Below are 57671 nucleotides of genomic sequence, written 5' to 3' on the forward strand. Positions count from 1 at the left end.
CCCGCGGAGCGGGTACCACATCGCTGCGCGATGTGCAAGTGAACAACCGCGCTGCGCGCGGTTGTTGCGCTTCCGCTCCGCGGAAGCGCTGGCGGGACGCTGCGCGTCCCGCACAACCAGACTGCTGCGCAGTCTGGTTGACGCCCCGTCCGCTGCGCTCCCGGGGCTGCGGGGCTGTGTCCCGCTACCAGGCTTTCGCTGCGCTCCAGCCTGGCCGGCGGGTCCGCTGCGCTCCCCCCGCCTGACGGTCCTTCCGGCTGCGCCTCCGGAACCGCTTAGGCCCGCTGACGCGGGCCAGGCTGGCTACTGGGATGGGGGTCGCTCGTTCGTGTGGATTCCAGCGTAGTGAGTGCATCAGGTTGATGCAGCATGTACCGTTGGCCGAAACACGGGACACCCCCCAACTATCCGAGAACCTCCCCACTATTCCGAGAGAGACGACCGCAGATGGCCGGTCACCACGAATCTACCGGTCCCGATCCCGCGCTGAGCAGCGATTCTCTGCGCCGGGTGAGCCAGTATCAGACCGCAGGCGTCAACGCCGGGTTGAAGGTGTTCGCGCTCCTGAAGGCGCAGGGCGTGCCCGCGAGCGAGGCGGACGACCTGGTGGCCGGGGTGCAGTGCCAGGCGATGAAGCTGGGCGGCATGGTGCCGGCCTCTCGGGGCGCGTTGTTCGCAGACGGCTGGGATGAGGGCGTAAGGGGCGTGAGCGAGGCCCTGGTGGGCATCGCGGACCGGGAGTGGTCCCGGCGCGGCGGCCGGTCGGCGGGGGCCGCTGAGATCGCGGACGTGAGGCAGCGTGAGCGAGCGGACCTGGTGCGGCTGGAGAGGTTCGTCCGGGAGAGCGTGCTGCCGGGCACCCATCCGCACACCACGGCGCGGCGTCGGGTGCTGGAGGCGCTGGGTGAGGCCGGCGGTCTGTGCACGGCTCGGACGCGGAATGCGGACGGGGACGTCGTGGTCTGCACGCTGGATGCCGGGCACTACGACGTGGATGACAAGCCGCCCTTCAAGGACGGGAAGCCGGGCGGCTGGCACAAGGCGGACGCGTCGATCTGGAACGACTCGGGCGCGGCCTGCATTCCGCACACGACCCTCTGAAAGACCACAGGAATTGACCGCTCGGGGAGGGCAAGGAAATGTCAGCGATTCAGCTCAAGGAACACCAGGTCGATCAACGTTCTGCGTTTCGCAGGTGGGTGGGATTCCCTGCAAGGTCATCTGTGCCCCCGCAGGGTGCCCGTGCCACGATCGTGTCAGCGACCGGCTCGGGCAAGACGATCACGGCCGCCGCGTGCGCGCTGGAAGCGTTCGCGGGCGGCCGGATCCTCGTGACCGTGCCGACCCTGGACCTGCTCGCCCAGACCGCCCAGGCGTGGCGCCTGGTGGGCCACCGGGTCCCGATGGTGGCGGTGTGCTCGCTGGAGAACGACCCGGCCCTCAACGCACTCGGGGTGCGCACCACCACCAACCCGATCCAGCTCGCCCTGTGGGCCGGGCACGGGCCGGTCGTCGTGTTCGCCACGTACGCCTCCCTGGTGGATCGCGAGGACATCGACGCTCCCGAGGGTCAGCGGAAGGTTCGCGGGCCGCTGGAGGCCGCTCTAGCGGGCGGGGAGCGGCTCTACGGGCAGCGCATGGACGGCTTCGACCTCGCGATCGTTGATGAGGCCCATGGAACCGCCGGTGATCTTGGGCGGCCATGGGCGGCGATCCACGACAACCAGCGGATCCCAGCGGACTTCCGGCTCTACCTGACCGCGACCCCGCGCATCCTCGCCGCGCCCCGACCGCAGAAGGGCGCGGACGGCCAGGAGGTGGCGCTCGCGACCATGGCCGACGACCCGAACGGGACGTACGGCGCGTGGCTCGCGGAGCTCGGGCTCTCGGAGGCGATCGAGCGGGAGATCCTCGCCGGGTTCGAGATTGACGTGCTGGAGATCCGCGACCCCTCCCCCGTTCTGGGGGAGTCGGAGGAGGCGCGGCGCGGCCGGCGCCTGGCGCTGTTGCAGGCCGCGCTTTTGGAGCACGCGGCGGCGTACAACCTGCGTACGGTCATGACGTTCCACCAGAAGGTGGAGGAGGCCGCCGCGTTCGCGGAGAAGCTGCCGGAGACGGCAGCCGAGTTGTACCTCAACGACGCCACCGACGACGACCTGGCCGCCGCCGACAAGCTCCCGAAGTCCTCCATCGACGCGGCCTTCTACGAACTTGAGGCCGGCCGCCACGTACCGCCGGACCGGGTGTGGTCGGCGTGGCTGTGCGGCGACCACACCGTCGCCGAACGGCGCGAGAAGATCCGCCAGTTCGCAGGCGGCATCGACGCCGCCGGGCGCCGGGTGCACCGCGCCTTCCTCGCCAGCGTTCGCGTTCTCGGGGAAGGCGTGGACATTACCGGCGAGCGGGGAGTCGACTCGATCTGCTTCGCGGATACCCGCGGCTCACAGGTGGAGATCGTGCAGAACATCGGCCGGGCGCTCCGGCTCAACAAGGACGGCTCCACCAAGGTTGCGCGGATCATCGTGCCGGTGTTCCTGGAGCCCGGCGAGGACCCGACCGACATGGTCGCCAGCGCCTCCTTCCGCCCCCTTGTAGCGGTCCTCCAGGGCCTGCGCTCACATGATGAACGACTCGTCGAGCAGCTCGCCTCCCGCGCCCTCACCAGCGGCAAGCGCAAGGTCCACGTGCAGCGTGACGAGAACGGGCAGATCGTCGGGGCCTGCGGCGAGGGCGAAGACCAGGAGAACGACGATACGCAGGCTGCCGCCGAAGCCGCCCTGCTCCACTTCTCCACCCCGCGCGACGCCGCGACCATCGCCGCGTTCCTGCGCACCCGGGTCTACCGGCCCGAGTCCCTGGTCTGGCTGGAGGGCTACCAAGCCCTGCTCCGCTGGCGGAAGGAAAACCACATCACCGGCCTCTACGCCGTCCCCTACGACGTCGAGGTCGAAGTCGGGGCGACGAAGGCGTTTCCGCTTGGGCGGTGGGTCCACCAGCAACGCAAGGCACTACGGTCCGGGGAGCTGGAGGACCGGCGCAAGACGCTGCTCGACGCCCCCGAGGCCGGGATGATCTGGGAACCGGGCGAAGAGGCGTGGGAGAACAAGCTCGCCACGCTCCGCTCCTACCACCGGGCCACCGGACACCTCGCACCCCGCCAGGACACGGTGTGGGGCGAGGCCGAGGCGATGGTGCCGGTCGGGCAGCATCTCGCGAATCTGCGCCGGAAGGGCGGCCTCGGCAAGGACCCGAAACGGGCGGAGGAGCGCGCGCAACAGCTGGCTACGATCGACCCCGACTGGAACTGCCCCTGGCCGCTCAACTGGCAACGGCACTACCGCGTCCTCGCGGACCTGGTCGACGCCGACGGCCACCTGCCCCACATCGCACCCGGCGTCACCTACGACGGCGACGACATCGGACGATGGCTCCAACAGCAACGCAAGCCGGGCACCTGGACGCAGCTGTCGACCGAGCAGCAGGAGCGGCTGACCGCGCTGGGCATCAAACCCGACCAGGCGCCGGCCGCCGCCGCGGCGGAGCTCCGTCCGGAGCCGGCCGACGCGGCCAAGGGTTTGAAGAAGGCCGGGAGCAAGGCCGAGGCGGCGTTCCAGCGCGGCCTGGCAGCCCTCACGCAGTGGGTGGAGAAGGAGGGGCAGCGGCCCGTCCCGCGCAGCACGGTCATGGAGATCACGGTCGATGGCGAGACCGAGCCGGTGCCGGTGCCGGTGAAACTGGGGGTCTGGCTCTCGAACACCAAGTCGAGGCGGGACAAGCTCACCGTGGAGCAGCGCGCTGCCCTCGCCAAGCTGGGCATGAACTGGGCGGGCGTGGTGCCGGCCGTCGAGGCCGCGCCCCGGACAGCCCCTGACCGCCTTCCTGTGCCGTCAACGGCCCCCGGGACTCTTGGAGGTTCGGGGGCTGGTGCTGTGTGCGCCGGGCGATGTTCCGGCAGCTCAGGGTTGCAACACGGCTGAGGAGCGAGGAGCGGCGCCCCGCCGCCGGTCGCGTGGAAGCCCCGTTCAGGGCCGTGATCTCCCAGCTCAGTGCGGAACTGTCGCGAGGACCGGCGCTACTCGTGATGGGGCGCCGCCCTGGCCCAGGCTCCGCGGAGGCCCGTTCTTGAGCTGCACGATCTGGGCGCCGAGAGCCGCGCTGAAGCTGCCAATCATGTCTTGACAGCAGCGGGACGGGCAGTGAATCTGGCTTGGCGCATCATGTTCACCCGGCGAACGGGAGATTCGTTGAGCAAGGTGCTGGCTTGCCTCGCGATCGCGTGTGCTCTGGTCGGTACAGCGGCTTGTACATCGCAGAATGAGCCGCCTGAGACCGCCAGGGCGAGCGGTAGCGACAGCGACTCGTGTGCCCCCTCCCAAAGGGGCAATGAGGACTTGCTGGCCTGCTTTACCACCTGGTGCGAAGCAGACGATAACGACTGCCCTGAACAGAACGAGCCGCCCGTACCTGCCACCACGAGCGATGTCGCCGGCAGGAAGTTCCTCAAGAGCGTCGCCGGCCGATGGGGGCAAGACGACGACTACAGGGAGATGGGTGACTGGAGGAAGAAGGCGGTGGAGGAACCGGCGCTCGTCACGATCCACGAGGAAGGCCGCATCGAGATCACCAAGCCTCACCCCTGCCAGGGACAGTTCACAGCCACGAAGCACAGCCTCTACAGTCCCGCGCTTGACTGCGGCCGCCTGGGCACGCACGAGGTGACCATCCTCAAAGAACCTGGCTCCGCCCCTACCGCGGACAGGTTGGGCATCGCCGGTCTACCTGGTGTCCTTGGCATGGACCCCGCCTTCTTCGACCGTGAGGAAGAAGCGCCGGGCTGAGAGACGACACCGACGCTCTTGAACCTGCTCCTGTCGGCGGGTCGTTGAACCGCTCGGGCATCCAGAGCAAAGAGAGACTTCGGACCGCAGATGCCCGGGGTCTCGTACGTCGCCCCGCGTGCTACCAGCGGCGCAGGCTCTTGCTGAGTTCGCGGTGCCACTCGGTGCGGCGCGGCACGTACTCGTCGGGTGCCGGTCCGAGCGCGACGACCTGGTCGGTGACCTCGTAGGTGACCCGGTAGCCCAGGACCTGCGCAGGGCCTCGCGTCCGATCTCTGTGGGCCGTGCGACGTTGCGGTGCCGGGGACGGCCTCTCGCCCATCGAGGGTCCAGGCAGGCCAGCCCGATCTCGTTGAACTTGTGGATGACGTCGCGGACGGTGTCCTCGTCGGCTTGCACGAGCCGTGCGATCACCGGGGCGGTGTTCCCGCCCGCCGAGGCGAGCAGCATCATCGCCCGGCGATAGCGCACCGTGCTGGTGCTGGCGCGACGAACAGTCCGCTGCGGCTTCTGCCCCTCCTGCTCGGTCAGCCCTCGTACCCGAACTGGCAGCGCCACCCTGCCTCCCCGCGTCGATCGGACATGCCGGCACACTCAACCGGAACGACACTTCCAGTGGGCAGAGCCGGTGACCACCGTCAGCGGATCGCTTGGATGTCCGGCAGCGGGTGCTTCCATCCGCCGGTCAGCTCGATGAGGGCCTGGCGCGCCAGCTGCCGGGCCTCGTTCCACCCGGTGTCGTTGGCCAGCGCATCCCGTGTCCATCGGCCGGCCTGCTCGTGACCGCTCATACCGGCAAGCAATACGTCGATCTCCCGGAGCTCTGCAGCGGTGTTCTCGCTGATCTGGTGGTGCTCGACCAACCTGTTGGCCATGCGGAAGGCGTGATCGAAGTCCAGCGCGAGCTCATCCACCGCAACCTCGTGCTCTTCGAGCCAAGCCGTCTGGTTCGAAGCATCGGCCGCCAGCACCGACAGGGAGTCGATCAGAAGGCGCCGGAGAACCACGAAAGCAGGTGCGTCCACCTTCTGATCGTCGCACGCACCCAGTTCCCTGAAAGGGCGCAAGGCCAAAGAGGCCCTGTGATCACCAACCCGGCGAACGTTCCCGGTCAGAGCACCAGCTATGGGGAGAGGACATCTCGAGAGGGACGGACGACGTGACCACCACCGCAGACAGCGTCACCATCACTGCCCAGGACCGCTCCCAGAGCCGACTCGAGCCGGTGCATGCCATCTCGCTGACCTGGCCGTCGTCGGCCAGGTCAGCGACCGGGTCGCGGTCCTGCGCGCGGGCCGTGTCGTCGAGACAGGGCCTGCGGCGGACGTCCTGCACGCGCCTTCGCACCCGTACACCCAGGAACTGCTGGCCGCCGTGGCGGGCGGCCAGGGGTAGCTCCGCAGAAGCCGCAAGAGGGGGCGGGCCCCGTCCCCTGGACGAACCCCGCCCCCTCTTCCGCGCCCTACCAGCCCGTACCGAACCGCGCCATCGGTTCGATCAACTCCCGCTCCTCGTAGGCGAGGTGGGACAGCAGCGCGTCGGTGAGCAGATCGACCGCCGCGCGCAACCCCGTGCGGCCGGACCCGTCGCCGGTCTCGGTCACCGACGCGACCAGTTCCTGGTCGATGCGCTCGATGAGGCCGTGGATGGCATGGTGTTCCTCGGTCAGCCGGTCCAGCACCGGCCCGAGGGAGGGGTCGTTGCCGCGCAGGTGGGGGAAGAGGTCCTGATCCTCCCTCATGTGGTGGGCGGTGGTGATCCGGCAGTACGAGGCGCAGTACGCACCCAGCGCCCAGGCGTTCTGACGCAGGCTCAGTGCCTGCAGCTCGGAGCGGGCCTCGCCCGGGGCGAGTGTCTCGGCGAGCACCTGGTCGACGATGTCCCGCAGCTGTGTCAGGTCCTCGCGCAGCTGGTCGTGGGCGGCGATCAGATTGCGCGCGGGTTCCTCCTGGGCCGGGGTGAAACGCCGCTGCGGGTCCCGGTCCGGTCCGGCCGGCCGGGCCGCCTCGTCCCACAGGCGCTCGGCGCTGTGCCGCAGGCCCGTGTCGGGGGTCGGTTGCACGGAGAACGGGTGTCCGGCGGCCGCCGTCCCCGACGTGGCGCGTACGCCGGCCGCCGCCCGGGACATGCGCGGCTCGTCGCCCCGGGTGCGGGCCGCGGCGACGAGTTCCCGGGTGGCCGGGGCCACCTCCTCGGCGAACGTCCGGATCAGTTCCGGATGCCCCGAGGGCAGCAGATAGGCGCTGGTGCCCGCCTCGAAGGTGAGCTGTGCCAGCTGCTCGGGCCAGTCGCCCGGCGGGCCCTGTGGGAAGCCGCCCGGGCCCGGGGAGAGGTTGTAGAGGCGGCGGACCTGCTCCGGTTTCCGCCCGGCCTCCTCGGCGGCCTCGTCGATGATCAGCTGCCCCCGGGCGAGCCGCGGCGGCGGCACGTGCGGCACGCTGGGCAGCCAGCCGTCGGCGGCGGCTCCGGCCAGGCGCAGCATCCGGGGGCCCACCGCGCCGAGCCAGACGGAGATCGGGTGGGCCGGTGCGGGCCCGGGGGCCGCGCCGGCCAGCTTGTAGTGCTTGCCCTCGAAGTGGACGCGTGCGCCGCCGGCCCACAGGGCGCGGAGGATCTCGATGGCCTCCCGGGTCGCGGCGAGGGCCTCGCCGGGAGTGCGGTGGGGGCCGCCTTCGGCGGTGATGGAGTCCCAGTACGCCCCGGCGCCCAGGCCGAGTTCGACCCGCCCGCCGCTGAGCAGGTCGAGGCTTGCCGCGGTGCGGGCCAAGGCCGCGGGTGGACGCAGCGGCAGGTTCGCCACGTTGGGCAGCACCCGTATCCGCGATGTGGCGGCAGCGATCACCGCGAGGGTCGCCCAGGCGTCGAGGAACCCGGGCTGGTAGGGGTGGTCGGGTATGGATACCAGGTCCAGGCCGGCTGCGTCGGCGATTCGGGCCGCCGCAACGACCTCGCCGGGCCGGTCGGCCACGGGCGTCAGGACGGAGCCGAAGAGGAGTTCGTGACCGTAGTCGGGCATGCGGCGCTCCTCAGCGGGCGGCGGAGCCGCTGGGCTTGGGCGCCGCGGCACCGGAGGCAGGTGCGGTTCCCTTACGCAGGGCACCGGGTCCGGCGAGGGCGGCGAGGGTGGCCACGCCGAGGGCGACGGCCGACATGACGAACGCGGTCGTGTAGCCGGACTCGGCCGGCACGGGTGTGCCCGGTACGGTCTCGGAGGCCACGATCGACGCGGCGATCTGCGCGCCGAGGGAACCGCCGATGGTCCGCATGATGGTGTTGATGCCGGTCGCCTCCCCGACCTGCCGCGGGTCCACGGCGCCCACCACGAGGTTGGCGAGCGCGGCAAAGGCGAAGCCCACGCCGATGCCGAGCACACCGGAACCGGCGTACATGGCCCACTCGGTGTCGTGTGCGGCGGCGTAGACGACGAAGCCGACCACGCCGACCAGGCAGGCGAGTACCAGGGGCGGCTTGAAACCTACGGCCGCGCCCATGCGGGCGGCCAGCGGGCTCGCGAACAGCATGGTGGCCGCCATCGGCACCATGAACAGCCCGGCCTCGGTGACCGAGGCACCGAAGCCGTAGCCCACCTCGGACGGCGTCTGCGCGAGCAGCGGCACCAGGGTGAACGCGCCGTACATGCCGAAACCGATGATGAGCGCGGTCAGGTGGGAGGTGGCGACGGCGGGGCGGCGCAGCAGGTCGATGTCGATCAGCGGTTCCCTGATCCGCCGCTCCACGACCACGAACACCACGCTGAGGACCACGGCGGCCACGAAGAGGCCGACGACACGGACCGAGCCCCAGCCCCAGGACTTGCCCTCGCTGATGGCGAGCAGCAGGGCGACGACGGCGCCGCTCAGGAGGAAGACGCCGGCCCAGTCGATGCGGCCGGGCGAGCGGTTCGGGGACTCCTTGATGAACACGGCGACCGCGAGGATGCCGAGGACGATCACGATCAGCCCGAGCCAGAAGATCCACTCCCAGCTCAGGGCGTCCACGATCGGCCCGGGGATGACGAGTCCGACGCCGAAACCGATGCCGAACGTGGAGCTGATCAGGCTGATGGCGACAGGCACCCGCTCGCGCGGGAACTGGTCGCGCACGATCCCGAAGGCGAGCGGGAAGGCGGCGGAGCCGACGCCCTGCACGGCGCGCGCGAGGATCAGCATTCCGATGGACGTCGACAGGGCGGCGAGCAGGGTGCCGACGGCGAACACGGTGAGGCTGGCGATCAGCACCCGGCGCTTGCCGAACATGTCGCCGATGCGGCCCAGCAGGGCGGTTGCGACGGAGGCCGTGAGCAGGAACGAACTGAGCACCCAGGAGATGTTCGTCGTGCTCGTGTCGAACTCCTGCTGCAGGTCGGGCAGGGCGGGCACGACCATCGTCTGCATCAGGGAGAAGGAGAGCACCGCGAGCAGCAGCGCGGTGAAGGCGGCCGCCCCGCCGCCGGTGGCGGGGGCGGGTTCCGGCGCCGCCGGGGAGGCTTTCGAGGTGTTGGCATCGGTCATGGCGAGGTCCTTCGGAATGCGGGGAGAGCGGTCCTGTGGCCGGCACCGAGCGCACGGCAACGTAATGTCACCGAGAAATCATTACATGGCGACATGATTACGTCCAGTGATGCAGTCGTCTATGCTGGGACCCATGGACACGAGGGAAGCGAAGGACGCGGACGCCTGCGGCAACGACGGCCGGGGCCGCCCGCCGAGCCTGCTCGAACTGCCCTCATACCTGATCAGCCACGTCTCCCGGATCGGGCACGACGTACTGATCTCGGCCGTCGCCGAGGCGGATCTGCGGCTGCCGCACTTCGCGGCCCTCACCGCCCTCGCCGACTTCGGCTCCCTCCCGCAGCACGAGCTGGCCGACCGGCTGGGGCTCAACCGCAGTCACCTCGTGGGCTACCTCGACACCATCGAGGGCCGCGGCTACGTCCGGCGCACCCGCGACCCCGCCGACCGCCGCCGGCAACTCGTCGCCCTCACGTCCGAGGGCGAGCGGCTCCAGCGCCACCTGTTCGAGGTGGCGCAGCGCTCGCAGGACCAGTTCCTCGGCTGCCTGGCCCCCCATGAGCGCGCCACCCTGTCCGACCTGCTGCGGCGCGTCCTGGCCGCCGACGACCGGCACTCCGGCGACCTCGCGCCCTGACAGCACAACCCGTGCACCAGTCAGTGGACGAGGAAGACGTGCCGGCGCGGGCGTTGCCGTCCTGGAAAGAAGGGGACGCCGAGCTGCGCGCCGGGGCCGGCGAACCGGTGGGGCTGGGGCGGGTTCGGTGAGGCGGTCCAGCCGGGTGTAGAGGGCCTGTACGAGGCGGGCGCGGTTCTGGACGCAGCACGCGGTGCCCTTGAGCGGGGCGGACAGGCGTCCGTTGGCTTCTCGGAGGACGACCGCACTTCTCCGGTGGCACGGTCTACTTCAGCCGGGTGCGGTTCTCCGGCGGCGTGGTCGACCTCGGCCAGGTCGCGGGGTTCGCCGGCAGCAAGATCCACTTCGATGGCGCCGAGGGGCCTGCTGCCGGAGGCCGGGCAACCGCTGCCGGACGGACTAGTGGAGGTGCCGGCGGCGTGGCTGTCGTCGGCGACCTGATCACCTGACCTCCGCGCACCCGGCCGGATCCCCCGAAGCAGACTCCGGGACGGATTCCAAGGCTGGCGAGGAGGGCCCGGCCATGGTCATCGCCCCCGCCCCCAGGCGCCCCGGTCCGGCCCACCCGGACACGAACGCCGACAGCGCGGCACACTGTCGCGCCTCCTCAGCCACCACCACCGCGAGCGCCTGACGGTCGACGTGCCGCTCCACCGCCGCGAGGACCAGGCGCTGCAACTCGGCCGCATCCAGCACCTCGACCTCCCACCGCACCAGGCGCCGGCGGTCGTAGCCGTGGCGCCTCGCCCATGCCGCCCACCGCGGATCGGCGGCCTTACCCGCCGTGGGCAGCAGCCCGTATTCCTCGACCTGGTCCCGCGTCAGCAACACCCGCTCCACCCCCGACCAACACCCGGTGCGCGCCACCCAGTCCCGCTCGACGCCCTCGCCCGACCCATCCCAGTCCCCCCACGTACAGCAGCACCGCGGGGCGTCCATCGGCCGCGGTCCGCTCACGAACCAGCTGCGTATACGGCTCAGTTGATGTCCACGCGGCTGCTGCGACTACTGCGGCCGGAAAGGAGAAAAACCGACGCCTCCTGACCGGCGGTCAGCTTTCCGGGTCCGTACCCTGCCGCGAGCATCATTGAATGTCCATCATCAATGAGACGCGGCAGGCCGACGACGGCGCGGAAGGGCCCGTGGTCTCTGCGAACACCGATGTGGTCCCGGCGGCGGAGCGGTTCGGCTGGTGGTCCGACATGGTCGGCAACGAGGTCATGCCGGTGACGATCCGCAGCCCGCACGCGGCCCGCTTCAGAGGCAGCGTGGAGGCCGTGGGGATGCCGCACAGCCAGGTGGCGGCCTTCGCCTTCTCCCCGATGACCGCGCGCCGTTCACCCCTGCAGATCCGGCGCCACGACCCGGAGGAGTACTACCTGGTCCTCGTCCGGGGAAGCCCCGTCCGGCTGGAACAGGCCGGCAGCGTGGCTTGCCTCGAAGCCGGTGACATGGCCCTGTTCTCCACTTCGGCTCCGCTCGTCAGCGACTTCCTCGACCAGGGCCGGCAGACCCGGCTGACGCTGCTGCGGCTGGCGCGGTCGGCGCTGCCGCTGGCCGGTGGCCGGGCGGACCGGCTGCTGGCCGAGTCGCTGTCCACCCGGCCCGGGGCGGGGTCAGCGGCACTGCTCGGCGCGTACCTGGGCGGGTTCCCGGCAGCCGCCCGCGCCTGCGATCCGGCGGAGTTGGCCCGGCTCGGCGCGATCGGCGCCGATCTGGCCGCGACCGTCCTCGCGGGGCGGCTCGGCGCCCAGGACACGCTGTCCCCGGAGACGCGCAAGGCCGTCCTGCGCGCCCGGATCAAGCTGTTCATCGAGCACAACCTGGGCGACCCGGAACTGCTCCCCGCAGCGATCGCCGCCCAGCACCACATCTCCCTGCGCAGTCTCCACCTGCTGTTCCGGCACGAGCCGGAGACCGTGGGCGCCATGATCAGGCGCCTGCGCCTGGAACGCTGCCACGCGGACCTGACCGACCCGGCACTGGGCCACCGCACCCTCGCCGCGACGGCCGCGCACTGGGGCTTCCGCCACCCTGCGGACTTCGGCCGCGCCTTCCGCAAGGCGTACGGAGTCCCGCCGAGCGAGGTACGGGCGGCGGCCCGGGCACGGGCGCGTGCGCTGAATGCCCAGGAAGCGTGCGCTCGTTGCCGACGATCCACGGCCCGCCACGGTCCACAGTGAACGCACAGCGTTCCAGTGGCTTCAGGAGGGGACATGCGCAAGAGAATCGCGGCGACCGTCGCGGCGATGGCGGCGGCCTTCGCGCTCGCCGCACCGACGGCGGCGAGCGCCGAGGAGAGCAGCGTCACCAAGATGCCGGGCGTGGAGGGCCTGTACTGGGTCAGCGGCAAGGATTATGGCGCCCGGGCCTGGTCGGAGTGCGGCAGCGGCTCGTGCTTCTTCCAGAACTCCAATGGCGGCGGCTGGCTCTGGGTGGTGCCCAGCTGCGGCCATCACGAGGTGCCCTCCTGGTTCGAGGACCGGGCGAGCTCGGCCTGGAACCGGACGCCCACCCGTATCCACATCTACAAGCACAGTGGCTACGCCGGGTACCTGGGCACTGTCCCCGGTTGGTTCCAGGGCAACCTCGCGTCCGGGCACAACGACGTGATGAGCTCCGTCTTCGCGGACTGCTGACAGCCCGACGCGCGGGCGCGCGTGCCCTGCGCTGTCGAGGTGAGGGAGGGAGGGGAGAAGAGAGGAGGGACGCCACGGAGGGGAGGGAGAGGGCAGCGGGTGGACCGCCCGCCGTCCCCTCCCGGCCCTGGCTGGCCTGGCCAACCTCCCCTTGCGCTGCGTCCTGGCAGAATCCGTCGCGTCGTAACAGCGCGAACACAGGGGGCATTACGCCGTCTGCCCCGCAGTTCCCCGCATCGCATCGGTCTGCACCCCACCCCTTGTCGTTCTGGAGCGCGCCTCTGCTTTACACAGGGCTGGCCTGCGCCACCGTCTGCTTCGCCCTGTTGCTCATCAGCCGCTCTCAGCGCAAAAGGGCCCTCCATGACGATGAGCTTGACGCGTAGACGGGTTCTCGACTTCGGGGCTGGGCAGCGATAGGTGGCGACCGCCAGCCCAGTACCGGCCGCTCCTGCACGAGCGCGCCGGGACCAAGCGCGAACGGCGTCGCGCAGAGTTCGGAGACGATTGCGAACGACGTTGTCACCGTGGGCACCGCCATGGCCGACGGCATCACCGCGTGCATGGTCTTGCCGTGCGCCACCCTGTTGCGGAAGACGGCGCCGTCCGGCCTTGTGGAACCGCCGCCGCTGCTTACGCAGCGCCTTCGCCTTGTCTTGTCCGCCTTCGACTTCGGCTTCCGAGGCCGCTTTCCAGACCGGCTGCCATCCCGAGGGCTCATCAGGCTCAGGCACCGCTCGTTATGCCGGAGTACAGCTGGTCCCTGGCCCGATGCCTTAATTCCAAGGTCGCTGTCGAGGTAGGTCCATCGGCCGATGTCCGCCCCGAGCACCTCGGTGATCATGAGGTTGTCCGCTCGAGCCGAGGAGGAGCCATGCGGGTGGAGCAGGTGGACTGGGTGGAGGTTCCGGCCGGGTTGCTGCGTCGGGGTACGCCGGTCGACGAGGTGGCGGCTGTGGCCCGCCGCTATGCGGACACCGGGGTGCCGGTGGAGTGGTACATGAAAGAAGCTCCGCGCGCGGAGATCCACATCCCGGCGTTCCGGATCGCCCGCACCCCGGTCACAGTCGGCCAGTGGGCACTCTTCGCAGCGGCCACTGGCCGACCGGTCCCGCAGGTACCTGTGGACCACCCCGTCATCGGAGTCACTTGGGAGGCGGCAACGGCCTACTGCCGTTGGCTCGGGGAGCGGCTCGGCCTCGGTGTGCGGCTTCCCACGGAAGACGAGTGGGAGCGAGCCGCGCGGGGCGACGACGGCCGGGAGTTCCCGTGGGGCGAGGAGTACCGCACCGGCCTGGCCAATCTGGTGGACCTCGGCATCGGCACCACGGTGCCGGTCGGTTCGTTCCCCGAGGGCGCCAGCCCTTTCGGGGTGCTGGACATGGCGGGCAACGCCGACGAGTGGACCTCTACCCTCTACGCTCCCTACCCCGGCGCGCCCGCCGAGGTGCCGAGCAGCGAGGACTGGGCCTTCGACCGGCATGTCACCCGGGGCGGTGCGTTCCGCCACGACCGAGACCTGGCCCGGTGCGCTCGCCGCCACGGCGCCTATGAGCCGGACCTCGAAGCGATCGGCGTGGGTTTCCGCCTGGCGGCACCGGCCTGAGTAGAACCGGGCACCGTGCCAGACGGACAGTGGCACGACATCGGCAGCAGGCTTCGACAGGCACCCATCGGCCTGCGTGATCGACGCGCAGAGCGTCAAGACCTCTACCTCCGTGCCCGCCAGCACGCAGGGCATCGACGCGGGCAAGAAGATCGTGGGCCGCAAACACAGCATCATCACCGACACCCTCTGCCTCCTACTGGCCGTGCTGGTCACCACGGCCGGCGTCCAGGACTCCACCGCCGGCCGCACCCTCCTCGAGCAGGCAGCCGCCGACCACCCCAACCTGCGCAAGGTCTGGGTTGACGGCGGCTGCCGCAAGCACTTCATCGAGCACGCCGCCGCGCTGCGCATCGACCTCGAAATCGTGCAACGCGCCCCCGGAAGCAGGGGCTTTGCCCCGGTCCCGAAGCGGTGGGCGGTCGAGCGGACCGCGGAGTCGGCGGGTGTCATCGTCGTACAACGCAGCGTCCACGCCACTGGTGCCGTAGGCGCAGCTCAGGTACTGGTACAGAGCCGGAGCAGCGGATGCTGCCGCGTCATGCCAAAGGGGATCTCCCACCAAGTCGGCGATCACGTAGTCGAGCGCGTCCTGAGCTGTGACTTCGCTGTCTTGTGCAGGCGAAATCTTCAGCCAAGGCCCGCTGTGCTACGCGCCGCAATACCCCCACATACCACCAATCGCCGATCTGCTACCCGTCCGGCCATCGTTCGGGCAGGCCCACGAGGAGCGGGTCGACGTTCGAACTGGCCAAGCGGACTCGGTAGCGGTCACTGCCGGCCCGGTGGGCGCCGTGAATGTAGTAGTCCGTCCCGGGAAGCGGGGTGCCAATGAAGCGGCGAAGCGTCAGCAAGACGAGCGAAACATGAGGCTCGTCTCCGCGATGAGCCCGGCGACGCAAATGACGGCGATAACGAGTCCGGAAAGCCTCGCGACTTTTGGCGTCGCAGCACCTCGACCACCGAATACGGCCCTGGAAACGAAAACCATGAATTAGTGGGCCGCCCCCCTGAAGTCCGTTGCCAGGATCACGCCTACCGTTCCGAAGAGAAGGAAGAAGGCCATGGTGTGAACACTCGGATCGGAGGAGACTCGGCCTTCGGCAAGCAGTACAGTCACTGCAAATGCCGTCATGTCAGGTTCTCCATCGAATAGAATCGGTATGGGGCGGATCTGAGATTCACCACGTGAACAGCTTTCCGACCCTCGCGCCATTGCTGCTGCTGAGGAGTCCGGCTTCGACACCAGCCCCGACTCCCACACTCAGATCTGACGGGCATGGCCGCCCGCCATTTCGTAGGGGGTTTCAGCTCCACGTCCCATAAACGCCGGTGGCCGCGAGGAGCATCAGGACGGGCAGCGGGGCAAGCATGAGGTCGGCCCACCGCCAGTCTCGCCTGCGGACGACCTTCGGCACTTCCCCCGGCGCGCCGGGCTCGCACTCTTGACGCGCCGCATCTGCACAGTCGCAGCGGCGGCCTGGCCGGAGTCGAGCAAGGAGTGGGAGAACGCGAAGACCGGAATCTCGTCGCCGTGCACCGTCGAGATGGTCATGCCGTCTTCCGTGCCGATGCGGACCTCAGCCGTTCCAGGGATCCGGCAACAGTCCCAGAGCCGATGACGTACAGCCCGTTCGCTGCGGCCAGCGCGGTACGTCGCCGGGGCCGTTCCCGTTCCATGCCATGAGAATTCCCAAGGCTCCCGCCCCGCTGTGGCGGCGAGCACGGGAATGCCGAGGAGTCGCCCACTCCCGCGACGCACGGTCGTCAACAGCGAGCCCTTGCTCGGCGCCGACAGTTCCGGTTCATTGCTCATCCTCAGATTCCTTGGTCGCCACTGAATCCGCCGGCGCCGCAAGCGGCCCACCCCGACCCGCCGTTGCTGCTCATAGCGCGTTTCACCTGGCCCAAATCGATCGCCCCCGTGGGGCAGGCGGGCGTACGTTTCCTCGCCACAAGGGTGCAGGGGTCCCTAAAGGGTCCCGAAAAGGCATACAAAAGGCCGACGCTGGCTCTACCGAGGTAACCGTTCAGTTCCAGGTGCCGTAGACGCCGGTCATCGCCAGCAGCGTAAGGACGGGCATCGGCACGAACAGCAGGTCCGCCCACGCCCAGTCAGGGCTCCGAAGAACAGCAGGCACCTCATCCGGATGCCCCGGCCGGGCCGGCTTCGCACGGCGCATTTGCGCCGCACCAGCAGCAGCCTGGCCGCGATCCAAGAGAGACCGCGAAAACGCGAACACTCCGATGACGTCACCACCGGTCGTGGTCACCTGCATCCCGTCCTCGGGCTCGATACGACGGATGGCCGCGCCAGGAATCCAATAGCGAGCCCAGAATCCGATGACCTGCAATCCATCCGCGTACACATCAACTCGAGGTCGGACAACCGCGCGCCACATGACCCGCATGATCGCGAGAAGGGCAGCCCCCAGGAAGGGCATGTCTCCGGGGTCGTTCTTGTTCCACCCCTCAGCCACACCCCAAGCGCCGAACACCCCAGTGGCCAGAACCACAGCGATGCCCCCAATGGGTCCGCTCTTGCGCCGAGCGATCACCACCGGCTTCTCCGTACGCCGCGGGACCACCCTCCACGTACTGATCACCCGCAAGCCGCCTGACCACCACTGAACCCACCGGCACCACAACCGGCCCAGCTCATTCCAGCATTTGTACTCATATTGCGTCCAGTCTGCCCCCAGTCGATGCCACCCTTGGGCGCGGGGGGCCTGGTGCTGCCTCGCCACAGGGGAGCCCGAGGCCCGGAAGGGCCCCGTGTGAAAGCGCTGCCCCGCCAGCTGCCCGCAAGCATCCGACCGGCTCCGGCACCTGCGCCGAGCCACAATGTCTGCGTCACAAATTTGCGTTTACTGAACTCGCCGTTGACGCCGTCGGCGATGTTGTCCGCTGCCAACAGGGCCGCGCCTGCGACTGTGCAATAGCCCGCAGTTCCCACCACGCACACGACGAACGCGCCACCCTGTGCGTACCCCCGCCAGTGTTCCTTGACGTGGGTGACGGCCTTGCCGCCGGTCTTGTTCCATGCCTCGCCGAACTCGCCCTTCTTGATGTTGCCCCAGAGGCTGTCCTTTCGGCGCCGTTCGGCGTCTTGGCGCTTCTGTGTCTCCCGGGCCGCCGCGTCCGCCTTCGCCTTGGTTCTGGCCCTATCGATGCCGTCGTAGAACTTGTTGCTGATGCCGCGTGACGCGTTGGCGATGCGCACCTGCTGCTTCTGGTACGGCTTGAGGCGGCCGTACCACTTCGTGTAGCGCTTGACCGCCCTGATGGCCGTCTTGGCCATCTTGTTGATCGTCTTCTTGAGTTTCTTGACGAAGCTGCCGAAGAACTTGCCGTCGGGGTCGGCGTGGATGACCGGGTTGTTGTTGCCGTAGGTGTAGCCGTGCATCTGCTGCGGGTCGGCTGTGTCCATGACCGGGTCGACCGAGATGAACCGGCCGAGCGTGGGGTCGTATTCGCGGGCGCCTAGGTGGGTGAGGCCCGTGGTGTCCGTGGTGCCGCCCACGAAGCCCCTGTTGCCCGGCCAGTTGACGGACTGCGCGGTGCGCTGCCCGCCGAAGATGTGCGTCTTGCGGCGGGTGATGGCCTGGCCCGCACCGAGGACGACCGCTGTGGTGGCCGTGCCCAGGTGGTCGGAGAGCAGGATGCTCACCTGGCCGCCGGTCTTGACGGCGACCGTCTCATCCCCCGCGGTGTAGTAGCGGGCGCTCGACTTGGTCCCGTCCTTGTTGAGGGTGACTTCGTTGCCGCCCGGCAGGTACAGGGTGGTGGCGTTCGGTGTCTTGGACAGGATGCGGTCGCCGTCCGCGCTGTAGAGGTAGCCCGTGGTCCTGCCCGCCTCGACCGCCTTGGCCAGGTGGCCCTCCGCGTCCCAGGACATCTCCTGCTCACGGCCGCCCGCGGCACGGCTGGTGGTGTTGCCCGCCGCGTCGTAGCTGTACGTGTCCTCGTGCCTTTCGCCGTCCGTCTCGTTGCTCACGGACGTCAACTGACGCTTGCCCGCGCCCTTCTCGCCGTAGGAGTAGGTGCGCTTGACGTCGTGGGCGGCCAGCGGGTCGCCGTCGATCTTGTGCTGGGTCTCCGTCCTGCGGTTGCCGATGGCGTCGTAGGTGAAGGTGTGCCAGTACGCGTCAGGTCCGCCGACCTTGGGGGCCGTGCCGCCCTCGCCGCCGGCGGCGTCGGGCTTGGCCGCGCAACTGTCCGTCGCTGTCCAGGCGTTGGTGATGCGGCGCAGCGCGTCGGTGGTGAAGCACTGGGTGTCCACCGAGCGCTCTTCGTCCTGGCCCGAGGCGGTGACGAGCTTGTTGATGTTGCTGGCTGCGTCGAAGCCGTAGCGGACGTCGTCGATGCGGGAGGGCCCGGTCTCGCGGTCCGTGGTGGTGCGGATCAGGTTGCCCGTGTGCTCGTCGTACTCCTTGGTGTCCCACACGTGGCGTCCCTTGGGGCCGTACTCGGTGCGCAGCGGGCGGCCGAAGGGGTCGTAGGTGATGTTGTTGACGAGGACGGGTGCTGTGGGGCCGGTCATGACGAGCTGGTCGTAGGGGAGGCTGCTGCCGTAGCGGTTGGTGACGCGTTCGGCGGCCTGTCCCGGCAGGGCGGGCTGGCGGGTCCAGTCCACAAGGCCGGTGCGGGCGTTGTAGCCGTACGTCCACTGGTAGGTGGCGGCGAGGGCGCCCTCCCTGGCGGGGATGGTCACCTTGGTGGCGGTGGGCTGGTAGCGGTCGTCAAAGCCTGTCGTCTCGGCCACGTACTCCTGGCCGCCGGCGTGGCGGGTGGCTTTGGTGAGCAGGCCCTTGGCGACGGTGTCCCATGTCCAGGAGGACAGCAGTGTGTTGCCCTTGGTCAGCTTGGTCTTGCGGCCGAGTGCGTCGTAGCCGGTGGTCAGTTCGGTTCCGCGGGCGTCGGTCGTGGTGACGGGGCGGTCTGCGTCGTCGTAGGTGACGTGTGTGGTGCCCTTGTCGGGGTCGTCGGTCTTCACTGCCCGGTCGCGGTGGTCGTAGGTGTATGTCCACGTCGCGCCGCTCGGGTCGGTGACGGTCTTGTGTTTGCCGGTGGGCGTGTAGGTGTACGTCGTCGACTGGGACGTGGTCCGCTCGGCGTCGGTGTACTGGATCAGTTCGGTGGTGCGGTCGTGGACGTCGGTGACCGTGGTCGTCGCCGTGTCGCCCCGGGGCGGGATCACGGTGGTGCGGTCGCCGTCGTGCCGCGTGGTGACGCGGGTCTGTTCGTCGCCGTACTTCTCGCGGATCTGGGCTGTGGTGCGGCCTGCCCCGTCGTACACGGTGCGCGTCGCGTCGGGCGTCTTGGTGTCGTCGCCGGTCACCAGCGTGCCGGAGGCGTCGCCGGTGGCGTAGTAGGCGTCGTAGGTCTTCCACTCCAGGCCACGGGAGTCGTACTTCTTCTCCCCGATGATCCGGCCGACGCCGTTGGCGGAGGGCGCCTGACTTTCGCGCTCGCGCAGCAGGCCGTCGAAGAAGGCGTACTCGGTACGGTAGTCACCGTTGTGGCGCAGGGTCTTCGTGGTGACCACGGTCGGCTCGGTCTTCGTCACCGTGTACGTGAACTGCTTGCTGGGCGTATCGGGGTGGGCGGCTTTCGTCCAGCCCTGCTCCCACACCTTCGTGGCCCGGCCCATGCCGTCGTAGGTGGAGTCGGTGCGCTTGCCGTTGGCGTCGACCTTCGCGGTGGGCAGGCCCCGGCCCGGCTCGGACTCGGTGGTCTCGGTGTGGCCGAGGGCGTTGGTGACGACGGTCCTGGTCGGGGCGTAGTCAGTGGCCGGGGTGTACTGGGTGGTGGTTTTCGCGCCCGTGGCGTCGGTGGACTCGATGGTGCGGCCGTGCCGGTCGGTCTTGTTCCGCTCGACGGTGATAAAGCCGGTGCCCGCCGCGTTCTGCTCGTCGGCGCGCGTGACGTCGCCCTTGGTGGGGGCGGCGCCCAGGGTGGTGGCGTTGTCGAAGTAGGTGCGCTTCTCCGAGATCAGGTCGTTGGGCAGGTCGGGGGTGGTGCCGCAGGCCTTGGCGACGGTCTTCACCGAGGCCGCGAGCTCCACCAGGTTGGTCTTGGTGTTGCGGGCGTACGTCGTGGTGGTGCAGGTCTCGTCGCCAAACTTGGCGGTGTCACCGTGGTCGGACTCGGTGGCGGGCATGCCGTAGGAGTCGTAGGTCCGCTCGACCTTGGTGCGGCGCCAGGTGTCGCCCACGGCGGTGCGTGACGTCTGTGTCCGGCTGTCACCGGCGACGAAGGACTGCAGAGCCGGCAGCCCGTCGCCGCGCTTGCGCGTGGCGGTGGCCGCCGACTTCCACGGGGTGGACGCGGACGCCTCGATGAGCTTGCCGCCCTCGAAGGTGGCCTCCTCGCGGGTCATGCCCGCGAACACGGGGTGGTCGCCGGCCTCCACGCCCTCGGAGTCCTTGACCTGGGCGCCGGGGATACCCCGGAAGTAGCGGGTCTCGGTGCGCAGCTTTGTGCCGTCGCCGCCGGTGCCGGTTTCCGTCCTGACGTGCCCGTAGCCGCGGAAGTCGGCGTGGGTGCGGTACTTGGCCTCGGTGAACTCGTCCTGCGTCTTCGCCCAGGCCGCGCCGCCGAGGTAGGTGTAGTCGGTCTGCTTGGCGGGGGCGCCGCCGACGTGGTCCTCCTCGCGGACCTGGGTGACCACATAGGTGTGGAACCAGTCCTTGGTGGGCTTGTAGTCGGCGCCCGGCGAGTCCGGCGAGGTCCAGTAGACGGGGTAGCAGCGCTTGGTGTTGGTCTCCTCGGCAGGCAGCTTCGATGCCGTGCACTGTGGAGCAGAGTAGGTGATGCCGATGGTGCCGCCGGATTCGGTGTCGATGGCGTGCACGCGGTAGCGGATCAGCGGCGGGATTCCGTCTCCGGTCCTGTCGACGCGGTTGGCCAGCTGGGTGCCGCGGAAGGTGACAGCGGGCGTGGTCTCACTGGTGCCGCCGGTGTGGCCGGTGTGCTGCACGCTCTTGAGCCACAGGGCGGGTGAGGAGCCGTCACCGGTGGAGGGGAAGGAGTGGGTCAGCTTCCAGGAGTCGACCTTCTGGTAGCCGGTCCCCGCGCGGACTTCGGTGGTGATGTCGGTGATGCGCTTGCGAGACCAGAAGGAGGGGCTGTAGCGGTTCTTGCACTCGTCGCCGGACTTGCAGTGCTGGTCGTAGGGCACGTCGGGCCAGTGCTTGGCGTTGGCGGCGGTGAACTTGGTGGCCGCGCAGTCGAAGGAGGAGGTGGCCAGGCAGCGTTCGGCGGTGGTGAAGGTGACCTTCGCCGCGGGCGTGCCCGTGTACAGGTCGTCGTGGCGCAGCCCGTACTCGATCTTCTTCAGGTAGCCGCCGCGGGTGTAGGGCGTGGCCGTCGAACTGCCGCTGCTCAGGCTGACGTTGCGGCCGTAGCGGTTTTGTTCCTTGCCCCAGTAGTAGGCCATGGCGTCGCCGTGCGGGGTGAGGACGTAGTCGAGGTTCCAGCGCCAGGCCTGCTGGCACCAGGAGTCGGCGAAGGTGTCCTTGTGGCACGGTTCGCCCGCGTGGTTGCCGTGGACCGGGACGGTCCAGGTCGAGTTCGTGGTGGTCTTGCCCGAGGTCCAGCCGGGCAGCTTGTGGTAGCCGAAGAAGTACTGGATGCCCGCGGTGTCGGTGACCTTCCAGTACTCGCCGTCGTTGTCGCCGTTTCCGCGTCCCGCGTCCTTGACCAGTTCGACCTTGCTGCCGTCGTCCTGCTGCGGCTTCCAGGTACCCGTGGCGTCGTCGCGGACGAGCTCGGTGGTGGAGCCACCCAGCGACAGGACGGCGTTGTGGCCGCCCCAGCACAGGTCGCCGTTCTTGACCTTGTTGTTGCCGTCCTTCATGTCCGCGTTGCAGGACGTGTAGCGGCGCTCGATGAAGCCGGGCTCCAGGCTCCAGCCGTCACCGACGTTGTTGGCCTGGTTGTTGGTCGCCGCGGTGCGCCCGTCGACCGAGGAGGAGGAGTAGCCGAGGGACAGTTCGGGGCCCATCTCCCCCGGGACATTTGGGGTGTTCAGGTCATACGTCCAGGAGAAACCGCCGGACGAGTCGCCGGCCTCCCACGAGCCGGACGGCGACAGGGGGGTGGCCCGGAAGTCTCCGCCGCCTCCCCCGGCGCCGGAGGGGGCGGCCTGCACGGCGAACAGGGAGCGCGCACGGCGGGCCGGCTTGGCGGTCGACTCGTCTGTGGCGGGCTGGGTGGCGGCCGTCTTGGCGTCAGCGGTCTTGGCGTTGGCGGGCCGACTCTTGGTGGTGCCTGCCTTGGTGGGTTCGGCCTTGGCGCTGCCCGGCTCGGCGGAGCCGGCCTCGGCGGGCGTGCCGGGCTTGCCAGGTGTGCCGGGCTTGTCTTGTGCGGGCTTCCTCTTCGTCTGCGAGTTCGGCGCCACGTCGGCGGCCCCTTCCCCGAGGTCGACGCGCGCGCTGAGGGTCTGCTTGTCCGCGTCGTTGTGGGCCGTCTCGACCGGAGCGGGTGCGCAGTCGTCCGCGCCGGGGTCGGTCAGCGCGCACTGCGGGACCCGGGTCAGCGTCAGGCGCGATGCCCAGTCGGCTCCAAGGGCGTTGCGGAACGACGCGTAGTTGATGCCGAGTTCGGCGTCACCACCGTCGGACTCGACGGACAGCAGAACTCCGGAGACCCCGGCCCGTTCGGTGCTCTTGCGGTCCAGTACCTCTACGACGACTTCACCGGACACCGCATTGCCCGCGCCGCCCTGCTTCTTGACCGGGGTGATCGGGGTGATGTCGACGGGCAGGGAACCCGGCGTCAGTTTCTCCTTCCGGCCCGGGGCCGAAATCTCGGCCGAGGCCGTGACCGGCTTGGGCCAGGCCGCATCAGGAACGCTCCGCCACGCCTTCTTGTCCGCCTCGTCGCCCGCGGTCTTCCTGCTCCCCTCAACCGGTGTGACGGGGACGGGCTTTGTGGTCTGCAGCTCGCGCAGGGAAAGCCTGGTCATCGCCAAAGTCTCGGCGGTGAGCAATCCGCTGAGCAGGGCTGTCGCCGTCAGTGTGGTGACCACGCGTCGGATGCGGCGCCTTCTCCGGTCCGAACGCCCGGGCCGGCACCCGGAGTTTATTCGAGAAGACGCACGCATTCTTCAAAAGCTCCCACATCAAGGGCAGATGGACGCCGGAGAACTTAGCACGCCCTTTACTCGTTCGCGGCATGGGTATTGATGCATACCGGCGGCATGACCTTCGACATGCGGATTACCGACAGAAGCCCCTTGACCTGGCGTTCTATGTCAAGTAGTCGGCGTCGGAATTGTTGCGACTGACGCCGTAAGCACGGCTGTTCTTGGCACGTGCTTTACTTGGCCGGGTTTCCGAGGATTGAATGAAGAGGAAGACGCATGCCTTGTCGTCCGCATTCCAGATGGCGAATAGGGCTTGCAGCCCTGGTAGTTGGCGCCCTGTCGGCGGGGATCGGGGTCACCTCCGCTCCGGCGGCCGTGGCCGGCCCCCGGCCCTCAGGCAGCAGCGGGACAAGCGCCTCAGGACCGGACGAGGACGAGGAGACCACCGCCTCACGGCAGGCTGCCCGCGGCGGGGACCGCGTCGAAGTCCTCTCGTGGCGTACCGAGTACGCCACGGTGTACGCGAACCCCGATGGCACCTTCACCCAGGACACCGCGACGGTTCCCCTGCGGACGAGGCAGGACGGCAGGCTCGTCGACATCGACGAGACTCTGGTCGAGCGCCCTGACGGCACGTTCGCTCCCCGGGCGGCCTCGGTGGGCGTGCGCTTCTCCGGCGGCGGAACAAAGACCCCACTGGCCACCGTCACGCGTGAGGGCCGGTCCATGAGCGTGGGCTGGCCCGGCGAACTCCCCGCGCCGAAGGTCGAGGCGGACACGGCCACGTATCCCGACGTACTGCCCGGCGTCGACGTCAAGTTGCGGGCCTCGGCGGTCGGCTTCCAGCAGGTCCTCGTCGTCAAGAACGCCGACGCGGCCCGCAACCCCGCGCTCAAGGCCCTGCGCTTCGCCCTGGACAGCGAGGGCGTCGACGTACGCACTGACGACGCGGGGAACCTCACCGCCCGCAACCCGGCGGGGAAGGTCGTCTTCACCGCCCCGACCCCGACCATGTGGGACTCCTCCGCACCTCCCACGGCCGGCGCCGCCCACGCTCCCGCGGACGTACGCAAGGCCACGGTGCGCGCCAAGCCCGCGGACAGCGCGCCGGTGCACTCCGGTGAGGACGTCTTCGAACCGCGTGAAGGCGCCGAGGAGTCTCGCATGCCGATCCACGTGGACGGCGGGGAGATGCTCCTGACCCCCGACCAGAACCTGCTGACGCATCCGGAGACGGTCTACCCCGTCTACATCGACCCCTCCGTCTCCAGTCCGCGGCTGGGATGGACTTCGGTCTCCAAGAAGCACCCGGGCACCTCGTACTGGAACCACTCCTCGCACGTGGCGCGGGTCGGGCACGAGTCGGAGACCGGGGGCACCTGGCGGTCCTTCATCCAGTTCAATCCGCGCTCCTTGCACGGCAAGCAGATCACCTCCTCCACGATGCGGATCAAGAACACGCATTCGTGGTCGTGCACGAAGAAGCCGGTCCAGCTGTGGCTCACCGCGGCGATCTCCTCGGCGACGACGTGGAACAAGCAGCCCGCCTGGCACGAGAAGTACGCGACAGTCAACGGCGCCAAGGGGTGGTCCAGCAGCTGCCCCGCAGGCAACCTCGAGTTCGACACCACCAAGGTCACCACCAAGGCGGCCGCCGGGAAATGGAGCAAGCTGGCGCTCGGCCTACGCACCGATGAGTCGAACTCCGCATCGTGGAAGAAGTTCGACGCCCGGACCGCGGTGCTCTCCACCACCTACAACAGCACCCCGAACCTGCCCGCCGCCGTCGACACCGTGCCCTCGACCATGACCGGCGGCCGCTGCGGCGACAACGGCACCTACGTCACGCTCGGCAACACCGACGTCCAACTGACCGCGAGGGTCTCCGATCCGGACGGCGGCACCGTCACCGCCCGGTTCCACCTGTGGCCCACCGGCAAGCACGATGCGGACCCCGGCCTCATCGTCAACCGCGACGTGAAGGTCTCCAACAAGGGCATCGCGCGCACCACTGTCTCCAAGGCCCTGCTCGGCAAACACATCGGCGCGGCCAAGGGCAGCTTCTCCTGGAAGGTGCAGGCCCGAGACGGCAAGGCAGCCTCAGACTGGCGCCCCACTCTCGGCGCCCCTGGCTGCCGCTTCGCCTTCGACCCCACCCGGCCCTCCCGCCCGCCGTCGGCGACCTCTACTCAGTTCCCTGAAGGCGATGCTGGCAAGCCCGAGGAAACCGGGGCGGCTCGCACCGAGGGGACATTCACCTTCTCCGCCGACGGCGTCCATGACGTGGTGAAGTACGAGTACTGGAGCGACTGGGATTCCACCGTGCGCGCCGTCGCCGCCCCCAAGGCCGGCGCCAGCGCCACCGTGAAGCTCACTCCGCCCTCCGCGGGCCCGCACCGTCTCGTCGTCCGCTCCCTCGACAAGGCGAACAACCGCTCCGATACGTTCGTCTACTTCTTCTACGCCGCCTCCCCCGGGCAGCCGGACGAGCCCGGCGACCTCAACGGTGACGGTAATCCGGACCTGCTTGCCCTGCGCTCGAAGGGCGAACTCACTCTGCACCCGGGCATTGGCAACGGGCGTCTGGCCACTCCCGCCGCCGCCAGCAAGCACTCGTTCGACGGCTCCCTGATCACCCACCGCGGCGATTGGAACGGCGACGGCTACGAAGACCTCATCGCCACCACCGGCGCCAAGGGCTCCCGCCAATTGCATGTGTATCCCAACAACGGATTCGGATACATGTGCACCAGCCTCGGCGAATCCGGTGAGGGCTCCTCCTGCGAGGGCGAACGCCTGGACCTCACCGTCTCCGACGAAGCCGACGACCACTTCAAGAACGCCGACCAAGTCCTCGCCATCGGCGACGTCGACGGACCCACCGACCTCGACGGCGACGGTGAGATCGGCGAATGGGACCTGCCGTCCTTCCCTGACCTTCTGGTCAAGGAAGGCAACTATCTCTGGCTCTACTACGGCCACCCCTATGGCTACTTGGACGAGTACGCCGAGCCCCTCCTCCTTGGCGACAGCAACTGGGCAGACTACGACCTGGCCGCCCCTGGCGACGTCACAAATAACGGCCACCCCGACCTCTTGGCCCGCAAGAAGTCCACCGGCGAACTTTTCCTCGCCCAGGGAACGGGCCCCGACGGCGCGGGATTCGGTGACACGGCGGCACGGGTGCGCGTGGCCACGGGCTGGACTCCGGCCGCTATCCCGCTCCTCGCCTCCGCAGGCGACGCCGACAACGACGGCCGGCCTGACCTGTGGTCCACCGCCTCTACGGCCACCGGCCTGACATTCCACCCCCGGCTCACCACGACAGGGCTGGGGGACGCCGTCACAGTCGGGGCCGATGGTTGGAGCGGCCTCCAGTCACTGAGCTGACCCGGGACGGCCGGGCCCTGCTGCGCCATAAGAACGGTGGCGCCGGACGGGCTTCGTGGGCACTCACAGCGGAGCAGCTGCGCCTACACCGAGCAGGAGGCCACCGCCTTCCTCCGGCTCCATCAGGGCCTGCGCCGGGCGCTCCCGCAGCACCGCCAGGAGCTGGACGAGTTCGAAGTCGGTGACAGCCTCGGGTTCGGCGGTGGTGAGCCGGGTCGCGAACGCCGACTGGTCGACGCCGGTGTCCGGAGCAAGGTGGGCAAGCGCGGCCAGCAGCTCGGCGTGCGCGAGGACCCGGCGGGGTGAGAAGGCCAATGGCTTCCTCGCGGGCGGCGGGGTCGCGGTAGTGCCCGAGGTGCGCGGCCAGGGTGTGGGTGAGCCAGGCGTCGGCGTCAGCCTGGACGTATCCGCCGGCTCCGCGAAGCGGACCACCAGCCCTACTACGGCGCACTCAAGCCACTGCTCGAAGACCACGCCAAGCAACTCGCCAAGGCGATCGACCGCACCGGAATTTCTGCTCTGCCTGTCCCCGTGGCCCGCACGAGGCTAAGCGGACCCGGCGAAGTCCCCTGCTGATCCTTTGCCGCCCTTGTCGACCGCGAAGCCGTCCGGAGCAAAGGTCAGCAGGGGACTTCGTGTCATGCCTTAGCGGTGCGCGGTCACGATCTGGCGTCTCACCACAGTCCGCGGCAGGCATTCGGCATCATGTGCGAGTGCGCCTAAGGAGACTACGAAGACGACAGCCACCGGCTCCGGGAACGGGCCACGACGCTCTGCTCGCTTACGCCGAGGAGGAGTTGGCCTGGTACGCGGGAACGCGCGACCGGGCCCGGCGGCTCCATCAGCTGACCGAACTGACAGCTTTGCTCACCGGCGCTGCGACTGTGGTCGCCGCCGGGATCCAGGCGCCTGCGGCGGTCACGGCGTCCCTGGCTGGAGCAGCTGTGTTCATCGGCGGGTTCCGGCAGGTCTTTCAGCACGTCGACCGCTGGGTTCTGGCCGCAGAGAGTTGGACGAGCCTGCGCGTGGAAGTCCATCGCTACCGGCTCCTCACGGATGAGGACCGCGACCAATCGGCGCGGGAACGACTCCTGCAGAAGATCGAAGAGGTCGCCGCAACTGAGGTCACAGCGTGGGCTTCAGGCCGTCGCGCAGCCGGAGGAGGAGCCGCGCACCAAGGCCAGATCACTCCGTGAACGCTCAACAGGGTCAGGTCCGCCCGCCCGCATACCGACGCCAAGCCATCGGCACCGTCGTGACCCAGGCACGAACTCGCGTATCAGGTCTCGGCCTCGTGGGCTGGCACCGGGACCGGGCCGCGGCGGCACTGGACGCCCCCCGCTCGGCCGCCGCACTCGGCAGTTCTCGCCCTGGCAGGTCCGCTCGTCGCCTCGCATTTGATTTTTCTCAGCCATGTAGTGAGAAAAACACGGAAGTTCCGAAGGCCGTCTAGACGATGACCGTAGTGACCCATTCGACCTGGATTCGCGACAGGTCGAGTGTGGCAGGTGGGCAGGTCAGCGGGGCTCCCGTGCTATGGGTTGAGACGTGGAACGCCTCATACAACGGCACGGGAGCCTTGTGTGCTGCCGGAGGTCTCTGCCAGCCCCGTATTCAGGGCCGTCGACTTCCTTGGTTGGCCCATACGCCACCCATAAACATGTAACCGAAAAGAATAATGAGCATGGGTATACCTAGGGCCCACCTGGCACCCTGCCCCAGCCCTGACATCCACACCATGATCGGCCAGAAGATAAGCCCTAGAATTATCAAGCCGCCAAGGAAAACACTGAGACGCTTTGAATACTGACTCATCCCCTACCCTTTCGTTCGACTGCGGGGAGCGCTTGCGCGCCCCCCGCAGTCGCTCAACTACTCACCTATGATCGGGGAATTCGACTTTCGGACACAGTGGGCACGGGCGGTAACGCATCGTCATGCCCTCGAGCGCACGTAGACGCGAGGAGGCCCGTACACGCTGTGCGTGTACGGGCCTCTGGTCGAGCGCCGGGCAGGCCTTGCACCTGCATTTCCCCGCAGGAAGCGGGGCGTCTTTCCTTGGACCACCAACGCATCACCGGCTGCCGCGTGTTGTGGCGACCAGTTCAAGATCTACTGTATCGGACGGAGGGGCGGGGGTGCGACATGAGGCGGGCGTTGGGCGCGAAGGCGGAGGCGGGAGACCGTGCCAGGCGGCTCGTGCGCGGAAGCGTTTGAGGTAGTAGGCCGTGGCGGTACCGTTCGTGCTGCCGGCGAGAATCTCCTTTTCCCAGCAGACGGCGACCGCTTCCTTGAAGAACATCCGGGCTGAGGCCCGTTCGTGGTCGTCGGCGGTGACTTCCACCAACAAACGTTCGGGGCCCTGTCCGCGCCCAGGCGCCGGAAGGTGGCTGGTGGCGCAGCCGCTCCGGTTGGGCAGTTCCTCGGCCGGCGCGGTCTCAGTAGTGTCGGGGCGGTCGCTCAGGGACGCCGCGAGGATGACCAGTTGTTCGGCGAACTCGGGGCCCAGCACCGGGAACTCGAGGTCGGGGTGCTGGTCGTAGCTGGCGGTCACGGAAGCGGCGACGAATTAGATGACGGCCTGAGCCGCCTGCGTGCGCGGGCTCGTGCGGCTGAGTCGGCTCAGGACACGCAGGAGCGTGGCCAGGTTGGTGTCGGCGGTCATCACCTGGCAGGCCAGGGCCTGTTCGCCGGTGTCGGCGGTGTCCCCGTCTTGCGGGGGGGGTGAACGACGGTCTGGTCCTGCCACAGTGCAGCGGCGTAGGTGTCACCGCGGGCGAAGTCTGCCGGCAACTACCGGAGCGGGCCTGAGCGCGGTCACTGGGTTGCCGCGGACATTTTTTCTCCGGTGACCGCCCACGAGCCCGCCCCCCCTGGCCGGGCCGGAAGCGACAGCCAGACGTCACTCCACGAGCCGCAGCGGACGGACCCTGCGGCGATCACCGGAGGCGGGAGGGGGCATCGGGCTTCAGAGGATGTCGTCGTTGGAGTCGAACTCGTGCTGGTCGGGGGGAAACTCGTCGAAGTACACCGAGTCCGTCTCTCCTGTCAGGACGGACAGGAGAAAGGACGTGCACTGGGTCGGGTGGTATTCCCATTCCGGTCCCCGGCCCTCGTTGAACATGACGGTCCACTCATCAGGCTTCTGCTCCGGCCGACGCAACCAGTACAGCATGGCGCCGCTGCCCTCGATGTAGGCCCACGGCCACACCTGGGCCTGGGGATCGTCCTGCAGTTGCGCCGGCTTGGGTTCGGTCTCCCACAAGTTGGCCAGGACTTCTGCCCGCTCCGTGGCCTGGTCGAGGAGGTTGTAGTCCTCGTCCGGACATGCGGGGTCCAGGAGCCAGATGGTCTCGTCGAAGACCCCGCCTCCGTAGGCCTCAACGAGTTCCTTGTAGTCCTGCGGCAAGGCGGTGCCAAGCCGCTGCTCGGCGGCGGCCCAGTCTCGCGGGCGGCGGGGGCCGGGGGGAGGAACGAGAGCGGCAAGGCGTTCCACGGTGGGGTGCATCGGGGTCGGTTTCTTTTCCTTGACGGGGGCTTAGTTGGGCTTTGGGGCATTGAAGGTAGAGACGCTGTTGGTACTGCTTTCGCCTTCGTAGGGGGTGAAGGAGAAGCCGCGGTTGCCGTGCGCCTCCAGGGTCATTCCCAGGGGGATGACGTCGCCGGGGTCGTTGGTCCGGTAGATGGGCGTGACCTTGCCGTCGATGGTCTCACCTGCATCGACGGCGGTTCTGATTTGGCCCTCGACCCTTTTTGCGGATCGGCCTGGGTGTGCGGGTTGTCGACGTAGGCGGCCGGATTCGGCGTGTGCCTGGGTGAGGGATTTCGTCTCCGTTTGCGACAGGGGTGCCAGTCCGTCGTGGTCGCGGATGAGCGCGAGTTGGACGGTATGCCCTACATCGATGGGCTCGTCAGAGGGCCTGGCCAAGAGCACCACCATCATGGCCAGGGCAGCTGTTTGGGCACCTCATCACAGCGGAGCCGGCCGCGTCTGTCCCCGTGACCCGGCACCCGGCATCCCGTCCGGCTGACACCCGCCCAACGCCACCGACACCCCCACTCACAGGCCGGTCCCGCGTGGTCCGGGCGGCACCGCCCAGGTCACCAGGACGGGCGTACGAGGTCCGGGGTCAGGGCAGCCAGGTCGGGGGTGCCGAGGAGGGTGAGGGCCAGTTCGGTTTCGCGGTGCAGGGCGTTCAGGGCGGCGGTTACTCCTTCGGCGCCGCCCGCGGCCAGGCTCCAGACGTAGGGGCGCCCGATCGCCACGGCGTCCGCGCCGAGTGCCAGTGCCTTCACCACGTCGGTGCCCCGGCGGATGCCTCCGTCGATGAGGACCGGGACCCGGCCTGCCACGGCCTCGGCGACGGCGGGCAGGGTGACGAGCGGGGCGATCGCGGTGTCCAGGTTGCGGCCCCCGTGGTTGGACATCCAGACGCCGATTCCGGTCTCCGCGGCCCGGCGGGCGTCGTCGGGGCGCACGATGCCCTTGGCCAGGACCGGCAGCCCGGAGACCGAGCGCAGCCATTCGAGGTCGGACCAGGCGACGGCGGGGTCGATCCGCGGGTCGTGGATGCCGTGGTGCGTGGGGTCGGCCGCGGTGCGGCCCGGTTGCGCGGTGTGGCCGGTCAGGTTGGCGGGCGTGCCGTGGGAGGGGAGGGCGAATCCGTTGCGCAGGTCCCTTTCCCGGAGGCCGGTCACCGGGGTGTCGACGGTGACGACGCAGGCGGTGGCGCCGGCCGCGCGGGCCCGGAGCACCAGGTCCTTGGTGAGGGCCCGGTCTCTCTGTACGTAGAGCTGGAACCACCAGGGGGCGGTGGCGGCGGCGCCGATCTCCTCCAGCGTCAGTGTGGAGAAGGTGCTCACCGTGGTGAGGGTTCCCGCGGCGGCGGCGCCCCGCACGGTCGCCGCTTCCGCGTCGGGGTGGAACAGGCCGTGCGAGGCGGTCGGCGCGAGGAGGATGGGCGTGGGGAGTTGCGTGCCGTAGAGGGTGCAGCGCATGTCCACGCCCGCGGTGCCGGTGAGGACCCGGGGCAGCAGGGCCAGCCGCTCGTAGGCCTCGGCGTTCCAGCGCACGGTCCGTTCGTCCGCCGCGCCGCCTTGGAGGTAGTCGTAGGCGGGGGCGGGCAGGACGTCGCGGGCCGCGTCGTGGAAGTCGGCCAGGGTGATGCGCTGGGGGTGGGGATCGGGATGGGGCGGAGTGGCGGGGCGCGGCGGCGAGGTCGTCACAGTGCTCCCTGGTCGGCGGCGTGCACGTGCAGGTGGAAGGTGAGGCGGTTGATCGCCTCTCGGGCGGCGGCCAGTGCTTCGTCGGCGCTGGGTGCGATCGCGCGTGCGTGGGCGACCCGGGAGGTGGAGGACTGCAGGGCCTCGACGGCGGCGTCCGGCGGGACCAGCAGCTGCACTTCGGTCACCCCGGGTATCGCGCGGGCCTCGTCCAGTCCCGTGGTCTCGGCGAGCACTCCGGGGGCGGGCAGCGCGGCGAACCAGATCGCCGAACTGCGGGGAGTGCGCGGTGCGGCGAGGGCGGCGCGGATGCCGGGCAGGACCTTCTCGCCGAGGGTGTGGCGGATGAGGCAGTCGGCGATGTCGACGCCGGTCACGTCGTGGGCGAGGGCCGGGATCTCGTCGCCGCCCATGCGGACGTGTGTCTCGATCAGCTGCGGTCCGTGTTCGGTGAGGACGACTTCGGTGTGGGTGGCGCCGGATCTGATGCCGAGGGCGTCCAGGATTCGTTCCACGTAGTTGTGGATTTGTTTTTCCTGGGCGGGGGTGAGGGGTGCGGGGCTGACGTGGCCCAGTTCGACGAAGTTCAGCGGGTCGGAGTACTTGCGGGTGATCGCGACGATCTGGTGGTCGCCGTCCTCGGAGAACGCCTCGACGCTGAACTGCGGGCCCTCGTGGAACTGTTCCACCAGGACCGGCGTGCCGTCGGCGTCCCCGAGTGTGCCGCCGGCGCGTGCGAAGGCGTCGGCGGCGTCCTCGGCGTCACGGGCCAGGGTGATGCCCTTGCTGAAGGAGCCGCTGCCCGGTTTCACGATGCAGGGGGTGTCGTGCGCGGCGAGGAACGCCCGCAGTTCCGCCACATCCGACACCTGGGCGCAGGCCGTGGTGTCGATGCCGGCTTCGCGCAGCCGGGCCCGCATGGCGTGTTTGTCGTAGACCAGAGCGGTGGTGCGCGGGGAGTGCGCGGTGAGGCCCAGCGCCTGGCCGATGAGTGCGCACTTGTCCTGGTCCCGCTCGCCGAAGGCCACGATCCGGGTGAACGGGTGCCGGGCGTGCACGGCCTGGGCGAACGCGGTCCATTCGTCGTCCGGGGCCTCGGGGCTCACCCCGATGATCCGGGTGTGTTCCGTCGTCTCACGGAGTTTGGAGAGGTAGTCCAGTCGGCAGATGACGGTGGTGCGGGTGCCGGGGCGGGCGCGGCGCAGCCGGGTGGGCAGGTCTCGGCCGCTGCCGATGACCAGGACGTGCTCGGACCTCAGGACGTGCTCGGACATGAAGGTGGACCTCGCTGGGAGTGGGCGTACGGCGGTGGTCAGAGGTGGGTGAGCCAGCCGTGGGGGTCGGCTGTCCGGCCGTGGACCACGTCCTGGAACGCCTGGCGCAGTTGTCGCGTGAGCGGTCCGCTGCCCGCTTCGGTGACGGGGCGGTCGTCGACCGAGGCGATGGGGACGATCTCGGCGGCGGTTCCGGTGAGGAAGGCCTCGTCGGCGACGTAGAGCTCGCTGCGGGTCAGGCTCTGCTCGCGCACCTGGTGGCCGAGGTCGCGGGCGAGGGTGATGGTGGTGTCCCTGGTGATGCCGGGCAGGATGTTGTCGCTGATGGGCGGGGTGGTGATCACTCCGTCGCGTACGGCGAAGACGTTGGCGGCGGACGCCTCGGCGACGTGGCCGCCGGGGGTGAGCATGAGGGCGTCGTCGTAGCCCGCACGGATCGCGGCGACCTTGGCGAGCGCGGAGTTGACGTAGGCGCCGGTGGCCTTGGCCAGTGGCGGCACCGCGTGCACGCCGTTGCGCTGCCAGCTGCTGACCATCAGCCGGCAGCCCTCCTGCTCGGCCTTCTCCCCCAGGTACGAGCCCCAGGGCCAGGCCGCGATGGCGACTCTGGCGCTGTCCAGGCGCGGGGCGACGCCCATGGTGCCGTATTCGAGGTAGACGAGGGGGCGCAGGTAGCCGCTCTCCAGGCCGGTGCGGCGCAGCAGTTCGAGGCATGCCTCGGTGAGTTCGTCGACGCTGTGGCCGGGGTCCATCAGGTAGACGCGCGCCGAGTCGTGCAGCCGCTGGAGGTGTTCGCGCAGCCGGAAGACGGCCGGGCCCTGCTCCGTGGGGTAGGCGCGGATCCCTTCGTAGACGCCCCAGCCGTAGTGCAGGCTGGGGGTGAGGACGTGTACCTGTGCCTGGTCCCAGGGGACGAACTTGCCGTCCATCCAGATGTCGCTGGTGGGCGTGAGCTTCATCGTGCGGCTCCGTGAAGGGTGGAGGAGGGCGAAAGGGTGCGGGAGGGGACCGGGGTGGCCGGGCTGCCGACGCGCTCCAGGCGGCGTTCGATGCTGCGGGACTGGAGGGTGAGCACCTCGTGGAAGGCCTTGGCGTGCGGCCCGTGGAAGGCGAACCAGCCCCAGCGGGGTCGCAGTTCGCAGCCGCGCTGGAATTTGGCCTCGTAGGTGGCGAGTCCGTAGTGGATGCGGCGGATGCCGTTCTCCAGGGCCCAGCGGGCGCTCTCGTGGTAGGTGAGGGCGAGGTAGCAGCCGGAGGCCTCGGGGGCGAAGCCCACGGTGCGCAGGAAGAGGGTGTCGCCGGCCCTGAGGTACAGGGCGAAACCGAGCATGCGGTCCTCGTGGACGGCGCCCAGGACGACGCACGACTCGCCGATCTCCTCGCGCAGGGCGTCGAAGTCGCGGCGGACGCGCTCGTGTCCGCCGGGCAGTCCGTACTTCGCCCGGTGGGCCACCTGGAGGGCGGTCACCGTGTCGTCGAGGGCTTGCGGGCCGGTGGTGGCCACGGTGTGGAAGCCGCTGTTCTCGTAGGCGGTGACCTCTTTGCGCAGTCCTCTTCGGCGGCGGCTGCTGAGTCCGGCCACGTACTGCTCCCAGTCGTCGGCGCGCAAGTCGTGCACGGCGTCGGCGCCGAGGAGCGTGGCGTGGTAGCCGGCACGGGTGGCGGCGGCGTCCACCGCCTCTGCCTCGGGCTCACCCACGTAGAGCAACGCCGTGCTGTGGCAGCCGAGTTGGTCCGCGATCTGCATAAGGAGGGCGGGGAGCGCCGCCATGACCGACCGGCGCTGCTGCGGGGAGCGTCCGTGGGTGTGGGCCACGCCGTGATGGTTGCCGAAGGTGGCGAGGGCCAGGGAGGGGTAGTGGTCGGCGCGGTCCTGGGGCAGGGATGTGGTGAGGCGGTGCCACTGTGCGCGCTCGGCCTCGTCGAGGAGTTCGGGCTCGGCCATGGGTGAGGCGGTGCCTGCCAGCCTGGGGGCGTCGTAGAAGAGCAGCCCGCCGGGCTTGTGGGTGACGAGCAGAGTGGCCAGGGCCACCGGCCGGTCCTCTTCGAGCACTTGAAGGCAGTGCGTCTCGTGGAGGTCGGTGCGTGCGGTGAAGCGCAGCCAGCGGGCGTCGTCCCAGATCAGGCCGGTGCCGTCCTGCCCGGTGGCGTCGTGGTGTGCCCGGTGGTGGCCGGGCGCCAGCAGCCGGGCCGTGAACGAACCGTGGTGCGCGGTGGGCGCGGTCGTGGTCATCGCGCCCCGCCCTCGGTGCGGCCCGAGGTGGCGGGGACCGGCGCGGGCGGGTCGGTGTCGTCCCAGCCGAAGCCCGCGCCGACCAGTTGTGCGGTGGCGTCGATTCTGCTGTCCAGGACGGCGGGGTCGGGGTCGGTGATCACCCAGGTGGCGAGGAAGTCGCCGGACTTGCGCAGCCGGTAGCGCTCCCCGCTCCAGTCGTCGCCGATCCGGGTGTTGAGGACGAAGTCCGTGGTGCCGGGCGGCGGTTCGGGCAGGCGCAGGACCCGGCCGTGCTTGGGCGGGATGCCGCAGAAGGCGGCGCGGGGGGCGGTGCGCGCGTGGTCGCGTACGGTGTCGAGCGCGACGGGCAGCCCGCACTCGATGCGGGCCCACAGCTCTCGCGGGTCGGTGCCCAGGATGTGGCGGAGCATGGCGGGGATCGGGCCGCCGCCGATCCGGGCGGCCACTTCGCACAGCACGATCCGGCCGCTGTCGGTGACGAAGAACTCCGCATGCGCGCACAGGGTGTCCGGCGAGGGCAGCGCGTCGATCAGTCGCCACGTCTCTTGGACCAGCCGCTCGTGGAGCGGATCGGCGGGGTCGAGGTTGCGCGAGCCGAGCGGGGCGTCCTCCCAGTGGGTCAGGCACCCGGCGCCGGTGTAGCGGGAGGCGACGGCCGCGACGGGCTCGCCCTCGGCACGGAAGACGTCCACGTGGTGCAGGGTTCCCTCGATGAACTCCTCGACCTCGTACGAGCCGCCCGCCACCTGCTCGGCGAGTGCGTCCGCCTGGCCGGGCGCGTCGAGCACGTGCACGCCCGTCGATCCGGAGCCGCTCCTCGGCTTGACCACGACCCGGCCGGGGTGGGCGGCCATGAAGTCCGTGATGTCGTCCACGGTTGCGGCGGGCGCGAAGGCGGGGACGGGCAGGCCCGCGGCGCTCGCGTACTGCTTCATCAGGACCTTGTCGCGGTACGCGGCGGCCGCGGTGCTGTCGAGGCCGGGCAGGGCCAGCTCGCGGCGCAGCAGGGCGGCGCGCTCGACGTCGGCCTCGGCCAGTGCCAGGACGGCACGGGGACGGTGTCTGCGGGCGGCCGCACGGGCGGCGGTGAGCACGGCGTCGTCGTCGGTGTAGTCGGGGACGGTGACGACCTGCGTGAAGCCCTCGCCCACGGGGGCGCCGTCGGCGGTGACCGCGACGAGCCTGCCCGCCTCCTCCGGCAGCCACTGGGCGAAGGGGAGCCCTGCCTGGCGGGGGCTGATCAGGACGAGGATCACGCGGACGCCTCCTGGGTCCCGGGGAGGCCGAGCCGTGCGGCGAGCTCGTCCAGGGCGCGGGCGGTGCCCGCGTCCAGGGGGATGCCGTGGGTCTCCCGGTGCCGCTCGTGGGCGCGTTGCGGGTCACCGGGGGCCAGCACGGGCTGGTTGGTCGCGGCGGTCGCGGTGCGCACCGTGGTCAGCAGGTCCGTCAGTCCGGTGGCGAAGCTGTCCGCGCCGGTGAACGCGGCCGGGTCGAGGGCGAGTACGAGATGTCCGATGCCGCGGCTCGCTCCGGTGCCGCCCTCGCCGACCTGGGAGAGGTGCCAGTCGGGTGCGGTGCCGGTGAGGACGGCGCCGAGCAGGGTGACGGCCATGGCCAGGCCCTGCCCCTTGTATCCGCCAAGGGGCGAGAGCGCGTACGCCTCCTCGGGGTGCGTGGTGGGCCGCCCCGCGCTGTCGGTGGCCCAGCCGTCGTCCAGGCCGCGGCCTTCGGCCCTGCGCTGCTTCACCTCGCCGAAGCAGACCTGGCTGGTGGCCATGTCCAGGGCGAATTCCTCGTCGCCGCCGCCCGCGGCGACGCTGATGGGGTTGGTGCCGAACAGCGGCTCGACGCCCCCGTACGGTGCCACCCGGGAGGCGGCCGAGGTGACGGCGATGCCCACCAGGCCCGTCCGGGCCAGGGCACGTGTGTAGACCGACGCGGCCCCGAAGTGGTTGGAGTTGCGCACGCCGACGGCGGCCACCCCGTACCGGGCGGCCCGCTCCGCCGCGAGCCGTGCGGCCGCAAGTCCGGCAAGGACACCGAGCGAGCCGTCGGCGTCCAGGAGCAGTCCGGCGCCCCTGTCCCGCACGACGGTCGGCTCCGCCGCCGCGCGGGCCACTTTGGTGGACAGCTCGGTGAGGTACTGCGGGAGCAGGCGCAGGCCGTGCGTGTCGATGCCGCGCAGCGAGGTGGTGACCAGTGCGTCGGCCACCTGGTCGGCCTGCTCCGGGGGCAGGTCCGCCGCGCTGAGTGCCTCGCGGGCGAGCTTTCGTGCCGGTCGTGGGTGGATGGTGCGGCCCGTGGCGGGCGGCGCGGGCTCGGCCGGGGGTGTCCCGGCCGGGGCTTGGGTGGTCAACGGGTGCTCCTGTGCACGAAGTGGTGGGGGCCGAGCCCCGGCAGGTCCAGGGGCCGGCCGAGGACGTCGAAACGGTGCTTGCGGTAGAAGCCGAGGGCCGCGTCGGGGACGTGGCCCCAGACCGTTTCGGCGCCGTCCAGGGCCGCGACGGTCAGGGTGGTGCGCAGCAGCGCACTGCCGGCACCCGTGCCGCGGGCCTCCTCGAGGGTGGCCATGCCGTACAGGCGCCGGGCGTGGCCGGGGCGCGACTGCGGCAGGTCGTGGCCGGCCGGTGGGTCCTCGGCGTACAGGGAGGCGGCGCCCACCGCGCGGCCCTGGCGCAGCGCCGCGAGGTGCCGGGTGGCGGGGTGTTCGTCGTGCGGGGGGCCGGCGCCCGGCGTGGCCGGTGTACAGCCCGGTGTCTGACGGCGTACGAGGTGGACGCGCTCGGCCGGGACGTGGTGCACGGACCAGCCGTGGGCGGTGGCGTGGGGGAGGTAGCCGGAGCCCGGGCGGTCGGGCAGCGCGACGTGGCCGGTGGCGTCGAGGCTGAGCCCGTGGCCGGTGTCCACCGCGAGCAGGTCGACCACGTCGACGTCGAGGTGGTCGACCAGACCGCCGAGGTGGGCGGTGGCGGAGACGCCCGCGGCGGACTCGGGCATGCAGCCGAGCATGGTGATCAGGCCGCGTTCGCGTGCGGCCCGCAGCATGGCCAGGGCCGGGGTGAGGCCGCCCGCTTTCATCGGCTTGACGTTGATGCCGTGGAAGGCGTGCGCGCAGGCGTCCAGGTCGGCCGGGGAGGTGATGCTCTCGTCGGCGATGACGGGGATCGGGCTGATCTCCTTGAGGCTGCGGGCGTCGTCCCAGGCCGCGCGGGGGTAGGGCTGTTCGATCAGGCGCACCCCCAGGCCCTGCAAGTGGGACAGGGCGGGGACGAGCCGGCCCGGATCCCAGCCGCAGTTGCCGTCGATGAGGAAGGGTGCGTCGGTCCGGCGGCGCAGTTCGCGCAGGATGTTGAGGTCGCCGGGGTCGGCGAGCTTGACCTTGTAGGCGCACCAGCCCGGCCGCTCGCGCAGTTTTCCGGCCATCGCCTCGGGGGTGTCGAGGCCGATGCTGTAACTGGAGCGCAGGTTGTGCGGCCGGTCCAGGCCCAGGGACTTCCACAGCGGGACGCCGAGCAGGCGGGCCCGCAGGTCGTGGAGGGCCGAGTCGAGTGCCGCGAGCACGAACGGGGAGTCGGGCAGTTCGGCGGCCAGCCGCTGCCAGAGGGTGTCGGCGTCGCCGTCCGGCCCGCGGACGTCGAGCGTGGCCAGCAGGGGCGCCGTTCGCCGCAGGTCGGCGTGCATCCGCTCCAGGCCGGAGTTGTAGTGGTCCGTCATGAAGCAAGACGCTTCGCCGTAGCCGGACACGCCGTCCTGCTCCGCCTCGACGATGACCGTGCGCGTGATCGGGATGGCCTCCCGCGCGGAGCGCCAGAGGTGACGTTGGGTCAGGCTGGCCTCGTGCGCGGTGACCCTCACCGGCTACCCGCCCGTGGCGGCTGGGGCGCTTCGGGGTCGGGCTGCCCGGGGAACCAGGAGCCCAGCGCGGGGCGCAGGTCGTCGAACCACTCCGCCTTGGGGTCGTACTTCGCGAAGAACTGCCGCCCCACGAGCCGGGCGTCACGGGCCTGGAGCAGCCGCAGCGAGAAGACCCGCTCCCCCGCGACGGTGGTCACCGAGTCCAGCAGGACCTTCCCCGGGGAGGCCGACATCACCGGGCCCCGGGCGGAGCGGGCAAGGCCGGAGACGCCGCGGATGGCGTCGTTGTAGATGTCCAGCGCCTGGGCGAGCGGCACGCCGAAGTAGCTGCGGGCGCCGGTGTCCCGCTCGACGAACATGTAGTACGGCACCACGCCGAGTTCCACGAGCTGCTGCCACATCCGCGACCAGGCGTCCGCGCGGTCGTTGACGTGAGCGATCAGCGGTGCCTGGGCGCGGATCACCGCACCGGTGGACCGCACCCGGGCGATGGCCTCCCGTACCACCGGGGTCTCCAGCTCTTTGGGGTGGGAGAAGTGCGCCATCACCGCGACGTGCCGGCCGGCCGCCACACAGCGTTCGAGCAGCCGCAGCAGATCGTCCGCGTCGGCGTCGCCGGTGAAGCGGGCCGGCCAGTAGGAGAGCGCCTTGGTCCCGAAGCGCAGTGTGCGCACGCTCTCCATGGCCGGGTCGAGCAGCGGCTCGATCCAGCGCTTGAGCACCGAGGTCTTCATGATCATGGGGTCGCCGCCGGTGAAGAGGACGTCGGTGACCTCGCGGTGGTTGGCCAGGTAGCCGGTGAGGTCCTCGGGTGAGCGCAGCGCCTGCCGGAGTTCGGCCACCCCGACGAACTGGGCCCAGCGGAAGCAGTAACCGCAGTAGGCGTGGCAGGTCTGGCCCTGCGAGGGGAAGACCAGCAGGGTCTCGTCGTACTTGTGCTGGAGCCCGTCGAGCCTGCGTCCGTCCAGTGTCGGCACATTGGCTTCGAGCTGGTCGCCGGGGTGGGGGTTGAGCAGTTCCTGGGCGTCGGCGGCGGCCTTGCGCAGGACGTCGCGCGGCGCGTCGCTGTCGTGGAGGGCCGCGATGTTGTCGAAGACGTCCGGCGGGAGCATGTCGCGATGCGGGAAGGTGAGCCGGAAGATCGGGTCGTCGGGCGCCGCCGACCAGTCGATGAGCTGGTCGGCGACGTACTCGTTCACCTTGAAGGGCAGGACGGAGGAGACGACCCGCAGGTCGCGCAGGTACTCCTCGGACATCCCGCGGTCGCGGGCGAGCGCCGCCAGGCGTTCGTGGGAGTAGGTCTTCACACCAAATCCTCATGGGTCCTCGGTGGCGGGGGTGCCCGCCACCGGTCGCGGGCCGGGGCAGCGTCAGTGGGCGATGTGGGAGCGGGACCAGTCGAAGTCCACCTGGTCGGCCACGCCCATCTGCTCCACCAGCTTGTGCAGTCCGGTGTAGTCGCGGACCAGCCGCGCACGGCCCGCGTCGGCCTGGCAGTCCGCGAGCATCTCGTGCCCGCCGTCGATGCCGGCGAGGTCGACGATCCGGTGCCAGGTCGAGTAGTCGTTGGCCACGAAGGCGTCCAGACCCTCCATCAGCATGTCCAGGAAGTACCTGCGCTGGCGGGCGTCGAGGTGGTGGTAGACCATCTCGGCGAGCACGTGCGAGATGGACGCGTGACAGTACTCGTCGCGGTTGTGCAGCTTGGCGGTCGTGCTGTTGATCGGCTGGATCGTGGTGTCCTCGGCGAGCAGGTCGAGGTAGGCGTTGATGGAGATCTCCGAGACCGTCGCGAAGGCCAGCGTCGTCAGGGACTTCTCCCAGCGCTCGCCCGCCCGGTCCCGCAGTTCCTGGTGGACGCGCGCGGTGTGGGAGAGCGGCAGCGCGTTGTCCGGCATGGCCTGCCCCCGCTTCCTGCGGGTCACCGCGCTCGCGTTGAGGTGCATGAGCGTGTGGTACTGCTCATCGACCATCGCCTGGGCCAGCGACAGGTTGAGCGCCTCCCCGGTGAGGCCCGGGTACTCCCCCTCCATGACCAGTGCGAACGCGGGGTTGGCCACCTTCTGCTCGGCCATGACGGTGTGCCGGTTGTACGCGATCCACGCCCAGCTCAGCAGTTCGGCCCGCTTGTCCGGGTCCAGGCCGCGGAAGGTCGGGTGGTCACGGAAGGGCAGGATCTGCTCGGGATAGTCCGCGCGTGACAGGTCGAACAGTTCGTCGAGGTCGGGCTCGTCCCGCTTGACGGTGGCACGACGGTGCCAGTTGCCGACGAGCCGGCGGATCACCGCGTTCTCCACCGGGTCGTTCGGGTCGAAGGTCGGGATGCCCTCGGGGAGCGGGGGGCCCGGTATCTCCTGCCCGACCGCGTCGTCGGGGCCGCCTTCAAGGATCGGGGTGTCGCTGTTCATCACATTCCTCACGGGGAGCGGTACCGGCCGGCACCGCGGGTGGTGGGGCGCCGCCTTGCGGCAGGCGCCGGGGGCCCACGCGGGCTCAGGACTCCTGGAGCCAGTAGCGCGTCAGGTGGCGGCGCGCGTCGCTGTAGGAGGAGCGGGCGTGCAGCATCCGCTGGTTGTCCCAGACGAGGATCGAGTCCTGCGGGATGAGGACGGACACCTTGTTGTCCCGGAAGAACGTCTCGGCGCGCACGGCCAGTTCGCGTCCCAGGGAGCCCAACGGCAGTTCGTCGGCGGGCACATCGGCGTCGACCGGAGGGTCGTAGTGGCCGGCTGTCAGCAGGTTGTAGCTGAACCGGACGATGTCACGGCCCTCGGGAGTGCTCTCCACCACGGGGCGGCGCACTCCGGCGGTGCCGGTGCCGCCGGTGTTGTGGCCCACCCAGTCGATGGCTTCGCCCTGCACTGTGCGACGCTCCTCCTCGCTGAGGGAGGCGATGAAGGCGTACGCGTCGGCGAGTTCGGTGTGTCCGCTGCCGCACCGGGCCTGGACCCGGCAGTGCAGAGCGAGGTAACGGGGCGGCGGGTTCCAGCCGGGTGCCTCGGTGTGCACGAGGATGGTGTTGGTGCTCTTGGAGTAGCGCCGGTCCTCGAAGCCGGGGGCGGCCTTCACCTGATAGCGCAGCTGCCCGTCGTACTGCGGTATGAGGGCGCCGAGATCCTGCAGGGCCGCGGCGGCCTGTTCGTCGGTGGTGATGCCGTCGAGCAGGGTGTAGCCCTGGTCGAGGAGTTCCTGCTGGGTGCGCGGGGTGAGGGCAGTCGTCATGGTCTGCGTTGCTCCATGTCAGGTCCTGGGGATGGGGAGGCATGGGGTGGCATGGGCCGGGCGCGGCGGCGCGCGAAGCCGCCGCCGCGCCGGGGCGGGCTCCACCGAGGAAGGGATGTGCGGCGCACGGCCAAGGGGGCGTGCTCGGCGGACACGTCCCGAGGCGCTGCGGGTGCCGGGCAGCTCGGCGCCGGCCGGGGAAAGACCACTGCGGGCGGGGAGGCGGCGGCACGTCACCGTGATCGGCGTGGGCCGGCGTCCGTGCGCGCCTCTCGCTCCTGCGGGGTGTCGCGGTAGCGGGCCGGCGCGTGGTCGCGTACGGCGAGGGGTGCCGCGCTCACCCGGTCCGCGGGGCGGGGGTGGAGGGAGGGCCCGGGCTCAACTGCCCCAGGTCACATCGGTGCTGTGCATCACGTCCGGGGTGAGCTGGGACAGGTCGCCCGCCGGGACGGTGGCGGCGGACGTGCTTTCGGAACGTACCTGGGCGAAAGCCTGAGCACTGTCCGGGGAGACCGCCTGAGCCATGAGGAGGGCGCCGAGCGCGATGCAGCCGGCTGCGACAGTCCTGAAAGTCGGGGTGAGTCTCACGGAACGGCCTTTCGGTGAATTGCGTTCTGCTTTTCGGCAAACCTCCGGCATCCGCTCGGAGTGCTTTTGGCTCTCCCCGCCTCGCCGGTGCCCTTACTCTGGCAACTCACCGTCCCCTTCGGAAGGGGGATCCGGTGGACGGAACATGTTGTGTCCTATCCCGTCCACGGGTGACGGGGACGCCATGCGGTCCCAGAACTCCGGAATCAGCACCACTCCGCAGGACGCCATCCGAAAGGGTGCCAAGGGGAAATGCGCGGCGAGTGATCGCAAGCACAGGGCCGCGGCCCTCAGTTCCGCGACGGCCAGGCTCGGCGCGGTCAGGAAGAGGCCGACCACGGGCCCGCCGGGCCCGTCCGGGTCCACGCTGACGTGCTCCAGGCCGTCTCCCGGCTCGGCGCAGGAGGTCACGGCAGCCCTCGTCCCCGCCGGCAGCGGCACATCAGCGGGCCCGTCCAGACGGACATGCACGAGATACATGGCTCCCCCTTTCCCATCACCCTTGTTCCTGTGCTCGGCCGACGGCGGTCCCGGCCGCGAACGGCCGCGCGCACCCGCCGGCCGCCCGCACCCGCCGGTCGCCCGCATGCCCGGGCAGCACCCTTCGCGCTCACCCGACGGCAGGCGGCCCGGCCCGTACCGGCGCGGACCACGACGTCAGCGCAGGTGAGGCACGTGTTCCTCATAAAGCGGCCCAGTTCACCGGCAGTTGACACCACCCGCGGCCGCAGCGGGCGCCGCTCCCTGCAGACAGCCGCGGCCGAGCACACAGCCGGGCCATTCCCGCTTCCGCCACCAGGGCGGGCCGGCCACGACGACACCCAGGCCGTCCGTCATCCGACGCACTATTGATACACCACCCGCAAAGCCGCGGTGCCCTTTTCCCAGGCCGCCGTCGGGTTGGTACCGCCCGAGTCCCTCCGCCCTCGACCGGCGCTGTGCCACAGCCCGAGTGCGCATTCCTTCAAGTTTCACCCACCTGCCCGACCGTCCCACTCTGCCCCGTTCCATGGCTGGCCGATGAATGCAGTGGCCGATACCGTCCAGGCCGAAGGGGTTGATGAGGGACGTTCCCCGAACGCATCGTGTTCTGAGCGTGCGACGCCACGAATTCCACGGAGCACCGGGAATTCACGGCGGGTCGATGCCGTCACCTGTACCGATTCCTTTGACGCGACTCGTGACTTCGCAGCCCGAAGAGAGCTGAACGACCGGCGGAGACATAGCCTTTATGACGAATGCCTTGACCTCGGCGGCGCCCGTCCGCCCTTCGCCTTTGGCGTTCCGCGTCTTCCTCGGCGGGCAGAGCGTCTCGCTGATCGGCGACGGCCTCGCGATCCTCGCGATTCCCCTGCTCGTCCTCGAGGTCAGCGGATCCCCGTACGCGGCGGTGATGGCCGCCATCCCGCGGACCGTCGGCTATCTGCTGGTCGGCCTGCCCGCCGGTGCGCTGGTGGACCGGCTGAACCCCCGTAACGTCATGCTGACCATGGACGTCGTACGGTTCGGGGTCTTCCTCTCCCTCGCCGTACTCGCGGCCACCGGGCAGCTCGCCGTCCCGGTGATCCTCGCCCTCGCGTTCGTCGCGGCGGGGGCCGGCGTGTTCTTCGAGACCGCGCTGACCGTGGCGGTGCGGGACCTGGTCGAGGAGGAACGCCTGGTCCGTACGAACTCGCTCCTGGAGGCCGCGAATCAGAGCGCGCAGATCGTCGGCCCGGGGCTGGTCGGCGTGCTGTCGGCGCTCTGGGGCCTCCAGGTCGCCCTCCTGGTCAACGCCTGCACCTTCGCGGTGTCCTTCGTTTCCGTCCTGCACGTCCTGCGCGGCAAGGGCCGGGCGAGCCAGACTCCCTCCCCGCCGCTGCGTGAGGCCCTGCGCGGGGTGCGGGGCGACCTGGTCGAGGGCTTCCGCTGTCTGCGGTCCCTGCGTGTCGTGCTCGTGGTGACCTGCTTGCAGGCGAGCGCCAATCTCTTCCTCGCCGTCGGCTACCTCCTGGTCTTCTACCTGCGCGACACCCTTCACCTCGGCGCCTCCGAGGCGAGTGCCGTCGTCGCGGCAGGCGGCGTGGGCGGGGTGCTCGGCACCGCGGTGGCCCTCCGGCTCGGTCGCAGGATGCGGCACGAGACCCTCATCGCACTCAGCGCGGCCTGTCTGGGGACCACACTGGCGTCCCTGGGGGTGGCGACCTCCCTGGTCCCGCTGCTGGTGCTGAATCTGCTGCTCGGGGGTTCCACGGTGACAGCGGTGGTACTCATTCGTACGCTGCGCCAACGCCTGGTGCCACGAGCCCTGTTGGGCCGGGTCACCGCCACGGCCAAGGTGGCCGCGCTGGCGGCGAGCCCGGTCGGAGCTCTCGCGGGCGGTGCGCTCACCACGCTCAATCACGGCGATCCCCGCCCGGTGTTCCTGGCAGCCGGTCTCCTCAGCGTCCTGACGACCGCGGCCGCTTGGGTACTGGGTCTGCGGGCCGGGGCACGCGACGCGTCCGGCACGGAAGAGGGGCCCACCGCGCCCACCGCGTCCGGGGCGTCTGCCACACCCGTACCGGAGGCCGGCGGGGCCGCCCAGGCGCCCTGACCGACGGCGCCACCTCCCCCTTCCCCCGTTCCCCCCGTTCACCCGCCCGCCCTGCCGGCCGAGGGCCGACCCGAGGGCCCGGCGCCACACCACCCGTCCGCGCCACCCACCCGTCCGCGCGGCGCCTGCCGAAGGCCAAGCCGTCGTAAAGAATGCGTCTTCGCGGGCAGGCTGATTCCAGGCCCCGCGCCCGGCACGACATCACGGGCACGAGCGGGCCGCAGGCAGCGCGCCCGCGGCCCGCGAAGTCGTCGCGGGCCGCGGGCAGTTGGGCATCGTCATGGTCAGCCCGGCCCTCCATGGCGCCGGACAGAGTCAGTACGTCCCGGACGACCTGTCGGCCGAGCGGCGGGACCCGCCTTCACGGGGCCGGTCCTGCACAGTGGCCGCCGGGTTCGGCAGCCCTGTACGGAGGAGTTCGTGGGCCGAAAGGCGACCTTGACAAGATCACTCCCGCATCGGAAGTTCACTCCATGCGCTATGCACACACCAGAAGACGTCACACCGTGTCCGGAGGACCGCCCCGAGGCTGATCGCTCGCCCCGACTGTCGCGGAGACCACCGCGCCTCCCTCCCCCAGCCTTTCCGGACACGTTCACCGATCGGGAGACACACCTCATGCTGGCCGCACTCGGACTCGACACGGACACCGAACGCGTCTACCGCGCCATGCTGGACCATCGTGACGACGGGATATCCGCACTGTCCCAGCGACTCGCACTGCCGGAGGACCGGTTACGCGACTGCCTCGACCGGCTCCACTCCCTCGCACTCGTCCGACCGTCCGCCAAGGCCGACAGCGCCTTTCGGGTACTGGGCCCGGAACAGGCCATGAAGCTGCTGCTCGCCCGCCAGCAGGCCGAACTCGCCGCCCACCAGGAGCGCCTGGAGAGCGCGCGGGTCGCGGCCGCGCAACTCGTCGCGGAGTGCGCCGCCCTGCACAGACCCTCGGCCGGCTTCCACACCGAGGAGCTGACCGGCGCGGAGGAGATACGCGAGCGGCTCGCCCGACTCGCCTCCGACGTCCGCCACGAGATCATGACCCTCGCTCCGGGCGGCGCCCATTCGGAGAGCGACCTGGAAGCCAGCCGCAAGCCGAACGCGACCCTGCTGGAGCGCGGTGTCACCATACGGACCATCTACCTCGACAGCATCCGCAACCACCAGCCCACGCTCCGGCACGTCCAGTGGCTCCACGAGCGCGGCGGCCACGTCCGCACCGCTCCCAGCCTGCCGATCCGCATGATCATCGCGGATCGGACCGAGGCCGTCCTCCCCCTGGACCCCGCGGACGCGAGCTGCGGCGCCGTGGTCCTCACGGGGCAGGGCGTCATCACGGCCCTGTGCGAGCTGTTCGACAGCACCTGGCAGGCCGCGAACCCCTTGGTGCCCACGGTGGAACGGGACACCGACGGCCTCACCCCGCAGCACCGCGAGGCCCTCCGGCTGCTCGCCCAGGGGCTGAAGGACGACGCGATCGCCAAGCGCCTGGGCGTCTCCACTCGCACCGCCCGCCGCTTCGCGGCCGAACTCATGGACGCACTCCAGGCACGCAGCCGCTTCGAGGCGGGCGTCCACGCGGTCCAGAACGGCTGGCTCCCCGCGCACCGCACCTGACGGCCCGCGGCGATCGCGCCACCGTTTCGACTGCCGGACACCAACCGAGACCCGACCGTCGACTCGAGCCACCGCCCCCTCCGCCCCCCGGTACCCCTCTCCCCGTCAATGGCCTTCACCGCCCCAGCAGTTCGGCCAATCGGGCAAGGATGGCATCGATCTCATGCGGTGTGAGGGGTACGAGTTCGAACAGCAGCTCCTGCGCATCCCGCCGACCGGGCATGGCCCAGATCGACGGTGACCCCGCTCGCAGCGCTTCGTCCAGAGCGGCCGAGTCCATCGCCGACACAGCGGGATCCACCACCAGCCGGGCGCGGGCGAAGGGCAGGCCGGTCGAGTCGGGGACGGACGACGCGGTGACGCCCCGGACGGCACCCGCCCGCTCGACGAAGTCCGCCACCTTGTCCGCCTGTTGCTGCCGCCACACCGCCATGTCCAGCTCCTGACGCGCCTCGAGCGCGGCGAGGACGCCGATCACCGCCTCCTTGCTCGCCTTCATCGCACGGCCGATGCCCCGCTCCTGCGCCCGCACCGCCGCCACCGCGCCAGCCCGGCCCACCACCAGACCCGCGGTCGGGGAACCCAGGTACTTCTGGCCACTGATGGCCACCAAGTCCGCTCCGGTGGCGAGGAGTTCACCGATCCTGAAGTCCTGCGCGGCACCATCGACGACGACGGGAACCCCCCGACGATGAGCGACCGCCACGGCGTCGGCCAGCTCGGCACCGGACCCGCGCACGAGACGGGACGACACCAGCAGCAGGCACGCGACGTCCTCTCGGGCGAGACCCGTCTCCAGATCCTCCAGCGTGAACCCGCTCTCCGTCCCCACGGGAACCGGGACCGCACCCGCCAGCCGGACGGCCTGCACGATGGGATGCCCGTAGTTGACCGCGTGTCCCGCCGGCAGGACGACTGCGCCGGGCATACCGGTCGTGTCCGGCAGCGCCTCGACGCGCTCCGGGGACTCCCCCGTCATCGCGGCGGCGACAGCGAGAGTGATCGCCGAGGCCGTGCAGTGCACGACGGTCCCCGCCTCCGCCCCGGTGAACCGAGCCAGGGACCGGTCAGCCGCCTCCTGCAATTCGTCCATCACGAAGAACTCCGACAGCGCCCCGGCGACCGCGGCGCCGACGCCGTCCCCACTGCGTGAGACACCGAGGGGCGTGTAGGGCCCTCGTGCGTTGATGATCCGGCTGAGTCCGTATGCGGCGTGCAGTCCCATGGGAGCCATCCTGCCCTCTCCAACTGCACCGGCAGCGACATGCAGTGCGACGCCCTCGTCATCCGTGCGAAGCGCGGGCGCACCGAACGCCGCCCTCCGTTACGCGGCCGGCAACATGTGCCCTGGCAGTAGCCACGCTCCGCAGCGTCGCCGGGACGTCGGCAGTACCCAGGCAGCTCTGCGGGTCCGGGCAGCATCGAGGTGCTTCTGGTGAAGGTCCTGGTCATGCCGATGAGACCTGCGTTCGACCCGGGCAAGGGCCCGGAATACCCAGCGCCTAGGGTGAGCTTGTGCAGCATTTCGAGGTCGTGACAGCCGTCGCCGCACCCCCGGACCAGGTGTTCGCGGTATGCCTGGACGTGGAGTCGCATACCCGCTCGATGGCCGATTCTTCGGAGCGAGCGGTTGGCGGCAGGACCCGGGGCGAGCTGGCGCTCGGTGACACGGTGACTTTCCAGGCTCGCCATCTCGGTCTGACCTGGCGGCTCAAGGCCCGCATCACCTCCTACGACCGGCCCCGATGTTTCGTGGACGAGCAGGAGTCCGGACCCTTCAAGCGATGGCGTCACGCCCACCACTTCGAGCCGGACGGCACCGGCGGCACCATCATGCGAGACGTCATCGACTTCGCCTCACCGCTGGAGCCTGTCGGACGCATCGTCGACAGACTCCTCCTGCGCCGGTATATGTCCCGCCTCATCAGAATCCGCAACGCCTACCTGGCCAGCACTTTCGACTGAGTGGCCGGGCCAGGAACCCGTGCTCCACCGCAATCGCCCCGCGCCGCCGGCGGACCGGGGCGGACGCGACGCGTATCTGCCCGGCAGCAACCCGACGGGACAGAGCACCAGGGCCCGAATTGACCAACAGCGTCCCCTCACGGGCGGCGGGCCGTCCCATGCGCTGACGTTATTTCTCGTGAACATTCCCGAGCCCGTCGGCCTCCAGCTGCTGCCTGCCCAACATTGCGATGTCGGTTTGTTTTGACGTCAGTCGGGGGCTCGCGGTGGGACTGTGAGGTCGGCTAGGGCGATGACTGCGGCCAGGGGACCCAGCAGGGCCCACCGGGCCGAGCGGGCGAGGCGGCACACGCCGGGAGCAAAGTAGAGAGGGGCCAGCACGACAGCAGTCAGGCCGATCTGGACCGCCGCCACCTCCCACCAGGGGACCACCGACGTCAAAGGCTGTGCCCAGGCAACGCATAGAACGGCCAGGAGAAGGACCGGACCCACCACGATCAGTGCCGTGCAGCTCCAGAAGAGCAGGGAAAGGTATCGGCAGGCTGGCCAGTCGGCCAGATCGCGGGGTTTGACGTTCCGGGTGACGTTCACGATCCCAGCCTGCGGCGGGCGACCGGTTCACGACATGAGCGCGAATACTCAGCGGGCCCTCGCCGGCTACTCAGGCGGCCGCGGTCACCGCCCCTCGCCTCCGGGCGCCCTCGCCCTGGGCCACCCAGACACAAGGGCCGACAGCGCGGCACGCTGCCGCGCCTCCTCCGCCACCACCGCCGCGAGCGCCTGGCGGTCCACGTGTCGCTCCACCGCCGCCAGGACCAGGCACTGCAACTCGGCCGCATCCAGCGCCTCGACCTCCCACTGCACCGAGCGCCGGCGATCGTAGCCGTGGCGCCTCGCCCATGCCACCCACCGCGGGTCGGAGGCCTTGCCCGCCGTGGGCGGCAGCTCCCCCACGTACAGCAGCACCGCAGGGCGTCCATCGGTCGCGGTCCGCTCACGGACCAGCTGAGCGTACGGTTCGCTCGAAACCCCCCGCACAGCCAGGGCCAGGACCCCCAACTCAGCCAGCCACGCGCCGATTTGAGCCCGGAGAGAGTCCTTCTCGCAGTACACGTACAGCGCCACGTCCTGGCCCCGGGTCCGGGTCCGGGTCCGGTCCAGCCGGAACGCCGCTTCAGGTGGCTGATTTGTCGAGCGGCTGCGGAGGTGCCTGGTTCGGTGGAGCTATGTCCTGGTCGGGGGTACGGGTCTGTGCTGCGTGGACCTGTGAGGGCTTGCGTCCTCGGGTTCCCATGAGGGTCGTGAGGGTGGAGGCGCCGGCGACTGCGGCGATGCCGAGCCACTGGGCCGTGCCGAGACGCTGTTGGAGGATGAGCAGGCCGAACAGGGCGCCCGCGGCGGGCTCCAGGCTGGTGAGAACGCTGAAGACGCGGGGCGGGATACGGCGCAGGGCCTCCAGGTTGAGGGTGTAGGGCAGCACGCTGGAGGCGATGGCCACGATGGCCGCGATGCCCAGGACTTCCGGGTCGAGCAGGCCACTGCCGGCGTGGGCGATGCCGTAGGGGGCGCTGAGCAGGGCTGCCCAGCTGATGGCCACGGCCAGGCCCTGGCCGCCGCTGAGTCGGGTGGCCATGCGGGAGGAGGCGAGGATGTATCCGGCCCAGCAGCATGCTGCTGCGGCCGCCAGCGCGAGGCCGGCCGGGGGAAGGGGCCCGGTGCCCGTGCCGCTGAGCAGGATGACGCCGCCTGCCGCCAGGAACGCCGGCAGCAGATCGATCAGCCGGCGTGAGCCGACCAGGGCGATGGTGAAGGGGCCGAGGAACTCGATCGTGGCGACGATGCCGAGCGGGATGTGGTCGACGGCTTCGAAGAAGGCGATGTGGTGGCCGGCGAGGAGGGTCCCGGCGGCGAGCACCGTCTTCCAGGCTCCCTTCGTCTCCGTCAGAGTGTGACGGCCGGGGCGCCACAGCAGGCACAACAGCACGCCGGCGATCAGCAGACGCAGGAAGACCACCCCGGCGGCGCCTGCTTGGGGATACGCGAGCGGGGCGAGGGCCGCACCGAACTGAATGCCGCTGACACCGGCCAGGACGAGCAGAGGGGCGGGCGCCCTTTCGGCCAGGGCGGAAGCGCCCCGGGCCGGGCTGGAGTACTGCATGGGAAGGTCCGTGTCCTTGAGGCGGGGACGGCGCATGCGTCCCGGGCTGTTGCTTCTGGCGGCTGTCCGGCCTGCGACGGCGTGAGTTCAGGCGGCGACGCGCAGCAGGAGCTTGCCGGTGGAGGCGCGCCCGCCGACGAGGTGGTGTGCGCCTGCCGCGTCGGCCAGGTCGAATTCGGCGGTGACGGGCAGGGTGACCCTTCCGTCGGCGACGGCGCGCACAGCGCGTTCGGTCAGTGCGTGCAGGGCGTCGGGCGCCGACTGGGCGAGCGCGAGTACGGAGAAGCCCCCGATGGAGCGTCCTTGGGCATACAGCTCGCTCTGGCCGGCCTGCCAGGGTTCGGCCCCGCCGGCGTTGCCGAAGGACACCATGCGTCCGAAGACGGACAGTGCCTCAAGGCCGCGGCGCAGCGTGTCGCCACCCACCGGGTCGAGGACCAGGTCGACGCCCTTGCCGCCGGTTGCCCGGCGGACGTCCCTGTCGAAGGCGGCGGGAGAGAACACTTCGTCGTAGCCGTGCGCCAAGGCGTACGCGGCCTTGGCGTCGGTGGAGGCCACCCCGTACACGGCACCGGCGCCCGCCGCCCGGGCCAACTGTCCCGCCACCGTGCCGATGCCCCCGGCCGCGCCGTGCACCAGCACGCTCTCGCCGGCTCGCAGCCGTCCCACCTCGTGGATCAGTGCGTGCGCGGTCGGCAGCACGATGGGGAGCGTGGCCGCGGTATGCAAGTCCATCCCGCCGGGCAGCACGAACACCGTCGCGGCTTCGGCGAGGACCACTTCGGCATAGCCGCCGCCGTCGACGAGAGCGGCGACTTCCTGTCCCGTCCGCAACCCCTCGACGCCCTCACCGACCGCCCGGATGCGCCCGGACACCTCCAGGCCGGGACGGTAGGGCAGCGCAGGCACCCGGTAACCCGCCGCCCGCGCTTTGACGTCCGCGAAATTCACCCCGGCCCAGACCACGTCGACCGTCACCTGGCCAGGACCTGGCTCAGGCACCGGAGCCTCCACGATGCGCAGCACCTCAGGGCCGCCGTGTTCCTGAAACTCGACCGCACGCATACGCAGCCCCCTGCCGCGAGTGTTCAACGGAAAGCGAACACTAGCACTGTATGATGAGCGTCGAACACTGGGCGCGGGAGGCTGAGTCGTGACGGACCGCACAGAGGGCAGAAGCCACCGTCAGTCACCGGTGCACACCCACCCCGACGACGTGCCGCTGCTGACGGCCCTGTCCGCGCTCGCCGACCCCGTGCGCATCCAGTTGGTACGCGACCTCGCGAGCCACCCGGACTGGACACTCAGCTGCAGCAACTTCGACGTGCCGGTCGGCCGAGCCGCGAAGAGCCACCACTTCTCGGTCCTGCGCGACGCCGGACTCGTCGAGCAACGCGACCAGGGACCCAAGAGGCTCAACCGGCTGCGCCGCGAGGAGTTCGACGCCCGCTTCCCCGGCCTCCTCGACCTGACGCTCCGCGCCGATGATGCGGACTGACCGGCGACTGACCTGCCCGTGCGCGGTGATGTGGCTCTGATCGACGATGGAAGCATGCCGGTTCAGCGGAGCGGTGGCGTTTCGATGTCGTCGGCCGGTCGTGGACGGCACTGCAAGGCCCAACCCGGCTCTGTGCCCAGACTGCGACTGACAGTTCGTCACCCGCCTCCGGCAAGCCTGGTAGCGCGCTTCGCGGAAGTTGAGCGGAGAAGGACACGCTGCGCCGGCAACTGACCGGCCGGCTCGCCCCTGTGGGCATCCCGGTCCCGGTGGTCCGCGGCTTCAGCCCGCAGTCGTACGCCAACACCTTTCGGTGATGGGGCAGTCGGTTGGGGAGTGCGGTGCGGGTGGGCCGACGCCTGCCCATGCGGGCTTCTGCGGCTTCCTCGGTCACTTCTGGGATGCCGGGACGAGAGCGGGGGCGGCCTTGAAGGAGATGGCCTCCATGAGCGGCTTGCGCTTGGTGTTGTGGAAGGCGGCTATGCGCCACTGGCCGTCCTGCTCCCGGACCAGGGTGTAGGTCTGAACCTTGGTCAGCTTCTTCGGCTTGCTGCCCTTGTAGCTGTCGCCGCGGCCGGTGATCACGGCGGTGTCTGGACCGTAGAAGCGGATATCCAGGATCTCGTCGGCGAGTTGTGTGCCCTTGAGGAATTTGGCGAACAGCGTCCGGTGGCTGTCGATGATGTCGCGGCGGCCCTGGTAGTGCGTGCCGACGAAGGTGACGTAGGTGGCGTCCTGCGTGAACTGCGCACCGTACGCATCGGCGTCGTGGCGTCGCCAGGCGTCGACGAGTGAGGCGATCACCGCGGTAACGGCATTCCGGTCGTCCGTGGTGGGCATGAAATCCTCCCGGTAGCTACACTGATGCAGATGTTGCAGGTAGACATTATCTGCATGTGTGCAGCTATCTAGGCAAGGGGCATCCAGGGACATGGCCGACCTGACGCCGGCGGACGAGCACGTGGTCTTCCGTCAGTACCTCGACGCTGTGGGACTCCACGGCATGGCCGGGGCGGAAGCGGTGGGACTCAGCGCCTCCGAGTGGTATGCGCTCAGCCAGATCGCGTTGGAAGGCACGCTCACCTCGGGAGACCTGGCCGCACGCACCGGTCTCACCACCGGGGCGACCACTCGCCTGATCGACCGCCTGGAGCGAGCCGGATTCGTCCGCCGGGCTGCCGATCCAGATGATCGGCGCAAGGTCATCATCGAGCCGGTGGCCGACTCCCTCGACCATGTCGAAAGAGTGGTCGGTCCGGCCCGGCGCCAGATCACCGACGTTCTCAGTCGGTACACGCCGGACCAACGCGCCGTTCTCTTCGACTACTTCGCTCACGCCGCCCCTGCATTCCGGGCGGCCACCGAAGAGATCAGGGACGCAGCAGCACACCGCCGTCAGCACAAGGGAGGTGCGGCGGCACGCCGCCCGTGAGGGTCGTGATTGTGACCGATGCAAGGTACGACGTCACTCGCCTGGCCTGGGTCCACATCGGCACTGGCAGCCGCCGCCATCTGCTGATCCACCGCAACCGGACCACCGGCGAACTCGCCTTCTACCGCTGCTGGTCACCCACCGAAGTGACGCTGGCCGAACTGGCCCGCGTGCCCAACAGAACCGCAACACCCCACCCGAACAGAGGCCGCCGCGGGGTTCTTTGATGGAGAGCGCGCTGCGTCATCGTTGATCCGGCGGCCGCCGGATCAACGATGACGCAGCAAAACGAGATGTCACCCAGCCAGGTGGTCAGTCGATGAATGCGAAGCGGTTGTTGGCGGCTGAGCTGCACGACCACTGAATGAGGTCGGCACCGTTGCCCCTGCTGGCGCCTTCAACGTTCAGGCACTTCCCGCTCTTCTTGTTCTTGAGCCGGTACGTGCCGTCCGAGAACCCTTCCACGTACCACAGCCCGTTCGCCTGCTCGTTGCACGGCCACTGCACGACCTTGGCCCCGTTGGCGGTGCTGCCGCCCTTGACGTTCATGCACTTCTGGCTGTGGTAGTTCTTGACCTGGACTGTGCCGTCGCTGGCCCCGTAGAACCCCCACCAGAGGTTTCCCTGCGAAGCGCATGACCACTGATCGAGCTGTACGCCGTTCCCAGTGTTCCAGCCCGGCAGGTCGGCGCACTTCCCGGAGTGCGCAAACTTCATGTAGCCCCAGCCGTCACCGGCTTGAGCCGAGAACTGCTGCCCCACGCTCTGGCGCTCCACAGGAGTGTCTTGGGCCGCAGCAGTGCCAGCGGGCATGACAGCGGCGGCCAGTCCGGCAAGAACCGCTGATGCGGCGATGCCGGCCCTCTGAAGTCTCAGCATGTTTCTCCCCGTGTTCCGGTCCGTTCGCACCGGACCTCCCGGTGCGAATTTCACGGACGAGAACCTACGGAGCTTCGACTCGGTACAAATCAACCCAGGGGTGGGAATGTCCGTAAACCTTCGTTGTAGCTGTTCGTAAACTTGGGTGGTAGTGCTCACGCGTCCGGCCAGGCACGCACCGAACTGATGGTGCAGAGATCGATCCGCCTAGCCGCCCATGCCTGTCGGTGCTTCGACGGCCCCGGGCACCGCGCCCGCCTGACGGAGATGCTGCGCACGCACGGGCCGTGCAGCAGGCCCGCCTCGCACGGCCGGTACGCGCTGATCGGACAGCCCGAGACCCTGGTCATCCTGGAGCGAATGGGGACTGCCCCATTCCTCCTGCGCGGCCAGTGGGAGAAGGAGTTGGAGACCGTCTTCCTGGATGACCTCGAGTTCGTGCGGGGGCCGCGTGTCCGCCTCAGCCGGTGAGCAGCCGGGAGCGACGGCGGGGCCCGGGCAGGGTGTTGCTGTCCGGGTCCCGCTCTCGTCTCGTCAGCTGAAGCGAGCGTGTCCTGTGCGAAGTCGGTCGGGGCAGGGCTGGGCTGGGGCGGTGGCGGTGCACCGTCCTGACGCGTGGCCTTCCGGCGCTCGATCAGCTCGTCCTTCCAGCCCTTCTCCGGGGGCCACGGCACGCCCCGCTCAGCTAGTGCCGTATCAGGCAGCGTTCGCCCTGTTGTGATCGTGACTGGGTACCGCAGTTGACCAGTGGGCGCGCGAGTTGTCAGCCTGCGCATTCGCGGTCCCGCTGGGCTCGGGCAGCCCAGGTGGGCCCGACTCTGGCGCGCTCAGCTGTGAACAGGTAGCTGCCGGGCGAAGCGGCGGACAGCATCGGTGAAGGCATCTGGATCGTCGAAGTTCGCGAGATGCCTTGCCCGCGGGATCAATTCGACGCGGGCGTGCGGATGCGCGCTGGCGAAGTCCCTCTCGCCGGACCTGAAGACGGCGTCCTTCTCGCCGTTCAAGATGAGCACGGGAGCCGCCACATGACGCATCGCACCCGCGTCGAAGCGGCCCAGCACCTCGCCCCAGGCGGCCGGCAGGGTGTGGAAGGCGTAGCCAGAGCGGATGGTCGCCTCCACCACCTCAGGAGGATAGAGCCGGCGCAGCAACCGGTCGTTCCACCGGGCCAGCCGGTCCGCCGGCAGGCGAGGGACGAGTCCGGCGACCCACCGATACGGCGTTGCCCATGGGCCACGAGTTGAGGCGCTGGCCCCAGCAAGGACGAGCCCCCGCAGCTGCTCGGGGCAGCGCCGCGCGAACTCCAGCGAGGCGTATCCGCCGAGCGAGTGCCCGACGATCAGAGCCGGTCCGCTGTCGAGCGAGTCCACCGCGGAAGCGATGATCTCCGTCGCCGCGTTCAGGCTCCAGGGTTGAGCAGAGCGGGCGCCGTGTCCTGGTAGGTCAACAGCGGCTACCTGGAAGTCCTCTTGGAGTGCGGCGAGCTGTGGGCTCCACTGTCCCGCGTTGAACCGCGTCCCGTGTACGAAGACGATGGGCGGTGCACCCGTTGCCGTCATGAGTCCCCCAGATCAGCGCTCTCCTCGGGCCGACTCTACCGGCGGGTCATCCCGGTGCTGAGACGCGGAGTGCCGGCCAGCGAGGACGCTCAGCACCCATCCTTGAACCTGCACGTCGCGAGTAAGACCTCTGGCAGGAGCACGTGCTCGCCGTTAGCGTCGCTCGCATGCAGTGCTTCGCTTCCTGGCGTACTCGCCGCTGAGGGTCGGCCCGCCGCCACGACATGCCGCGAGCGGGCCACAGGTGTCCCTTCTCCCCTCCCTCAGTTTTGCGAGGCACGCTTCATGCTCATTCGAGAGTTTGCTCAGAGCGACCTGGCACGCCTGACCCAGCTGACCATCGAAACCTTCCAGGCGTTCTACGAAGGGTCGTTCCGCCCACTGGTAGGCGACGCCGTCTTCGACATCCAGCACGGCAACTGGCGCGACGACTTCCGTCAGCAGGTGCCTGGCCTGCACGACCCGGAGCAGAACAAGTACGTGGCCGTCGCAGAGACCGACAGCGTCATCGTCGGCTACGTCGGCTGGCAGGCAGACCCGCTCCGCGGACACGGCAGGATCGAGGTCCTCGTCGTCGCAGAGGACCACCGTCGCGACCACGTCGGCACCAGGCTGTGCCAGCACGCCTTCAGCGAGCTGCGCGGTCTCGGTGCGAAGATGGTCGAGATCGGCACAGGCGGTGACGCCTTCCATGCGCCGGCCCGCAGCCTGTACGAGAGCCTCGGCTGCGTCAAGCTGCCGACGGCGGTGTACTTCCGCCAACTCTGAGCGGCCCTGGGGTGGGCCGCAGGACCGCGGCCCGCCCCAGTCAGCAGATCGCGTTTTGTCGTCAGGCAGGCTGCAGGGCGGGGTGCGGCCGCGGCACGCGGCGCCCGGGA

At 69.9% G+C, this 57671-nt stretch carries 45 protein-coding genes and 2 pseudogenes; 18 read left to right on the top strand and 29 right to left on the bottom strand.

Features of this window, described 5'->3' with window-relative positions:
- Window positions 1-510 precede the first annotated feature (510 nt).
- From ACH4D5_RS33830 to ACH4D5_RS33840, 3 genes are all read left to right on the top strand, one after another.
- Entirely contained in the window at window positions 511-1101 is a 591-nt protein-coding gene (locus ACH4D5_RS33830) for a hypothetical protein (protein ID WP_398310294.1), read from the top strand.
- A 38-nt stretch (window positions 1102-1139) separates the two neighbouring features.
- Window positions 1140-3977, top strand: a complete 2838-nt coding sequence (locus tag ACH4D5_RS33835) for a Helicase associated domain protein (protein ID WP_398310297.1) — start codon at window positions 1140-1142, stop codon at window positions 3975-3977.
- Between the two features lie 267 nt (window positions 3978-4244).
- Window positions 4245-4838, top strand: a complete 594-nt coding sequence (locus tag ACH4D5_RS33840; protein WP_398310300.1) for a hypothetical protein — start codon at window positions 4245-4247, stop codon at window positions 4836-4838.
- 121 nt (window positions 4839-4959) lie between these two features.
- Here ACH4D5_RS33840 and ACH4D5_RS33845 read toward each other — a convergent pair whose 3' ends face one another.
- The 3 genes and pseudogenes from ACH4D5_RS33845 to ACH4D5_RS33855 all read right to left on the bottom strand — a co-directional run bounded on the left by ACH4D5_RS33845 (window position 4960) and on the right by ACH4D5_RS33855 (window position 5863).
- Window positions 4960-5160, bottom strand: a complete 201-nt coding sequence (locus ACH4D5_RS33845) for a hypothetical protein (protein ID WP_398310813.1) — start codon at window positions 5158-5160, stop codon at window positions 4960-4962.
- Window positions 5085-5396, bottom strand: a pseudogene (locus ACH4D5_RS33850) (helix-turn-helix domain-containing protein); the annotation flags it as partial. The gene ACH4D5_RS33845 and the pseudogene ACH4D5_RS33850, both read right to left, overlap by 76 nt.
- A gap of 80 nt (window positions 5397-5476) precedes the next feature.
- Window positions 5477-5863 carry a hypothetical protein gene (locus ACH4D5_RS33855; RefSeq protein ID WP_398310303.1) on the bottom strand — a complete coding sequence of 129 codons (387 nt, stop codon included), beginning with the start codon at window positions 5861-5863 and terminating at the stop codon, window positions 5477-5479.
- A 100-nt stretch (window positions 5864-5963) separates the two neighbouring features.
- Here ACH4D5_RS33855 and ACH4D5_RS33860 point away from each other — a divergent pair, with 100 nt between their 5' ends.
- Window positions 5964-6233, top strand: a complete 270-nt coding sequence (locus ACH4D5_RS33860; protein WP_398310306.1) for a hypothetical protein — start codon at window positions 5964-5966, stop codon at window positions 6231-6233.
- Between the two features lie 67 nt (window positions 6234-6300).
- Here ACH4D5_RS33860 and ACH4D5_RS33865 read toward each other — a convergent pair whose 3' ends face one another.
- Window positions 6301-7854: an LLM class flavin-dependent oxidoreductase gene (locus ACH4D5_RS33865; RefSeq protein WP_398310308.1), complete on the bottom strand. Its 1554-nt coding sequence runs from the start codon at window positions 7852-7854 to the stop codon at window positions 6301-6303.
- A gap of 10 nt (window positions 7855-7864) precedes the next feature.
- A complete protein-coding gene (locus ACH4D5_RS33870; RefSeq protein WP_398310311.1) occupies window positions 7865-9349 on the bottom strand; it encodes an MFS transporter in 1485 nt (494 codons plus the stop codon).
- Between the two features lie 133 nt (window positions 9350-9482).
- Here ACH4D5_RS33870 and ACH4D5_RS33875 point away from each other — a divergent pair, with 133 nt between their 5' ends.
- Window positions 9483-9986: a MarR family winged helix-turn-helix transcriptional regulator gene (locus ACH4D5_RS33875; RefSeq protein ID WP_398310314.1), complete on the top strand. Its 504-nt coding sequence runs from the start codon at window positions 9483-9485 to the stop codon at window positions 9984-9986.
- 441 nt (window positions 9987-10427) lie between these two features.
- On the opposite strand, the gene ACH4D5_RS33880 is transcribed toward ACH4D5_RS33875, so the two are convergent.
- Entirely contained in the window at window positions 10428-10943 is a 516-nt protein-coding gene (locus ACH4D5_RS33880; RefSeq protein WP_398310317.1) for a hypothetical protein, read from the bottom strand.
- 134 nt (window positions 10944-11077) lie between these two features.
- Between ACH4D5_RS33880 and ACH4D5_RS33885 the strand changes: the two genes are divergently transcribed.
- The 4 genes and pseudogenes from ACH4D5_RS33885 to ACH4D5_RS33900 form a co-directional block, all read left to right on the top strand.
- Complete coding sequence (locus ACH4D5_RS33885) at window positions 11078-12169, top strand: helix-turn-helix domain-containing protein (protein WP_398310320.1); 1092 nt, start codon at window positions 11078-11080, stop codon at window positions 12167-12169.
- A 33-nt stretch (window positions 12170-12202) separates the two neighbouring features.
- Window positions 12203-12625 carry a peptidase inhibitor family I36 protein gene (locus ACH4D5_RS33890; RefSeq protein WP_398310323.1) on the top strand — a complete coding sequence of 141 codons (423 nt, stop codon included), beginning with the start codon at window positions 12203-12205 and terminating at the stop codon, window positions 12623-12625.
- 874 nt (window positions 12626-13499) lie between these two features.
- On the top strand, window positions 13500-14231 hold the full coding sequence (locus tag ACH4D5_RS33895; RefSeq protein ID WP_398310326.1) for a formylglycine-generating enzyme family protein: 732 nt from the start codon (window positions 13500-13502) through the stop codon (window positions 14229-14231).
- Window positions 14232-14280: 49 nt separating this feature from the next.
- Window positions 14281-14664, top strand: a pseudogene (locus tag ACH4D5_RS33900) (transposase); the annotation flags it as partial.
- Window positions 14665-16261: 1597 nt separating this feature from the next.
- Here ACH4D5_RS33900 and ACH4D5_RS33905 read toward each other — a convergent pair.
- Both ACH4D5_RS33905 and ACH4D5_RS33910 read right to left on the bottom strand, forming a co-directional pair.
- Window positions 16262-16792 carry a hypothetical protein gene (locus ACH4D5_RS33905; RefSeq protein ID WP_398310329.1) on the bottom strand — a complete coding sequence of 177 codons (531 nt, stop codon included), beginning with the start codon at window positions 16790-16792 and terminating at the stop codon, window positions 16262-16264.
- A 41-nt stretch (window positions 16793-16833) separates the two neighbouring features.
- On the bottom strand, window positions 16834-23202 hold the full coding sequence (locus ACH4D5_RS33910) for an RHS repeat-associated core domain-containing protein (protein ID WP_398310332.1): 6369 nt from the start codon (window positions 23200-23202) through the stop codon (window positions 16834-16836).
- Window positions 23203-23697: 495 nt separating this feature from the next.
- Here ACH4D5_RS33910 and ACH4D5_RS33915 point away from each other — a divergent pair, with 495 nt between their 5' ends.
- Window positions 23698-26712 carry an FG-GAP-like repeat-containing protein gene (locus ACH4D5_RS33915; protein WP_398310335.1) on the top strand — a complete coding sequence of 1005 codons (3015 nt, stop codon included), beginning with the start codon at window positions 23698-23700 and terminating at the stop codon, window positions 26710-26712.
- A 63-nt stretch (window positions 26713-26775) separates the two neighbouring features.
- Here ACH4D5_RS33915 and ACH4D5_RS33920 read toward each other — a convergent pair whose 3' ends face one another.
- Entirely contained in the window at window positions 26776-27027 is a 252-nt protein-coding gene (locus ACH4D5_RS33920; protein ID WP_398310338.1) for a hypothetical protein, read from the bottom strand.
- Between the two features lie 398 nt (window positions 27028-27425).
- On the opposite strand from ACH4D5_RS33920, the gene ACH4D5_RS33925 reads away from it, so the two are divergent.
- Window positions 27426-27908: a DUF4231 domain-containing protein gene (locus ACH4D5_RS33925; RefSeq protein ID WP_398310340.1), complete on the top strand. Its 483-nt coding sequence runs from the start codon at window positions 27426-27428 to the stop codon at window positions 27906-27908.
- An 878-nt stretch (window positions 27909-28786) separates the two neighbouring features.
- On the opposite strand, the gene ACH4D5_RS33930 is transcribed toward ACH4D5_RS33925, so the two are convergent.
- From ACH4D5_RS33930 to ACH4D5_RS33990, 13 genes are all read right to left on the bottom strand, one after another.
- Complete coding sequence (locus ACH4D5_RS33930; protein WP_398310343.1) at window positions 28787-29266, bottom strand: hypothetical protein; 480 nt, start codon at window positions 29264-29266, stop codon at window positions 28787-28789.
- Between the two features lie 414 nt (window positions 29267-29680).
- Window positions 29681-30220 (bottom strand): SMI1/KNR4 family protein, encoded by a 540-nt coding sequence (locus tag ACH4D5_RS33935; protein ID WP_398310346.1) that lies wholly within the window; start codon window positions 30218-30220, stop codon window positions 29681-29683.
- A gap of 30 nt (window positions 30221-30250) precedes the next feature.
- Complete coding sequence (locus ACH4D5_RS33940) at window positions 30251-30655, bottom strand: hypothetical protein (protein WP_398310349.1); 405 nt, start codon at window positions 30653-30655, stop codon at window positions 30251-30253.
- Between the two features lie 158 nt (window positions 30656-30813).
- Window positions 30814-31938, bottom strand: a complete 1125-nt coding sequence (locus tag ACH4D5_RS33945; RefSeq protein ID WP_398310352.1) for an alpha-hydroxy acid oxidase — start codon at window positions 31936-31938, stop codon at window positions 30814-30816.
- Window positions 31935-33209 (bottom strand): ATP-grasp domain-containing protein, encoded by a 1275-nt coding sequence (locus ACH4D5_RS33950; protein WP_398310355.1) that lies wholly within the window; start codon window positions 33207-33209, stop codon window positions 31935-31937. Before ACH4D5_RS33950 ends, ACH4D5_RS33945 begins: the two co-directional genes overlap by 4 nt.
- Window positions 33210-33247: 38 nt before the next feature.
- Complete coding sequence (locus tag ACH4D5_RS33955; protein WP_398310357.1) at window positions 33248-34168, bottom strand: branched-chain amino acid transaminase; 921 nt, start codon at window positions 34166-34168, stop codon at window positions 33248-33250.
- Window positions 34165-35442: a GNAT family N-acetyltransferase gene (locus ACH4D5_RS33960; RefSeq protein ID WP_398310360.1), complete on the bottom strand. Its 1278-nt coding sequence runs from the start codon at window positions 35440-35442 to the stop codon at window positions 34165-34167. The genes ACH4D5_RS33955 and ACH4D5_RS33960 overlap by 4 nt, the downstream gene beginning before the upstream one ends.
- On the bottom strand, window positions 35439-36701 hold the full coding sequence (locus tag ACH4D5_RS33965) for an acetyl-CoA carboxylase biotin carboxylase subunit family protein (RefSeq protein ID WP_398310363.1): 1263 nt from the start codon (window positions 36699-36701) through the stop codon (window positions 35439-35441). The genes ACH4D5_RS33960 and ACH4D5_RS33965 overlap by 4 nt, the downstream gene beginning before the upstream one ends.
- Window positions 36698-37801, bottom strand: a complete 1104-nt coding sequence (locus ACH4D5_RS33970; protein WP_398310366.1) for an Ldh family oxidoreductase — start codon at window positions 37799-37801, stop codon at window positions 36698-36700. The genes ACH4D5_RS33965 and ACH4D5_RS33970 overlap by 4 nt, the downstream gene beginning before the upstream one ends.
- Complete coding sequence (locus ACH4D5_RS33975) at window positions 37798-39300, bottom strand: GNAT family N-acetyltransferase (RefSeq protein ID WP_398310369.1); 1503 nt, start codon at window positions 39298-39300, stop codon at window positions 37798-37800. Before ACH4D5_RS33975 ends, ACH4D5_RS33970 begins: the two co-directional genes overlap by 4 nt.
- Window positions 39297-40607 (bottom strand): KamA family radical SAM protein, encoded by a 1311-nt coding sequence (locus ACH4D5_RS33980; protein WP_398310372.1) that lies wholly within the window; start codon window positions 40605-40607, stop codon window positions 39297-39299. Before ACH4D5_RS33980 ends, ACH4D5_RS33975 begins: the two co-directional genes overlap by 4 nt.
- A gap of 63 nt (window positions 40608-40670) precedes the next feature.
- Window positions 40671-41708, bottom strand: a complete 1038-nt coding sequence (locus ACH4D5_RS33985; RefSeq protein ID WP_398310375.1) for a diiron oxygenase — start codon at window positions 41706-41708, stop codon at window positions 40671-40673.
- 85 nt (window positions 41709-41793) lie between these two features.
- The gene (locus ACH4D5_RS33990; RefSeq protein WP_398310378.1) at window positions 41794-42522 is read right to left on the bottom strand and encodes a TauD/TfdA family dioxygenase; all 729 of its coding nucleotides are present in this window, start codon (window positions 42520-42522) and stop codon (window positions 41794-41796) included.
- A 1819-nt stretch (window positions 42523-44341) separates the two neighbouring features.
- Between ACH4D5_RS33990 and ACH4D5_RS33995 the strand changes: the two genes are divergently transcribed.
- Window positions 44342-45685 carry an MFS transporter gene (locus tag ACH4D5_RS33995; RefSeq protein WP_398310381.1) on the top strand — a complete coding sequence of 448 codons (1344 nt, stop codon included), beginning with the start codon at window positions 44342-44344 and terminating at the stop codon, window positions 45683-45685.
- Between the two features lie 618 nt (window positions 45686-46303).
- Complete coding sequence (locus tag ACH4D5_RS34000; RefSeq protein WP_398310384.1) at window positions 46304-47302, top strand: LuxR C-terminal-related transcriptional regulator; 999 nt, start codon at window positions 46304-46306, stop codon at window positions 47300-47302.
- 115 nt (window positions 47303-47417) lie between these two features.
- Here the strand turns inward: ACH4D5_RS34000 and ACH4D5_RS34005 are convergent, their stop codons facing one another.
- Window positions 47418-48527 carry an aminotransferase class V-fold PLP-dependent enzyme gene (locus tag ACH4D5_RS34005; RefSeq protein ID WP_398310387.1) on the bottom strand — a complete coding sequence of 370 codons (1110 nt, stop codon included), beginning with the start codon at window positions 48525-48527 and terminating at the stop codon, window positions 47418-47420.
- Between the two features lie 290 nt (window positions 48528-48817).
- Here ACH4D5_RS34005 and ACH4D5_RS34010 point away from each other — a divergent pair, with 290 nt between their 5' ends.
- On the top strand, window positions 48818-49267 hold the full coding sequence (locus ACH4D5_RS34010) for an SRPBCC family protein (protein WP_398310390.1): 450 nt from the start codon (window positions 48818-48820) through the stop codon (window positions 49265-49267).
- Between the two features lie 675 nt (window positions 49268-49942).
- Here ACH4D5_RS34010 and ACH4D5_RS34015 read toward each other — a convergent pair.
- The 3 genes from ACH4D5_RS34015 to ACH4D5_RS34025 are packed head-to-tail and all read right to left on the bottom strand — an operon-like array spanning window position 49943 to window position 52490.
- Window positions 49943-50392, bottom strand: coding sequence for a hypothetical protein (locus tag ACH4D5_RS34015; RefSeq protein ID WP_398310393.1), 450 nt, complete (start codon window positions 50390-50392; stop codon window positions 49943-49945).
- A 49-nt stretch (window positions 50393-50441) separates the two neighbouring features.
- Window positions 50442-51461 (bottom strand): EamA family transporter, encoded by a 1020-nt coding sequence (locus tag ACH4D5_RS34020; protein WP_398310395.1) that lies wholly within the window; start codon window positions 51459-51461, stop codon window positions 50442-50444.
- Between the two features lie 51 nt (window positions 51462-51512).
- Window positions 51513-52490, bottom strand: a complete 978-nt coding sequence (locus ACH4D5_RS34025; protein WP_398310398.1) for a zinc-binding alcohol dehydrogenase family protein — start codon at window positions 52488-52490, stop codon at window positions 51513-51515.
- Between the two features lie 88 nt (window positions 52491-52578).
- Here ACH4D5_RS34025 and ACH4D5_RS34030 point away from each other — a divergent pair, with 88 nt between their 5' ends.
- Window positions 52579-52923: an ArsR/SmtB family transcription factor gene (locus ACH4D5_RS34030; RefSeq protein WP_398310401.1), complete on the top strand. Its 345-nt coding sequence runs from the start codon at window positions 52579-52581 to the stop codon at window positions 52921-52923.
- A gap of 390 nt (window positions 52924-53313) precedes the next feature.
- Here the strand turns inward: ACH4D5_RS34030 and ACH4D5_RS34035 are convergent, their stop codons facing one another.
- Window positions 53314-53763 (bottom strand): SgcJ/EcaC family oxidoreductase, encoded by a 450-nt coding sequence (locus tag ACH4D5_RS34035; RefSeq protein ID WP_398310404.1) that lies wholly within the window; start codon window positions 53761-53763, stop codon window positions 53314-53316.
- 91 nt (window positions 53764-53854) lie between these two features.
- Here ACH4D5_RS34035 and ACH4D5_RS34040 point away from each other — a divergent pair, with 91 nt between their 5' ends.
- Both ACH4D5_RS34040 and ACH4D5_RS34045 read left to right on the top strand, forming a co-directional pair.
- Window positions 53855-54355: a MarR family winged helix-turn-helix transcriptional regulator gene (locus ACH4D5_RS34040; RefSeq protein ID WP_398310407.1), complete on the top strand. Its 501-nt coding sequence runs from the start codon at window positions 53855-53857 to the stop codon at window positions 54353-54355.
- 11 nt (window positions 54356-54366) lie between these two features.
- On the top strand, window positions 54367-54582 hold the full coding sequence (locus tag ACH4D5_RS34045; RefSeq protein ID WP_398310816.1) for a hypothetical protein: 216 nt from the start codon (window positions 54367-54369) through the stop codon (window positions 54580-54582).
- A gap of 85 nt (window positions 54583-54667) precedes the next feature.
- Here ACH4D5_RS34045 and ACH4D5_RS34050 read toward each other — a convergent pair whose 3' ends face one another.
- Together ACH4D5_RS34050 and ACH4D5_RS34055 are read right to left on the bottom strand one after the other, a co-directional pair.
- Window positions 54668-55288 carry an RICIN domain-containing protein gene (locus ACH4D5_RS34050; protein ID WP_398310410.1) on the bottom strand — a complete coding sequence of 207 codons (621 nt, stop codon included), beginning with the start codon at window positions 55286-55288 and terminating at the stop codon, window positions 54668-54670.
- 773 nt (window positions 55289-56061) lie between these two features.
- Complete coding sequence (locus ACH4D5_RS34055) at window positions 56062-56793, bottom strand: alpha/beta fold hydrolase (protein WP_398310413.1); 732 nt, start codon at window positions 56791-56793, stop codon at window positions 56062-56064.
- Between the two features lie 285 nt (window positions 56794-57078).
- Here ACH4D5_RS34055 and ACH4D5_RS34060 point away from each other — a divergent pair, with 285 nt between their 5' ends.
- A complete protein-coding gene (locus tag ACH4D5_RS34060) occupies window positions 57079-57561 on the top strand; it encodes a GNAT family N-acetyltransferase (protein WP_398310416.1) in 483 nt (160 codons plus the stop codon).
- Window positions 57562-57671: the final 110 nt, after the last annotated feature.

The organism is Streptomyces sp. NPDC018029, assembly GCF_044327655.1.
In the GTDB taxonomy this organism is placed as follows: Bacteria; Actinomycetota; Actinomycetes; order Streptomycetales; family Streptomycetaceae; genus Streptomyces.

Excerpts from the sequence above, each read along its gene's own strand:
- ACH4D5_RS33985 (WP_398310375.1), bottom strand. The coding sequence starts at position 41,708 with ATGAACAGCGACACCCCGATCCTTGAAGGCGGCCCCGACGACGCGGTC.
- ACH4D5_RS33995 (WP_398310381.1), top strand. The coding sequence starts at position 44,342 with ATGACGAATGCCTTGACCTCGGCGGCGCCCGTCCGCCCTTCGCCTTTG.
- ACH4D5_RS33885 (WP_398310320.1), top strand. The coding sequence starts at position 11,078 with ATGTCCATCATCAATGAGACGCGGCAGGCCGACGACGGCGCGGAAGGG.
- ACH4D5_RS34005 (WP_398310387.1), bottom strand. The coding sequence starts at position 48,527 with ATGGGACTGCACGCCGCATACGGACTCAGCCGGATCATCAACGCACGA.
- ACH4D5_RS33890 (WP_398310323.1), top strand. The coding sequence starts at position 12,203 with ATGCGCAAGAGAATCGCGGCGACCGTCGCGGCGATGGCGGCGGCCTTC.
- ACH4D5_RS33875 (WP_398310314.1), top strand. The coding sequence starts at position 9,483 with ATGGACACGAGGGAAGCGAAGGACGCGGACGCCTGCGGCAACGACGGC.
- ACH4D5_RS33845 (WP_398310813.1), bottom strand. The coding sequence starts at position 5,160 with ATGGGCGAGAGGCCGTCCCCGGCACCGCAACGTCGCACGGCCCACAGA.
- ACH4D5_RS33940 (WP_398310349.1), bottom strand. The coding sequence starts at position 30,655 with ATGATGGTGGTGCTCTTGGCCAGGCCCTCTGACGAGCCCATCGATGTA.
- ACH4D5_RS34040 (WP_398310407.1), top strand. The coding sequence starts at position 53,855 with ATGGCCGACCTGACGCCGGCGGACGAGCACGTGGTCTTCCGTCAGTAC.
- ACH4D5_RS33910 (WP_398310332.1), bottom strand. The coding sequence starts at position 23,202 with ATGACCAGGCTTTCCCTGCGCGAGCTGCAGACCACAAAGCCCGTCCCC.
- ACH4D5_RS33955 (WP_398310357.1), bottom strand. The coding sequence starts at position 34,168 with ATGAAGCTCACGCCCACCAGCGACATCTGGATGGACGGCAAGTTCGTC.
- ACH4D5_RS33960 (WP_398310360.1), bottom strand. The coding sequence starts at position 35,442 with ATGACCACGACCGCGCCCACCGCGCACCACGGTTCGTTCACGGCCCGG.
- ACH4D5_RS34000 (WP_398310384.1), top strand. The coding sequence starts at position 46,304 with ATGCTGGCCGCACTCGGACTCGACACGGACACCGAACGCGTCTACCGC.
- ACH4D5_RS33895 (WP_398310326.1), top strand. The coding sequence starts at position 13,500 with ATGCGGGTGGAGCAGGTGGACTGGGTGGAGGTTCCGGCCGGGTTGCTG.
- ACH4D5_RS33990 (WP_398310378.1), bottom strand. The coding sequence starts at position 42,522 with ATGACGACTGCCCTCACCCCGCGCACCCAGCAGGAACTCCTCGACCAG.
- ACH4D5_RS34025 (WP_398310398.1), bottom strand. The coding sequence starts at position 52,490 with ATGCGTGCGGTCGAGTTTCAGGAACACGGCGGCCCTGAGGTGCTGCGC.
- ACH4D5_RS33935 (WP_398310346.1), bottom strand. The coding sequence starts at position 30,220 with ATGCACCCCACCGTGGAACGCCTTGCCGCTCTCGTTCCTCCCCCCGGC.
- ACH4D5_RS33950 (WP_398310355.1), bottom strand. The coding sequence starts at position 33,209 with ATGTCCGAGCACGTCCTGAGGTCCGAGCACGTCCTGGTCATCGGCAGC.
- ACH4D5_RS34055 (WP_398310413.1), bottom strand. The coding sequence starts at position 56,793 with ATGACGGCAACGGGTGCACCGCCCATCGTCTTCGTACACGGGACGCGG.
- ACH4D5_RS34060 (WP_398310416.1), top strand. The coding sequence starts at position 57,079 with ATGCTCATTCGAGAGTTTGCTCAGAGCGACCTGGCACGCCTGACCCAG.
- ACH4D5_RS33870 (WP_398310311.1), bottom strand. The coding sequence starts at position 9,349 with ATGACCGATGCCAACACCTCGAAAGCCTCCCCGGCGGCGCCGGAACCC.
- ACH4D5_RS33860 (WP_398310306.1), top strand. The coding sequence starts at position 5,964 with ATGGGGAGAGGACATCTCGAGAGGGACGGACGACGTGACCACCACCGC.
- ACH4D5_RS34020 (WP_398310395.1), bottom strand. The coding sequence starts at position 51,461 with ATGCGCCGTCCCCGCCTCAAGGACACGGACCTTCCCATGCAGTACTCC.
- ACH4D5_RS33865 (WP_398310308.1), bottom strand. The coding sequence starts at position 7,854 with ATGCCCGACTACGGTCACGAACTCCTCTTCGGCTCCGTCCTGACGCCC.
- ACH4D5_RS34035 (WP_398310404.1), bottom strand. The coding sequence starts at position 53,763 with ATGCCCACCACGGACGACCGGAATGCCGTTACCGCGGTGATCGCCTCA.
- ACH4D5_RS33835 (WP_398310297.1), top strand. The coding sequence starts at position 1,140 with ATGTCAGCGATTCAGCTCAAGGAACACCAGGTCGATCAACGTTCTGCG.